At 50.2% G+C, this 53,929-nt stretch carries 54 protein-coding genes and 11 pseudogenes (1 of these 65 running past the window's edge); 6 read left to right on the forward strand and 59 right to left on the reverse strand.

Features of this window, described 5'->3' with window-relative positions; translation table 11 throughout:
• The 15 genes and pseudogenes from mutS to XI25_RS00330 all read right to left on the reverse strand — a co-directional run.
• Nucleotides 1-2,037, reverse strand: partial view of a DNA mismatch repair protein MutS gene (gene mutS / locus XI25_RS00275; protein ID WP_442950339.1) — the 5' portion only. The gene continues 51 nt to the left of window position 1, outside the view; the window shows 2,037 of its 2,088 coding nt (coding positions 1-2,037); its start codon is at nt 2,035-2,037; its stop codon lies beyond the left edge, outside the window.
• A complete protein-coding gene (locus XI25_RS36635; RefSeq protein WP_442950340.1) occupies nt 1,967-2,554 on the reverse strand; it encodes a hypothetical protein in 588 nt (195 codons plus the stop codon). Before XI25_RS36635 ends, mutS begins: the two co-directional genes overlap by 71 nt.
• Nucleotides 2,555-2,609: 55 nt before the next feature.
• A pseudogene (locus tag XI25_RS36640) lies at nt 2,610-2,666 on the reverse strand (hypothetical protein); the annotation flags it as partial.
• Nucleotides 2,667-2,781: 115 nt separating this feature from the next.
• Nucleotides 2,782-3,594 carry a putative amidoligase domain-containing protein gene (locus tag XI25_RS00280; RefSeq protein WP_082112154.1) on the reverse strand — a complete coding sequence of 271 codons (813 nt, stop codon included), beginning with the start codon at nt 3,592-3,594 and terminating at the stop codon, nt 2,782-2,784.
• Nucleotides 3,512-4,048 carry a hypothetical protein gene (locus XI25_RS00285; protein WP_046676839.1) on the reverse strand — a complete coding sequence of 179 codons (537 nt, stop codon included), beginning with the start codon at nt 4,046-4,048 and terminating at the stop codon, nt 3,512-3,514. Before XI25_RS00285 ends, XI25_RS00280 begins: the two co-directional genes overlap by 83 nt.
• Before the next feature lie 238 nt (nt 4,049-4,286).
• Entirely contained in the window at nt 4,287-4,850 is a 564-nt protein-coding gene (locus XI25_RS00290; protein ID WP_046676840.1) for an outer spore coat protein CotE, read from the reverse strand.
• Between the two features lie 28 nt (nt 4,851-4,878).
• Nucleotides 4,879-5,310 carry a hypothetical protein gene (locus XI25_RS33885; protein ID WP_052759388.1) on the reverse strand — a complete coding sequence of 144 codons (432 nt, stop codon included), beginning with the start codon at nt 5,308-5,310 and terminating at the stop codon, nt 4,879-4,881.
• Entirely contained in the window at nt 5,307-5,576 is a 270-nt protein-coding gene (locus XI25_RS33890; protein ID WP_052759389.1) for a YdcF family protein, read from the reverse strand. The genes XI25_RS33885 and XI25_RS33890 overlap by 4 nt, the downstream gene beginning before the upstream one ends.
• A 238-nt stretch (nt 5,577-5,814) precedes the next feature.
• Nucleotides 5,815-6,567, reverse strand: a complete 753-nt coding sequence (locus XI25_RS00305; protein ID WP_442950341.1) for an aromatic acid exporter family protein — start codon at nt 6,565-6,567, stop codon at nt 5,815-5,817.
• On the reverse strand, nt 6,527-6,802 hold the full coding sequence (locus XI25_RS33895) for an aromatic acid exporter family protein (RefSeq protein WP_235439588.1): 276 nt from the start codon (nt 6,800-6,802) through the stop codon (nt 6,527-6,529). The genes XI25_RS00305 and XI25_RS33895 overlap by 41 nt, the downstream gene beginning before the upstream one ends.
• A 115-nt stretch (nt 6,803-6,917) precedes the next feature.
• A pseudogene (locus XI25_RS00310) lies at nt 6,918-7,761 on the reverse strand (ABC transporter permease).
• A 7-nt stretch (nt 7,762-7,768) separates the two neighbouring features.
• A complete protein-coding gene (locus XI25_RS00315; protein WP_046676842.1) occupies nt 7,769-8,545 on the reverse strand; it encodes an ABC transporter ATP-binding protein in 777 nt (258 codons plus the stop codon).
• 40 nt (nt 8,546-8,585) lie between these two features.
• Entirely contained in the window at nt 8,586-9,590 is a 1,005-nt protein-coding gene (locus tag XI25_RS00320; protein ID WP_152669040.1) for an ABC transporter substrate-binding protein, read from the reverse strand.
• A 174-nt stretch (nt 9,591-9,764) separates the two neighbouring features.
• The gene (locus XI25_RS00325) at nt 9,765-10,217 is read right to left on the reverse strand and encodes a GNAT family N-acetyltransferase (RefSeq protein ID WP_046676844.1); all 453 of its coding nucleotides are present in this window, start codon (nt 10,215-10,217) and stop codon (nt 9,765-9,767) included.
• Between the two features lie 130 nt (nt 10,218-10,347).
• On the reverse strand, nt 10,348-11,865 hold the full coding sequence (locus XI25_RS00330) for a carboxypeptidase M32 (RefSeq protein ID WP_046676845.1): 1,518 nt from the start codon (nt 11,863-11,865) through the stop codon (nt 10,348-10,350).
• 144 nt (nt 11,866-12,009) lie between these two features.
• Here XI25_RS00330 and XI25_RS00335 point away from each other — a divergent pair, with 144 nt between their 5' ends.
• The 5 genes from XI25_RS00335 (at nt 12,010) to XI25_RS00355 (ending at nt 14,564) form a co-directional block, all read left to right on the forward strand.
• Nucleotides 12,010-12,339 carry an iron-sulfur cluster biosynthesis family protein gene (locus XI25_RS00335; RefSeq protein ID WP_046676846.1) on the forward strand — a complete coding sequence of 110 codons (330 nt, stop codon included), beginning with the start codon at nt 12,010-12,012 and terminating at the stop codon, nt 12,337-12,339.
• 40 nt (nt 12,340-12,379) lie between these two features.
• A complete protein-coding gene (locus XI25_RS00340) occupies nt 12,380-12,949 on the forward strand; it encodes a beta-class carbonic anhydrase (protein WP_046676847.1) in 570 nt (189 codons plus the stop codon).
• A 262-nt stretch (nt 12,950-13,211) separates the two neighbouring features.
• Nucleotides 13,212-13,766, forward strand: a complete 555-nt coding sequence (locus tag XI25_RS00345) for a PadR family transcriptional regulator (protein ID WP_046676848.1) — start codon at nt 13,212-13,214, stop codon at nt 13,764-13,766.
• 87 nt (nt 13,767-13,853) lie between these two features.
• Nucleotides 13,854-14,282 (forward strand): membrane protein, encoded by a 429-nt coding sequence (locus XI25_RS00350; RefSeq protein WP_046676849.1) that lies wholly within the window; start codon nt 13,854-13,856, stop codon nt 14,280-14,282.
• Between the two features lie 3 nt (nt 14,283-14,285).
• A complete protein-coding gene (locus XI25_RS00355) occupies nt 14,286-14,564 on the forward strand; it encodes a YxcD family protein (protein WP_046676850.1) in 279 nt (92 codons plus the stop codon).
• Here XI25_RS00355 and XI25_RS36645 read toward each other — a convergent pair.
• The 12 genes and pseudogenes from XI25_RS36645 to XI25_RS00395 form a co-directional block, all read right to left on the reverse strand.
• A pseudogene (locus XI25_RS36645) lies at nt 14,555-14,716 on the reverse strand (histidine phosphatase family protein); the annotation flags it as partial. The gene XI25_RS00355 and the pseudogene XI25_RS36645 overlap by 10 nt on opposite strands.
• Before the next feature lie 61 nt (nt 14,717-14,777).
• Nucleotides 14,778-14,912 carry a hypothetical protein gene (locus XI25_RS35645; protein WP_268794441.1) on the reverse strand — a complete coding sequence of 45 codons (135 nt, stop codon included), beginning with the start codon at nt 14,910-14,912 and terminating at the stop codon, nt 14,778-14,780.
• Nucleotides 14,913-14,993: 81 nt separating this feature from the next.
• The gene (locus tag XI25_RS00360; protein WP_046676851.1) at nt 14,994-15,944 is read right to left on the reverse strand and encodes a sugar phosphate isomerase/epimerase family protein; all 951 of its coding nucleotides are present in this window, start codon (nt 15,942-15,944) and stop codon (nt 14,994-14,996) included.
• 18 nt (nt 15,945-15,962) lie between these two features.
• A complete protein-coding gene (locus tag XI25_RS00365; protein WP_082112156.1) occupies nt 15,963-16,796 on the reverse strand; it encodes an HAD family hydrolase in 834 nt (277 codons plus the stop codon).
• Nucleotides 16,797-16,828: 32 nt separating this feature from the next.
• On the reverse strand, nt 16,829-17,632 hold the full coding sequence (locus XI25_RS00370; RefSeq protein WP_235439589.1) for a DeoR/GlpR family DNA-binding transcription regulator: 804 nt from the start codon (nt 17,630-17,632) through the stop codon (nt 16,829-16,831).
• 15 nt (nt 17,633-17,647) lie between these two features.
• Nucleotides 17,648-18,673: an ABC transporter ATP-binding protein gene (locus XI25_RS00375; protein ID WP_046676852.1), complete on the reverse strand. Its 1,026-nt coding sequence runs from the start codon at nt 18,671-18,673 to the stop codon at nt 17,648-17,650.
• Nucleotides 18,673-19,401, reverse strand: a complete 729-nt coding sequence (locus tag XI25_RS00380; RefSeq protein ID WP_082112157.1) for an ABC transporter permease — start codon at nt 19,399-19,401, stop codon at nt 18,673-18,675. Before XI25_RS00380 ends, XI25_RS00375 begins: the two co-directional genes overlap by 1 nt.
• A gap of 75 nt (nt 19,402-19,476) precedes the next feature.
• Nucleotides 19,477-19,860 carry an ABC transporter permease subunit gene (locus XI25_RS35650; protein ID WP_268794443.1) on the reverse strand — a complete coding sequence of 128 codons (384 nt, stop codon included), beginning with the start codon at nt 19,858-19,860 and terminating at the stop codon, nt 19,477-19,479.
• Nucleotides 19,861-20,199: 339 nt separating this feature from the next.
• On the reverse strand, nt 20,200-20,325 hold the full coding sequence (locus XI25_RS35655; protein ID WP_268794442.1) for a hypothetical protein: 126 nt from the start codon (nt 20,323-20,325) through the stop codon (nt 20,200-20,202).
• Between the two features lie 43 nt (nt 20,326-20,368).
• Complete coding sequence (locus XI25_RS36650) at nt 20,369-20,578, reverse strand: hypothetical protein (protein ID WP_442950342.1); 210 nt, start codon at nt 20,576-20,578, stop codon at nt 20,369-20,371.
• A complete protein-coding gene (locus tag XI25_RS00390) occupies nt 20,575-21,474 on the reverse strand; it encodes an ABC transporter substrate-binding protein (RefSeq protein WP_442950343.1) in 900 nt (299 codons plus the stop codon). Before XI25_RS00390 ends, XI25_RS36650 begins: the two co-directional genes overlap by 4 nt.
• Before the next feature lie 293 nt (nt 21,475-21,767).
• A pseudogene (locus tag XI25_RS00395) lies at nt 21,768-23,244 on the reverse strand (protein adenylyltransferase SelO).
• A gap of 385 nt (nt 23,245-23,629) precedes the next feature.
• Here XI25_RS00395 and cls point away from each other — a divergent pair.
• Entirely contained in the window at nt 23,630-25,045 is a 1,416-nt protein-coding gene (gene cls / locus XI25_RS00400; protein WP_046676874.1) for a cardiolipin synthase, read from the forward strand.
• Nucleotides 25,046-25,076: 31 nt separating this feature from the next.
• Here cls and XI25_RS36655 read toward each other — a convergent pair.
• From XI25_RS36655 to XI25_RS00540, 32 genes and pseudogenes are all read right to left on the reverse strand, one after another.
• Nucleotides 25,077-25,241 (reverse strand): annotated as a pseudogene (locus tag XI25_RS36655) (putative immunity protein); the annotation flags it as partial.
• Nucleotides 25,242-25,343: 102 nt separating this feature from the next.
• A complete protein-coding gene (locus tag XI25_RS33595; RefSeq protein WP_200901319.1) occupies nt 25,344-25,913 on the reverse strand; it encodes a serine hydrolase in 570 nt (189 codons plus the stop codon).
• A 161-nt stretch (nt 25,914-26,074) separates the two neighbouring features.
• The gene (locus XI25_RS33600; RefSeq protein WP_200901322.1) at nt 26,075-26,725 is read right to left on the reverse strand and encodes a serine hydrolase domain-containing protein; all 651 of its coding nucleotides are present in this window, start codon (nt 26,723-26,725) and stop codon (nt 26,075-26,077) included.
• A 169-nt stretch (nt 26,726-26,894) separates the two neighbouring features.
• Nucleotides 26,895-27,953: a HAMP domain-containing sensor histidine kinase gene (locus XI25_RS00410; RefSeq protein WP_046676854.1), complete on the reverse strand. Its 1,059-nt coding sequence runs from the start codon at nt 27,951-27,953 to the stop codon at nt 26,895-26,897.
• Nucleotides 27,950-28,624 carry a response regulator transcription factor gene (locus XI25_RS00415; RefSeq protein WP_046676855.1) on the reverse strand — a complete coding sequence of 225 codons (675 nt, stop codon included), beginning with the start codon at nt 28,622-28,624 and terminating at the stop codon, nt 27,950-27,952. The genes XI25_RS00410 and XI25_RS00415 overlap by 4 nt, the downstream gene beginning before the upstream one ends.
• 190 nt (nt 28,625-28,814) lie before the next feature.
• The gene (gene nagA, locus XI25_RS00420) at nt 28,815-29,972 is read right to left on the reverse strand and encodes an N-acetylglucosamine-6-phosphate deacetylase (protein ID WP_046676856.1); all 1,158 of its coding nucleotides are present in this window, start codon (nt 29,970-29,972) and stop codon (nt 28,815-28,817) included.
• Nucleotides 29,921-30,748 (reverse strand): DeoR/GlpR family DNA-binding transcription regulator, encoded by an 828-nt coding sequence (locus tag XI25_RS00425; RefSeq protein ID WP_235439590.1) that lies wholly within the window; start codon nt 30,746-30,748, stop codon nt 29,921-29,923. The genes nagA and XI25_RS00425 overlap by 52 nt, the downstream gene beginning before the upstream one ends.
• Before the next feature lie 158 nt (nt 30,749-30,906).
• A pseudogene (locus XI25_RS00430) lies at nt 30,907-31,699 on the reverse strand (alpha/beta fold hydrolase).
• 6 nt (nt 31,700-31,705) lie between these two features.
• Nucleotides 31,706-32,293, reverse strand: a complete 588-nt coding sequence (locus tag XI25_RS00435) for a class I SAM-dependent methyltransferase (RefSeq protein ID WP_052759390.1) — start codon at nt 32,291-32,293, stop codon at nt 31,706-31,708.
• Nucleotides 32,294-32,432: 139 nt separating this feature from the next.
• Entirely contained in the window at nt 32,433-33,668 is a 1,236-nt protein-coding gene (locus XI25_RS00440; RefSeq protein ID WP_046676857.1) for an amidohydrolase, read from the reverse strand.
• Between the two features lie 203 nt (nt 33,669-33,871).
• Nucleotides 33,872-34,210, reverse strand: coding sequence for a class I SAM-dependent methyltransferase (locus tag XI25_RS00445; RefSeq protein WP_235439591.1), 339 nt, complete (start codon nt 34,208-34,210; stop codon nt 33,872-33,874).
• Between the two features lie 172 nt (nt 34,211-34,382).
• A pseudogene (locus XI25_RS00450) lies at nt 34,383-35,067 on the reverse strand (MOSC domain-containing protein).
• 238 nt (nt 35,068-35,305) lie between these two features.
• Nucleotides 35,306-35,621, reverse strand: a pseudogene (locus XI25_RS33900) (hypothetical protein).
• A 102-nt stretch (nt 35,622-35,723) separates the two neighbouring features.
• Nucleotides 35,724-35,927 carry a cold-shock protein gene (locus XI25_RS00460; protein WP_046676858.1) on the reverse strand — a complete coding sequence of 68 codons (204 nt, stop codon included), beginning with the start codon at nt 35,925-35,927 and terminating at the stop codon, nt 35,724-35,726.
• A 278-nt stretch (nt 35,928-36,205) separates the two neighbouring features.
• A complete protein-coding gene (locus XI25_RS00465) occupies nt 36,206-37,732 on the reverse strand; it encodes an S-layer homology domain-containing protein (RefSeq protein ID WP_152669041.1) in 1,527 nt (508 codons plus the stop codon).
• Nucleotides 37,733-37,742: 10 nt separating this feature from the next.
• On the reverse strand, nt 37,743-38,060 hold the full coding sequence (locus tag XI25_RS00470) for a discoidin domain-containing protein (protein WP_046676860.1): 318 nt from the start codon (nt 38,058-38,060) through the stop codon (nt 37,743-37,745).
• A 36-nt stretch (nt 38,061-38,096) separates the two neighbouring features.
• Nucleotides 38,097-40,529, reverse strand: a complete 2,433-nt coding sequence (locus tag XI25_RS00475; RefSeq protein ID WP_052759391.1) for a DUF4855 domain-containing protein — start codon at nt 40,527-40,529, stop codon at nt 38,097-38,099.
• A gap of 353 nt (nt 40,530-40,882) precedes the next feature.
• Nucleotides 40,883-41,992 carry a Ger(x)C family spore germination protein gene (locus XI25_RS00480; RefSeq protein ID WP_046676861.1) on the reverse strand — a complete coding sequence of 370 codons (1,110 nt, stop codon included), beginning with the start codon at nt 41,990-41,992 and terminating at the stop codon, nt 40,883-40,885.
• Nucleotides 41,989-42,414: a GerAB/ArcD/ProY family transporter gene (locus tag XI25_RS33905; protein ID WP_235439594.1), complete on the reverse strand. Its 426-nt coding sequence runs from the start codon at nt 42,412-42,414 to the stop codon at nt 41,989-41,991. Before XI25_RS33905 ends, XI25_RS00480 begins: the two co-directional genes overlap by 4 nt.
• Complete coding sequence (locus XI25_RS33910; protein ID WP_235439595.1) at nt 42,311-42,775, reverse strand: GerAB/ArcD/ProY family transporter; 465 nt, start codon at nt 42,773-42,775, stop codon at nt 42,311-42,313. The genes XI25_RS33905 and XI25_RS33910 overlap by 104 nt, the downstream gene beginning before the upstream one ends.
• 22 nt (nt 42,776-42,797) lie before the next feature.
• Nucleotides 42,798-43,091: pseudogene (locus tag XI25_RS33915) on the reverse strand (GerAB/ArcD/ProY family transporter); the annotation flags it as partial.
• Nucleotides 43,088-44,652, reverse strand: a pseudogene (locus XI25_RS00490) (spore germination protein). The pseudogenes XI25_RS00490 and XI25_RS33915, both read right to left, overlap by 4 nt.
• Nucleotides 44,653-44,907: 255 nt before the next feature.
• Complete coding sequence (locus XI25_RS00495; RefSeq protein ID WP_046676862.1) at nt 44,908-45,720, reverse strand: metallophosphoesterase; 813 nt, start codon at nt 45,718-45,720, stop codon at nt 44,908-44,910.
• Nucleotides 45,717-46,697, reverse strand: a complete 981-nt coding sequence (locus XI25_RS00500) for an ABC transporter ATP-binding protein (RefSeq protein ID WP_046676863.1) — start codon at nt 46,695-46,697, stop codon at nt 45,717-45,719. The genes XI25_RS00495 and XI25_RS00500 overlap by 4 nt, the downstream gene beginning before the upstream one ends.
• Nucleotides 46,694-47,677, reverse strand: a complete 984-nt coding sequence (locus XI25_RS00505; protein ID WP_052759392.1) for an ABC transporter ATP-binding protein — start codon at nt 47,675-47,677, stop codon at nt 46,694-46,696. Before XI25_RS00505 ends, XI25_RS00500 begins: the two co-directional genes overlap by 4 nt.
• 12 nt (nt 47,678-47,689) lie before the next feature.
• On the reverse strand, nt 47,690-48,508 hold the full coding sequence (locus tag XI25_RS00510; RefSeq protein ID WP_046676864.1) for an ABC transporter permease: 819 nt from the start codon (nt 48,506-48,508) through the stop codon (nt 47,690-47,692).
• Between the two features lie 5 nt (nt 48,509-48,513).
• Nucleotides 48,514-49,459, reverse strand: a pseudogene (locus XI25_RS00515) (ABC transporter permease).
• A 15-nt stretch (nt 49,460-49,474) separates the two neighbouring features.
• The gene (locus XI25_RS00520; RefSeq protein ID WP_046676865.1) at nt 49,475-51,088 is read right to left on the reverse strand and encodes an ABC transporter substrate-binding protein; all 1,614 of its coding nucleotides are present in this window, start codon (nt 51,086-51,088) and stop codon (nt 49,475-49,477) included.
• A 22-nt stretch (nt 51,089-51,110) separates the two neighbouring features.
• Nucleotides 51,111-51,878, reverse strand: a complete 768-nt coding sequence (locus XI25_RS00525) for an MBL fold metallo-hydrolase (RefSeq protein ID WP_235439592.1) — start codon at nt 51,876-51,878, stop codon at nt 51,111-51,113.
• Nucleotides 51,869-52,711, reverse strand: coding sequence for a MurR/RpiR family transcriptional regulator (locus XI25_RS00530; protein WP_046676866.1), 843 nt, complete (start codon nt 52,709-52,711; stop codon nt 51,869-51,871). Before XI25_RS00530 ends, XI25_RS00525 begins: the two co-directional genes overlap by 10 nt.
• Nucleotides 52,708-53,442: an HAD family hydrolase gene (locus tag XI25_RS00535; RefSeq protein WP_046676867.1), complete on the reverse strand. Its 735-nt coding sequence runs from the start codon at nt 53,440-53,442 to the stop codon at nt 52,708-52,710. The genes XI25_RS00530 and XI25_RS00535 overlap by 4 nt, the downstream gene beginning before the upstream one ends.
• 218 nt (nt 53,443-53,660) lie before the next feature.
• The coding region (locus tag XI25_RS00540; protein WP_046676868.1) for an IS3 family transposase at nt 53,661-53,929 on the reverse strand (269 nt) is incomplete at its 5' end.

Here is a 53,929-nt window from a genome sequence, read left to right on the forward strand (position 1 = left end):
GAGCGGCGTCATATTCATGACGTCCACCGATTTTAAGGCGTCCATGATCTCTTTCATGCGGGGATCCGGAGCGCCCGCCCGTACCCCAGATGTTTTCATGGCGTCATCCGTTCCTTTGCCGGGCCGCATTTCATCTTCACCGAATATCGATAGCTGAACCACGCCGCCATCGTCCTGAAGCACCGTGTCGTTTATGATCTCTCCCCCACCGTGACCAGGCAAACCCGAAGCAAATTCTGCAGGGCTTTCTTTGGATACGGGATGGGGCAACTTCCGGGCTTCCTCCGCTGCCGCGGTTTGAACGCCGCCCTTGCCCACTACGGCAGAAAGAGAAGCCTGCTCCAGTCCCTGCAGCAAACCGTATGCCCTGTCGATGATGCTGCCCGGCAAGCCGGCCAAGCGGGCGCAGTATATTCCGTAGCTGCTGTCCGCCGCTCCCGGAATCAGTTTTCTCAAAAAATGCACCTTGTCCCCGCTCTCCTGAACGGCCATCGAAAAATTTCGCAATCCCGGCAAGCTCTCCGAGAGATGTGCCAGCTCATGGAAGTGGGTAGAGACGAGCGCCTTGCAGCCGATATGGTCATGAACGTATTCTATCACGGCTTGGGCTATCGCCATCCCCTCGCTGGTAGACGTCCCACGCCCCAGTTCGTCAATAATGATAAGGCTTCGCGGCGTCGCTTTCTCCGTCATGACCTGAATGTCCGCCATCTCCACCATAAAGGTGCTCTGGCCGCCGATCAGGTCGTCGGCCGCTCCGATACGCGTAAAGATACGGTCCACGAGGGGCAATGCCGCACGTTCCGCAGGAACAAAACACCCGATTTGAGCCATGATGGACAAGAGAGCCACCTGCCGCATATAGGTACTCTTGCCCGCCATGTTCGGGCCGGTAATGAGCAGAATCGAAGAACCTTCTTTTTTCAATTCCGTTCCGTTGGCGATAAAAGCCGAATCCTTCATCACCGCCTCGACCACCGGATGCCGCCCGCCTTCGACCATGAGATCATAGCCGTCGCTCAGCTCCGGTTTAACGAACCGGTGTTCCGCGCTGACGGCCGCCAGCGACTGGTATACGTCGATTTCGGCAATGTTTTCCGCCAGCTTTTGCAGGCGCGCAATCTGGGCGTTCAGCTTTTCCCTCAGCTCCGTGAACAAAGCGTATTCGAGATCGACCATTTTCTCCTGAGCCTCCAGGATCAGCCCTTCCTTCTCCTTCAGCTCCGGCGTGACGAAACGCTCCGCGTTCGCCAAGGTCTGTTTGCGTTCATACCGTCCTTCCGGCAGGGATGACAGATTGGACTTGGTCACCTCGATATAGTAGCCAAACACCTTGTTGTATCCGATTTTGAGCGACTTGATTCCCGTAGCAACCCGCTCTCTGGCTTCCAGTTCGGCAATCCAGCGTTTACCGTTCGTGCTCGCCTCTCTCAGCTCATCCAGACGTTCGTGATAACCGGGCTTGATGATTCCGCCGTCCCGTACCGATACGGGCGGATCGTCGGCCACGGCATCCTCGATGAGGCTGCACAGATCCTCGCATACATCGGTGGCCTCCGCCAGGCTGCGAAGCGTGGCGGAACCCGAATCTCCGCAGAGCTGCTTCAAAGCCGGAACCTGCCGCAGGGACAGCTTGAGCGCATTCATGTCGCGGCCGTTCGCGCTTCCGAACGCGATGCGTCCGACCAGCCGTTCCAGGTCGTAAATCTCTTTGAGCGCCATGCGTAAATCTTCACGGAGTATGTACTGGTTATACAAATGATCGACCGCTTCAAGGCGGTCCTCGATACGGCTCCGCTGCAGCAGCGGCTTGTCGATCCAACGCCGAAGCAGCCGCGCTCCCATGGACGTTTCCGTACGGTCCAACAGCCAAAGCAGCGAACCTCGCTTGGAACGTTCCCGCACCGTTTCCACAAGCTCCAGATTCCGCCTCGTGAACGGATCCAGTACCATGAACTGTCCCGGCTCATACGAAGAAATTTGCGTAAGCTGCCCAAGCGAGCGTTTTTGCGTTTCGCTTAAATAAGCGATCAGCATGGAAACGCACGCCCGGCGCTCTTCGTCCAGACGAGCCCAGGCCGCCTCCCCCGAACTGCGAACGCACCAAATTGTCGTCCCGGCGCTCCCATGCGGTGTAAAGGACCGGGCGGCTTGTCGGCAGCGCCTGGGAGGAAACCAGTTCCAATAGCCGGCTGTCCCCGATCATTTCGGAAGGTTCATAGATGCCGATTTCGTCACGCAGCCATTCTTCGGACGCAGGTACCGACGTGACGTAAAGCTCGCCCGTGGACAAGTCGCAAGCGGCCAGGGCCATCAAGCCTCCGTGGGTCGTCAAACAGACCATGTAGTTATTCGATTTGTCGCTGACCGCCTTGCCTTCCATAATCGTTCCCGGCGTTACGACCCGGACGATTTCGCGGCGAACCATCCCTTTGGTGGCGGAAGCGTCTTCCATCTGCTCGCAAATCGCGACCTTGTAGCCTTTTTCGATCAGCCTTTGAATATAGCCTTCGGCGGAATGATAGGGCACCCCGCACATCGGGATTTTTTTCATCGCCGCCGCCTTCCCGGCCGGTCAGCGTAATTTCCAGCTCTTTGGACGCCAGTATGGCATCCTCAAAAAACATTTCGTAAAAATCCCCCAAACGGAAAAAAAGGAAACGCATCCCGCGCTTGTTCCTTAACGTTCAAGTATTGTTCAATCATCGGCGTATATTTAGCCATGACCTACCTCCATGCCGTTCTAACTTGACCTCTATTATAACAGAAAATAATAGAAGGTCACGGCAAGGACGCAATATTCCACAGCGGCCGGATATCGCGTCTCTCATCCCAAGTTCGTCCCTCCGCAATCAACCCGAATACCCGGTCGATGACCCGGGCGTAAGGGCCTGCCTCAGGCAGATTCCCGATATCGCGATGCAAATCCGCAGAGCATTCCCTTAATATCTCGGTTTGCCCTTCGTAATAAGCTTTATGGTAGCGCTCTGCGTCAAGCGGCCTCGCGGGCAGCTTGTCATGGTTCCGGACAATCAGAAAAGCCAGGTAAATCGAAGCCTTGGCGATCAGCGGGGAGACGAGAAAGCTCGGCAGCGTCCTGTATTCGAAGCCTCCGTAGGGCTGGCGCCGAAAATCGCCGAGACAGCCGTACCGCGGCCTTCTCTCTCGGCCTGACGGGTCTTCCAAAAGCGCGAGGGGAAGGGCAAGATAATTGTCCAGGCATTGCAACACATCGAGGGACAGCGGCACGCCGCTAAAATGGATATGTCCCCCAAGGGGAAGTCCCTTCACCGGCGAACCGCCGGCCATCCATGCCAGGGAACGGTCCGTAATCAGCCGTCCGGCCTCGCGAAGCGTACGCCGCATTTCGATCAGAAGAGCATCCGGATCCGGTTTTGGAACAGGGCGGAGCTCGGCAAGGGGATAAGTCACTTCCTCTCCTGAACGAACAGCATCACAGCCTGCAGCCCCATTACGATCCAAATACCGAGAGGCCTCGACGACCCGGCCCTCACGGCCTACCAACACGAACTCGGGGTCCATCCCCATTAAAAAACCGGCATCCTTCTCCGGAACCGGGCGATGTGCATTCATTCCCTGCCCGGCAGCAGTCAAAAAAAACGGCCTTCCCGTATCGATTCCCGGAAGACCCCTTCCTTCCTATCACCACTTGATCCACCGTATATCGGCGTCCCGGCATTGCCGTGATATTTACCTCTCCCCTGTCCGTCCCGAGAGCATACAAGGTGCGCACGGCCGCTTTGGCCAAACGTTTGCGAAAACCGTCAGCAAGTTCACCGGGAATCCCCCCTCCTTTTTCCCAGACCATTCCGCTCCCCCCACGCATCAGCTTCGTTACCGAAACGGCTTCCAGGCCGGCCACGGACACCCGGTATCTGGCAGCGAAATGATCATCATGCGGGTTCGACGGACATAAAATGCGGCTGGGTATGCCCGAACGCTTGAGTCTGGCGTCTATCGCTTCCGGTGAACGGCCTACGCGATTGCCTGCTTGCGATGCAAGAACATCATCCCATACCTTGCTCAAAATGAAGGCCTCCTTCATTTTTCAAAAGAAAAAAGCCCCGCAAGGAGATTTCCCTGAATAAAGTAGAAAAGGCTTCCTCGTCCCTCTCCAAGAACGAATTAGCGTATTTTTAAGCGATCCGAAAAGCATCCTCCATGAAGCAAAAAAAGGCGCCCATTTCATAAAAAGAGGGCGTTTGCCCTCTGCAAAGCCGCCCCCCACTGCATATAGTGTATTAGGTTGCCGGGTAGGGAAGGCCCTACAGTTCATCCTCCAGATCCTCAAAATCCAGATCTTCGTACTCACCGTCTTCCCCGCCGATGAAGTCGAATTCTTTGTCTTCATAATCGCCGTGCTTTAAATTGCACACCTTGACCAACACCTTCGTCTCAGCAATAAGCTCTACGGAGAACTCCCGTTCAACGCGCAGGATGACACTTTTGCCGTTTGAGGATACGCTTGCTTCCACACAGCTTGGTTCCTGAGTCGCTTCCGCGGAAACCTCTACCGTCGATGCCCGGTGCTTGGGATCCAGGTAAGAAAGAGGTACGCGTTCTACATAAGATACCGTTTCTTTGGCCACGTCGGTCTGCGAATTTTTGTCATAGGAATACCAGATGTTAAGATCGTAAGTACCGACAACCTCAATTCCGTCCCCGGCGGCAACCGCCTCATATTGATGTTTTATAATCCATGCCCCCAAAATGCTGGTAGGATTATTAGGCGGAGTCACGGTATGTGTTACGGTAGAGAACTTACGACCCTTGCCGCAGATCGCCTTCGTGATGATTTCTCTACATTGGTGTTTATTACTCAATGACATCTTCGAACCTCCTCCATACAATCATTCCCTACATGTGTATGCACGACATGGGCGAATGTTGAATGAAGTGGTCCAAATAAATTTCATATGATGCCAAAAATAAAAGAAAAAGATTATAAAAAAAATGAGAAAACAAGGTCTGCTCCCCGCTCCCAGCGGCATTCAAAAGAAAAAGCGCCAAGCGGTTTTCAACGGCCTGACGCTTTTTTTCCTTCATAACTAACGCTGAATCCCGGGATACTGCGCAAATGCCTGCTGTTCTGAACAGATCCCGGTATATGACCAATTCTTCGCTTCTTGTTACTTCATGGGCCTCTTCTACGGTTTCATAATCCATATATACCAGATTCGTAAATTGACGTCCCGCTTCCTTTCCGTTCATCTTGCTGTAAAACCGGTCCGCTTCCTTAAACAACGTTACGGCCCGGCGCACATGGCTGCCGCTTGAAACGATCGTCACGTCCTTCGAGCCGTGCTGCTCCAGAATCGCGGTGTGAACAGCGCATTTTCTACGGTGTCCGTCGATTGGTTCTCGGGTAAAATCCGGCTTTCCGCCACGCCGTGCTCCACGAGCCATTTGGTCATATTGTCGGCTTCCGTGACACCGTTCTTCGGCACGCCGCCGGTTACGACGATTATGGAATTCGGGTAGTCGTCTTTTGCTTTTTCGAAAATAATTTCATCATATCCCTCCATACGTTTTAATTCGAATTCATTTTTTGGCATCCCCCGTTCTGTAGTTGGGCTATAGCTGCCACCTACCACCTCTCGATAAAACAAAAAAAAGACATGCTCCATAAAAGGGGACGTGAAAAATACGGTTCCGCTTTGTATGGCTCATGCCTAGTCTCGCTAGTAACACGCAAATTGTAAGCGCTTCATTCGATCATATATTAACACAGCCGCTTTCCATGATCAACCACCCGCTTCAGCCCCGCTTGTATGGATCCCGGATTCTCATCCTTTAACTTTTGCCGCGGCTCAGCTTGCGGCCAGGATTGGCCGGTCCCGTGGGCGCTTTGTTCTTCTTCGATATTTTCAGGAAGTATTCCAGCTCCCTGCACAGCTGCAAAATGGCCGACCGCATTTCGAATTCCTCGCGCGTACGCGGGAGCTCCATCTCCTTGAATTTCACTTCCAGCTCGCCGAGCAGCTTTTCCGTCTTGCCTGTGTAGGTCTCGGTTACCACGTCCTGACTCATCTGGTCGAACAAATTGGCGGCAAGCTCTCCATGCGGAAGCCTTTCGTAAATCTGCGAGATCAGGTGCATCATCGCCTGGATGTTCTCAAGCTGTTCCTTCCGCATATAAAAGTATACATTCCAGGCGACGTCCGGCTGGAGCATCTGATTTTCAAGCGCCCGGTTGCTTTCGGTGATCCCTTGTTCCACCGCTTTGTTCGCTTCAATCAGCTCATTGCCGTCCCATACGTGTCCAGGTTCGCGCAGGGTTAGCGAGATATGGGAGAAAACAATCGAGAACAGCCCGTCCACCTCGCGGCGGATCTCCATCAAACGGCCCTCGCCTTTCGGCATATAGGCCATGTTTACCAGCATCGCCGAGCCCAGCCCGATCACCAGAAGCTCTATTTGGGTCAGAAAGATATCACGGCTGAGCTCGCCTGCCCCGAAAACGCGGAATACCACGACGGAACTGGTTACGATGCCCTCCTTGAAGTTAGCCCTGGAGATGGCTGGAAAAGCAATTAATATGTACAAAGCCAGCACCCAATAATGAAAGCCCAACAACTGAAACAGCACCGATGCAAAAACAAGACCTAATATGGAAGCAAAAAAAACGGGACGATACCGAACGCAGACTGCGCTTGCGCGTCACGTCCACGCCCAGGATCGCCAAAAGGCCCGCCGAGGTCGCACCCGGTATGTTTAAAGCGTCAGTCACTAAAATGGCAATCAGCGTTGCAATCGCCGTCTTGATGATTCGGAATCCCATGGAAGTACCACTCCTGTATTTACTGTATTCCCATGGTATCCGATTTTAGACAGCCTCACAACTCGGATGCTCACTTCAATGTATTAACAATTAATGAACACGATGCCTCTGAGGATTACCGGTGCGCCAGCAGCTTCTTTTCGATGTAGACGACCATTTGATACATCGCCGTCGCAACGACCGCAATGATCAACAGGCTGGACAGCACGAGCGTGAAGTTAAACACCTGGAACCCGTACATGATCAAATAGCCAAGGCCCGATTTGGCAACCAGGAATTCGCCGACGATGACGCCGACCCAAGCCATGCCCACATTGACCTTTAAAGTCGACACGATGGCCGGGAAAGACGCCGGGAGGATAACCCGTTTAAACACCTGCGTCTTGGTTCCGCCGAAGGTGCGGACCACCTTGATCAGATTGGAATCCACTTCCGAAAAGCTGTTGTAAACGACCAGCGTCGTGACGATGACCGTGATGGACAGGGTCGTGACCACGATTGCGGTAAACCCGGCCCCGAACATGACGATAAAGATCGGACCGAGGGCTACCTTCGGCATGCTGTTAAATACGACCATGTAAGGATCGATCACTTTGGACAGAAAAGGCGACCACCAGATCAGCACGGCAAGCAGGGTGCCCACCAGCGTGCCCAGCAAAAATCCGACAGCGGTCTCGCCGACCGTGACCGCGAGGTGCCCCCACAGTTCTCCCGACACCATGTTATCCCAGATATTCGCAAAGATTTTCGCAGGATAGCTGAACAACAGCACATCGATCCATTTCATTCGCCCGGCCAGCTCCCATAATGAAAAAAAATAAGAGAAGCAGCACCGTCTGCACCGCCAAAACGCGGTTTTGCGTTTTCCGCTTCTGCCTCAGATGACGGGCATGTATATCCTTCAGCCAGCCGGCGTCGGAAGAAGCCGGTCCGGCTTTCGTATGTTCCGGTTCAGTCATATAAGCTTCACTCCTTACCGCCAATGGATTCCATTTCGCGCCATATTTCATGAAACAGATCATTGAAGCCCGGCTCCTTGCGTGCATAAAACGGCTGCGTTCTCCGGATATGCCCCGGAACCTCAAAAATCTGGTGGATCCGTCCGGGATTGCGATTCAGCAGCACCACGCGGTCGCTCATCGCGATGGCCTCGGATAAATCGTGCGTGACTAGGATCGCCGTTTTATTGCGCTCCCGCAGCGTCTCGACGATCAAATCTTCAAGCTGCAGCTTGGTCTGATAGTCCAAGGCGGAGAAAGGCTCATCCAGCAGCAGCAAACCGGGGTCCGTCGCCAGCGTACGCACGAGAGCCACCCGTTGGCGCATCCCGCCGGACAACTGCTGCGGATATAGCGAGCCGCTGGCCCCAAGGCCCATTTCCTTCAGCAGTTCCGTCGTGTTGTGCCGGGCTTCCTCCGTCAGCCTGCCGGTCAGTTCCAATCCGATCAGCGTATTATCCATAATGGTGCGCCATGGAAACAGATAATCTTGCTGCAGCATATACCCGACCTTAGCGGAAGGTCCGGTCACCGGATGGCCGTTCACCCGGGCTTCTCCCTGGGTGGGTCGAATCAATCCGGCAATAATGGACAGGATCGTCGTTTTGCCGCAGCCGCTTGGCCCGACCAGGCTGAGAAATTCACCCGGGTAAACCTGCAAATGTATCCCTTCAACAGCCAGAGAGGCTTCCCGGTCGGTTACATACACATGGGCGATGCCATTCAAATCCACTACCGGTACCATAACGCTCTCTCCTTTCGTTTATGAGATGAAATCGTCACGATTATTTTCCATCCTGCTTTGCCTGCTCGGCATAGCGGTTATCCACGATTTTGTCGGGCGACACCCGCTCTTTCAATTCGCCCGCCTGCTCCATCACGTCAAGAAGATTGTTCCATTCCTGTTCGTCCAGAATCGGGTCCGTCGCATACGTGCCCTGCTCTTTATACCGCTTTACCGACGATACAACGATATCGCGCTCCGTATCTTTAAAGTAAGGAAGAATGGCATCGGCGATGTCCTCCGGCGTGTGGGAATCGACCCACTGCTGGGCTTTATACAAGGCGTTCGTAAACTTTTGCACCGTGTCCTTGTTTTTGCCGATAAAGCTCTCTTTCGTCATGAAAACGGTGTATGGAAGATTCCCGCTCTCGACTCCGAAAGAGGCGACTACCTTGCCTTTTCCTTCTTTTTCAAATATGGATGCCTGCGGCTCGAACAGCTGCACGTACTCACCCGTTCCGGAAGCGAACGCCGAGGCAATATTCGCGAATTCGATATTCTGAATCAGCTCCAGGTCCTTATGCGGGTCGATGCCCTGCTTTCTGAGCGTAAATTCGCCGGCCATCTGCGGCATGCCGCCTTTGCGCTGGCCCAGAAACACGCTTCCCTTCAGCATCTCCCAATCAAATTCTCCTTGAACGTCCCGTGCCATCAGAAACGTCCCGTCCGTCTGAGTCAGCTGACCGAAGTTAATGACGGGGTCTTCCGCCCCCTGCTGATATACGTAAATCGAAGTTTCCGAACCGACCAGCGCTACATCGATGGCGCCCGAAAGCAGCGCCGTCATCGTTTTGTCGCCGCCGAAGGTCGTCTGCAGCTCGACATCCAGCCCTTCCTCTTTAAAAAAGCCCTTCTCCAGAGCTACGTACTGCGGTGCATAAAAGATAGAACGCGTCACCTCGCCGACCTTGACCTTCGTCCCTGAATCCTTCCCGCCGCATCCCGCCAAAACCATCCCGCATACGAGCAGAATGGATAAAGCCAGGACAAACCATTTTCTGTGCATCGCGCACCCCTCCATTCCGTGAACGTTGCGTTTCCTTTCAGCATATGCACAGATGCGTGAAAGGTTAAGCGCCTGGAATGCGCGAACGAATGTATTCTAATTTCAAACGGGAACTACATTCCGTGGCAGAGGTTAGATCATGAAGGCATTTTTTTATGCCTGCTTCATCACTCGTTAGCCATCCTTGAACATTTTTATAAAGTTTTTTTGATCCTTTGTAAAAATATAACCTCTCCGTTCGTAGAACCTGTGAGCATTTATTCGGCTTGGGTGAGATAACAGCTTGATCCCGGAATACCCATTGTTCGCTCCCCACTGTTCAAGATGCTCTATCAGCTTGCTGCCTACGCCGTGGTTTCTATACTTTTCTTTAACGACAAACCCTAGTATGTTTACTAATGAATCAGAAAAGAGCAGCTCATACGGACTTCCATGAATATATCCGATTACCTCGTTGCTTCGTTCGCAAACGAAGATGATATCTTTTGTTTTCTTGGTGATGGTTTCAATCTTCGCTTTTACTTTTTCCGCGGAAAAAGAAGATAAATTGGGGTTGAAATCCTGGTTTAGCAAATAGATGTCATCATAATCAGCAACCCGAATTTCCCTAACATTGATATGATTCAATTTTGAAACACCTCAATTCGCAATAGAAAATACTTAAATTAATCAAACCTCTGTAGTTTTACTTTCTTATCACTTCAAAAAACCGCTACCGAAAGAACGGCAGCGGCTGTTGACTTAAATCTTATGTTGATTAAATCTTATAAATTTCCTTATATTTCTCTTCCAGATAATCCGCCAGATAATCCGGATTCAGCTCCTCGCCCGTTACGCGCAGAACGATCTCGGCCGGCGTCTCGCTTTTGCCGTATTTGTGAATTTTATCGGTGAGCCATTCCTTGATCGGGGCCAGCTCCCCTTTTTCAATCAAACCGTCGAGATTCGGGATTTCTTTGCGCATGGTGTTCATGAACTGGGCGGCATACATATTGCCGAGGGAGTAAGAAGCGAAATAGCCGAAGTCGCCGCCGGACCAGTGAACGTCCTGCAGAACCCCCATTCCGTCATTCGGAGGCACAATGCCCAGGTATTCCTTGTATTTCGCGTTCCAGACCTCAGGCAGATCTTTGACCGACAAGCCTTCGTTGAACAGCATTTTCTCGATTTCATAACGAATAATAATATGCAGATTATAGGTCAGTTCGTCCGCTTCGATCCGGATCAGGGAGTTTTCCACCTTGTTCACGGCACGGTAAAATTGCTCGGTATCAATACCCGCAAACTGTTCAGGGAAATGTTGCTGCAAGTCGCCGAAATAGCGATGCCAAAATGCACGGCTGCGTCCGATCATATTTTCCCACAAACGGGACTGGGATTCGTGGATGCCCATAGAGGTTCCGCCGGACAGGGGCGTTCCTTCAAGTTCCTTGTCCACGTTTTGCTCGTACAGGGCATGTCCGCCCTCATGCAGGGAGCTGAATACGGCGCTTGTCACGTCATCCTGCAAATAATTCGTCGTGATCCGAACGTCGCCGGTATTTAGGCCGGTCGCAAACGGGTGAACGCTTTCGTCAAGGCGTCCGGCTTCAAAGTCATACCCCATTTGTTCCAAAATAAACAAGCCGAATTTCTCCTGCTGTACCTTGTCGAACAATTGGTTCAAAAATCCGGTTTCCGGCTTGTTCGGGGATTCCTGAATCGCTTTGACGAGCGGTACGAGACGTTCGCGCAAACGGGCAAACACCTGATCCAGCTTAGCTACGGTCGTGTCCGGTTCGTACATGTCGAGCAGCGTATCATAACGGGTGTCCTTCACGCCCCAGTAATCGATAAATTCCTGCTTAAAGGCGACGATGCGGCTCAAGAAAGGCTCAAAGCCGGCAAAATCGCCGTTCTTCTTCGCGTCCTCCCACATCGATTCCGATTGTGCCGCCAAAACGGTATATTCCTTGAATTTTTCTGCAGGAATCGACTTGCTGCGTTCATATTCTTTCCGGCATTCCTCCACCATGCGGCGGCTTCTTTCGTCAAGCTGCTCCAACGCTTCCGGTTTTCCGAAATATTGAAGCAACTGCCCCATCTCCTCGGAAGTTTGAAGTCTGAACGCCTCGGTGGAAAGCATGCCGATCGTCTCCGATCGGGCCTCTACGCCTTTACGCGGCGCGCCCGTCCGAAGATCCCAGTGAAGAAGCCCAACGGCTTCAATATAACTCGATATTTTGCGGACCAGCTGTTGAAATTGATTCCATTGTCCTGCCAATTGTGCATCCATGAACGGTTCACCTGCTCTCTATGTATTTTTTAGCTTACTATTGATGATACTTTTATCGAGGTTTATAATCAACTTTTAAGAGGTAGTTCAAATTTAAACAACAGGTTAAACCATTACGTATGAAGGAGTGTGTCTTTCGGAGCCATGATGATTGAACTGACCCCACAAGCGGAAAGAAAAATAAGAGACAAAATCGGCAGCAGGCCGGGCAGCCTCAGACTCATCTATGACACCGAGGGCTGCGGCTGTGCTGTGAATGGAATACCCGGACTCCGCATTATCGACCAGCCGGAAGAAGACGATATGCCGCTCGAGAGCGGCGGGTCGGTAGCCATGTACATGAACCGAAGGCAGGAGGTCTTTTTCGAAGACAGAATGAAACTGGATGTTACGCCGGACCAGTACGCTTTCCGCCTGGACAGCGACGGCCAAACTTACGGAACGAACATTCAGATCATCGACGCGAGACGTTAATCCGGTCAACCATTCATTTACCCAGGGAGGAACTATACTTATGTCTACTCATCTTAGCAGCATTCTGGAGCACAATCGTAAATTCGTAGAAAACAAAGAATACGAAGCATATCTTACAAGCCGTTTTCCCGACAAAAGAATCATCATTATCACCTGTATGGACACCCGACTCGTCGAACTGCTTCCCAAAGCCATGAACTTCAAAAACGGCGACGTTAAAGTCATCAAGAATGCCGGAGGCATTATTTCCCAGCCGTTCGGAAGCGTAATGCGTTCCGTGATCGTCGCCCTTTACGAACTGAATGCCGATGAGGTCATCGTCGTCGGCCACCATGAATGCGGCATGGCGTCCCTGAACGCGGACCATGTTATCCAATCCATGAAGGAGCGAGGCATTTCGGACGAAGTGTTGTCCACGCTCGAGCATTCCGGCATCAAACTGACGAAATGGCTTCGTGGATTCGATAACATTACGTCAGCGGTCGAGAACACCGTAAGCATCATCAAAAACCATCCGCTGCTGCCGCCAAACATTCCGGTGCACGGCATGGTCATTCATCCGACAACCGGAGCTCTCGATCTGGTCGTCGACGGTTACGAAAAAGAATAATTCGGTAAAGAATTTGATAAGCATGGGCCCCTTGGGTCCATGCTTTTTTTGGATTCCCGGGTCAATGAATATAATGACGCTCTCTTAAAAATGTTCATCGTCACTTGGGGCAACGCGGCAAAATCCTTTTCTGACAGGCGGGAAAAACGGGTGCAGTTGTCAAACCATACAGTTTCAGTGTACACTTTTAGTTAACGGACCTGACTACGAAAATGAAGCCGTTTTTGTTGGTTCGCGATCAAGTTTCAAAGGGGTCATGCACATGAACACGTTGTCATACGGCCTGCTGGGTCTGCTGGCGCGAAGGGAGTCCTCCGGTTACGAGCTTATGCTCCGAATCCAGCCATTTTGGCAGGCAAAGCATAGTCAGATTTACCCCCTGCTTGCCCGAATGGAGGAGAAGCAGCTTCTAAGCTCCTACTGGGTCCCGCAAAGCGATAAGCCCGACAAGAAGATTTATGCCATTACGGAAACCGGGCTACAGAAGCTTCGCGATTGGATGTATCAACCGATTGCTCCCTCCGTCACGAAAGACGAGCTTTCCTTGCGCACCTTCTCCCTCTGGCTGACCGAAATCGGCATCGCCGTTGATATCTATGAGGAACGGCGGGGGCTTTATCTGGAAAAGAAACGTTATTTCGAAGGGATTCTTCAAGGCATCCCGGCCGACAAATGCGTCTGCGGCAGCAAGGAGTTCAGCAATTACATCCTTGCCACCAAAGGCCTGATGATGGCCGAGACCGAATTGAAATGGTGCGAATGGGTTCTGGAGCTCCTTAAGCGGCACCGTATGCAGCCAACGGCAGAGCATGCTTAAAATTTTTGGAACTTCATCATGGTTCGTCCGTAGTACTGTCCGAGACACGAAAATTTCAAAAATCACTGGGAGGTTCAACAGAACACAATGAAAAAATTACTTGCCATTTTTGTATTGCTTACCATGTTCCTGGTAACCATCGCTCCGGATTCCGTTGATGCAAGAAGAGGCGGCGGCGGATTCAGCTCCGGTAAGAAAACCTACCAATCCAATCCGACTAAAAAATCCGACAACGTTCAGCAATCCACCAATAAATCCAATTCAGCCGGAACGAGCGGAGTTAACCAAAAACGCGGATTTTTCAGCGGCGGCTTGATGAAGGGCCTTATGATCGGCGGTCTTGCCGGAATGCTGTTCGGCAGCATGTTTGCCGGCATGGGCTTCTTGGGCAACATTCTGGGCTTGATCATTAACCTTCTCGCCGTTTGGGTACTTATCATGGTGATCATGGCGATCGTTCGAACCGTGAAAAAGAATCGCCGCCGCGAGGCCGACCACCGGGACGGGCGGTACTAATCCATGATTCTGAGCATGGACGAAATCATCAATGCGGTCTGCCTCCATCAGGCGGAACGCAAAGGCGTAAGGCCAACGGACGTTACGGTTGAGCTGAGCTGGGAGGAAGATACCGGATTTACGGCTGAGGTATGGGTCAACGACCGAAGCCAGTATTTGATCGAGGCCAACCTGATCGAAGCGATCCTGCGTTATCTGTATTCCGAATACAATATTCGGGCTTACCGCGACCAGGTAAGACTCGAGTTGGAGGATGAAATTATTGCTGTCGTTCAGCAGTAGATCCTCCTTGAACACATAAAAGAAGCCGTTCTCCGGATGGGGAACGGCTTCTTTTTTGATGTCCTTGTATATTCCCCTTCCCAGTCCCCGAAATTTAACTCCTTGAGCCGTTTATCCAATTTCAGCGATATATTCCTGCCATGCAAAATGGTATCGGCCGTGTGCTCGCCCTATCGCTTGTGCTGCTGTAAGCGGCGATAAACGGAATGTCTTTCAAGTTTCGCCATGACGGACCAAATAGAAGGTAAGCTTCATTCCACCTTTTTCCGCATAGCTTGGATCGCCGACTTTCAATACTCTGAAGCTGCCGTCCTTCCACTGTATGGTGGTTACACTGGAATTCGGCAAGCCGCCTTTGTTCCAACCCCAACAGTTAGGATCAAGCGAAAATAAAAAAAAGCTCCAAACGGAGCATTTTGTTATCGAAAGTCACCTGCAATATTTATCTACCAAAGCCAGCGTGTATTTGACGGATTGCTCGACACCCTTTTCCTGATCTTCAATCATTTTGTCCAACAGTTCTCCCGGCGGATTATAATAATCAAGCGGCTTGATAACAGACAGGTCGTAAGGTGGTTCTTCAACTTTATACACTCCTTCACCAACTGCGAGAACACCGCCCGCCCCCGGTTCTCTTTTAAAATGAACCGCGTAAGGGAAACACATTTCTATATTGATCCGTGTCAATGCCGATTGCTCTACGAGAATTCTGAAAATTTGCTCCGTATCGATGTTGCCTGTCCCGACAGGAACGCCGCATACCCGGTAATCCTCGCCGTCATGGACGACGATATGGTCTTTAAAGTGGGTGGTGCATGCATACGGGGCAAGTTTTTTGACAGCTTCAACCGGGTCTTCCCATGCCATCATGCTGTTTCCGGTGTCGCAATGCGCGCGGACCCAAGGGCTGCGGACTTCCTTGATGATTTGGATAACCTCGTCGGTCAGCTCTTCCTCATGGTTTTCAATAGCCAGTTTTATTCTGTATTTTTGCAGTAAAGGAACAATTTGTCGAATGTTTCCGGGTGCTTCTTTAAGCCTTTCCGCATCATATGTCCCCATGCAAACATAGGTCCGAATCACATCGGCTCCAATTCGATAGGCTGCTTCGATCACTTGTGCCAAGTGTGCCGGATCCGTGCCATTCGTATCGATTTCGGCAAAAAATCCGTACTTCCGAATTTCGGCCCTTACCCTTTCGAGATATTCCGGTTCGAACGATTCGAGCGTCCCCCAACCGGGAAGTCCCGGCCACTTTACAATATTGATCATGACTCCGTCCAAGCCAAGCTCGGCCGTCTTTTGGATAAATTGAAAAATATCCATGCGCCCGGTCATAAACTGCAGATGATAGCTCTCCGTTTCTAATCCGATTTTCATTTTTACTTGCCCCCCATCTTATTCCAAACGTTCCGAATCATGTTCATAAAAAATGGAAAGTTTGCCATATCCCCGAACGAGTCGTTCTTTGGATTGGTAGTCTTCATTCTGCCATATCAAGCGGCCGTTCTCAGACACGATGTCTCCAACGGAGCCGATTACATGATCCGCCAATTCCTTGAGATCGGACGCTCCGCTAACGCCGGAGAGAACGCCGATCGCAAGCCCTGCTGAACCGTTTCGGGCAAAAAGCAGGTCCACCACGGTATCCCCCGCAACGGCCACTTCTTCCGTACGAAGTCCGGCAATCCCGCAAAAAGCGTGAAACATGCCAGCATTCGGCTTCTTCTCATAGTGATCGGATGTACCAATAAAGTCAAAATAAGAGCGTATACCGATTTTATCCAGGAAGAAAAGCGTCGATTCCAGGTCGTCCGCCGTCGCAATGCCGATTTTCAACCCATGCCGGCGAAGCTGCTCAAGCAGGAAGCTCAAATCCGTTGTCGGCGTCAAAAACTCCCGATTTTCCTTGGTCAATCGGTAAAGTTCATCGGTTAACCAGTCATGTAATCGATCCAGCCTTTCCGGACCTACATGTTTTCCCTGCAACACGTAAATAAATGCTTCCGAAATATCCTTTGTTGTTCCGCTTGCGAGTATGCCATCCGGGACTACTTCGTTCTCATGCAAACCGATGGAGTCCAGCAGATCTGCTTTTACTCCCCTATCGTTGTCCAGGCCCAAATCTTCCAGCAAACGATCAACCATCTGTGTGCCGATCCGTACCCAACTGGAATGGAAGTCCATGAGCGTGCCGTCTTTATCGAATAAAATACCCTTGATCCGTTTCAATGTATGTTCACCCATCCTGTTGTTTTCTGTCTTTATTTCGTCAACGTTCGGATTCTTCTCCGTCCGGCAAGAGCCAATCGATGTTTTCCAGATAAGGCTTCCACAACGGCGGCGCAGACTGGTCGCAAACGACGACGTCTATTTGTTTCAACGATGTGACTTTGCATAGAGCCTCTACCCCGATCTTGGAATGATCCGCTACTATTATTTTTTTCTTTTGCTGCCAGCAGCATCTTCCCGGATATGCCCGAATCCTCCATGGCATATTCCGTAATGCCAGAGAGAGAGATTCCCCCTGGGGAAATAAACGCTTTGTTCACGCAAAATAGTTCCATCATTTTTTCGCATACGGTACCGTTCGCCGAATATTGCTCCGCATTCAGTTCCCCTCCGAGCAGGATCACCTTGCCGTGAAACAAGCCCTGGTTCAGGGAGTCCATTAACGCTTTTGCGGTTGGTACAGAGTTGGTTATAACGGTTACTTTACTCACACCGCGAATCTCTTGAGCCATTGCCAGAATCGTCGTGCCGCCGCTCATTGCAATCGTATCCCCGTCTTTCACCAATTGAGCCGCTCTGAAAGCAACCTTCCTTTTTTCCTCCAGATTCACTTGTTTTCGCTGATAAAATGGCGGCTCTCCCAGTTGGAAATTGATTTTGACGGCTCCGCCGTGTACTCGCTTGAGCAGCCCTTCTTTCTCCAGCACGTCCAGGTCGCGGCGAATCGTCTCCATGGACACGTCAAGCTGGCGGGCTAACTCCGACGCATTTACCTTGCCGCTCGCCTGCAGCTGGTCAAGAATCGCGGTTTTCCTCTCAACAGCTAACACTGACATATGCTTCTCTCGCCCCTATTCCAATAAAGTACATGCCGCTTCCGGAATCCGCACTTCGATTAGCAATCCCTCGTCCAATATCTTTTTGTGAGGAACGTTAAGCTCGTCAATCGTCAAGTTAACATCCTGCGCCTGAACCTGGTACCGACGAACATTGCCGCGAACCGTTACGCTCGAGATATTCCCTTCCAGCCGAATTCCGGGCTCCGATGGCTTCGATGGCGCTTCACCGTTCGGGTAAAGTTCCATGACCTCGGGGCGGATCGCATACGTTCCAAAAGAAACAGAGCGCCCTGACAAGCGGAATATGTCTCGATCCGTCAATACGTTATAGCTTCCGATAAAACGCGCGACAAACTCATTTTTCGGAGAAGCATAAATATTCTCCGGTTTGCCTTGCTGGGCAATTTCTCCTGCATTCATAATAAATATGCGATCCGATATCGTCATCGCTTCTTCTTGATCATGCGTGACAAAAATCATCGTCATCTTCAGATCCCGCTGAATGTTGCGCAGTTCACTCTGCAAGTTCTTTCTGATTTTCGCGTCAAGTGCACTTAGCGGCTCGTCCAGCAGCAGAATATCCGGTTCGGTGACGAGCGCTCTGGCCAAAGCCACTCGCTGCTGCTGTCCGCCGGATAGCTGATGCGGATAAGCTGACTCTTTCCCGGACAAATGTACCATTTCAATCGTTTGGTTCACCTTGTTTGCGATTTCTTCGAGCGCCATTTTACGCATTTTAAGTCCGAAAGCGATGTTGTCGAAAACAGTCATGTTGGGAAACAGGGCATACGACTGAAAAACCATGCCTACATTTCGACGCTGCGGAGGCAGCAGGGAAATATCGTTTCCGTTCACGCGGATCGACCCGCCATCCAGTGTTTCCAATCCGGCAATGCAGCGCAATAACGTACTTTTACCACACCCGCTAGGTCCGAGTAACGTAACAAGCTCTCCTTGTTCTACCTGAAGGGATACTTTCTGCAGGACGACAGAATCCGCGTATTGCTTTATCGCTCCATCAATTTGTACGTAGCTCATCATTCATTCTCCTTAATTTCTTCTTTCTTTCGGAAAAGCGTACCTGCTTTCAACATCATCCAGGATATGATTAATACGATGACGAAGTAAGCAATAACGATAGCGCTTGAAACGTGACCGCTCTCATTCATGCGCCGTATCAAATAAATTTGGATCGTTTCATAATAACCCCCAACAAGGAAATTGGCCAGTACGAATTCGCCGATCAAGATGGAAAACGACAAAAGGGCTGAAACAAGAATACCGGTCATGATGTTGGGGATGACGATCAGCTTGAAGGCCTTGATTTTGCTGGCCCCGAGCACTTCAGCGGCTTCCATCAGCTTTCTGGCATCAATAGTGCGCAAGCTGTTTCGTATGCCTTGATACATGTAAGGAAGCACAAGCACGTAATAGGCGCCAACCAGGATCCAGATCGTCCCGGACAAAACAATAGGTCCGCTTGAGTACACTTTGATCAATCCGACGGCTGCTACAACGCCTGGAACTGCGAACGGAATCATCGTAAGAACTTGCAAGAAGCGCTCAAGTTTCGGCATATACATGAAAATGGCAAATACGGCCATCGCCATCGTAACGATGCTAAGTGCAAGAGCAATGAAGGATACGAGAAGAGTTCGTCCGACAGCTTCCAGGAAACGGGAGTCCGAAAACAGTTCTTTGTACCATCCGAACGTGTATGATTCCGGAAGGATTGTACGATGCCATTCATCCGCAATCGAATACATAAACGTCGCCGCCAAGGGCAGAATAAGATACAAAAAAAGTGGCAATAACGACAACAATAGGTATCCATTTTCTTTTCATTTCAAATCTCTCCTGAACCGGCTCATCATGCGCTCGTTGCACCACATGGCTCCTACCATCATCAGCCCCAAAATCACAGCCAGAGCGCTGCCCAATTGCGGCTGGGAGGCTACGTCTCCGGCTACAAGGGAACCGATGCGGATCGGAACCAAGTTGTAGTTGCTGCCTACCAAGGCGTAAGCCGTTGCGTAAGCGCCCATCGCATTGGCGATCAAAATGCTGAAGGTCCCGACGATGCTGGGCAGCATGACCGGAAGCCCAATATGCCGCCAAAATCGCAATGAAGAAGCTCCTAGCAATGCGGCCGATTCGCGCCAGTTTTTTTTGGATGCCGGAATAGACTGGGAAAAGCAGCAAAATAGCCAAAGGAACCTGAAAATAAACGTATACGATCACAAGACCGCTCCAGCTGTATAGATCAAAAGCTTCCGTTATATTCCATCCCCATTCCTTGAACAGGAGCGTGGCCAATCCGCTGTTGCCCAATAAAATCATGTAAGCAAAAGCAAGCGGCACCCCGGAAAAGTTTGACGTCAAATTGGAGAGTGTGATCATGAAGGATTGCACTTTTTTCGGCATTCGCGTAATCGAATAAGACGCCACGAGTGCAATGGCAATGCCGATACAGCTGGAATAAAGGGAAATTTGCAGGCTGTTTAACATGCCTTTCGAGTAATAAGGATTTGTCAAAGCCGTTTTATACTGCTCGAACGTATACCTCATGCCGTCTCGGACAGGAAGCTGTCATGGATCATAGCGATCAATGGCAGTACCATGAATCCGACGACGAGCAGGGCAAACGGAAGCAGCGAAGCCATGACAAACAGCATGGACTTGCGATTCATTCGGATGACCCCCCACATATCTTTTCATGCGGATTTGAGCGGATTAGTTCATTTTGACCAGTACTTGCTCTTGCCACAGCTTCGGCAGTTCTTTGGATGTTTCTCCCCATGCGGCGTAATCCTTGATCGGTTTGGCATTCTTGTACTGTTCGGAAGGAATCAGCTTCTTGGCAACTTCGTCCGGCAGTTTCACGTCTTCCCGAATCGGGCGGGCGTAACCTTTGGCCAGGTTGATCTGCCCTTCGTCGCTCAATATAACTCGCGAGCAAGCTTCGCTGCGTTAGGATGCGGCGCATATTTGTTGATAATGGTCGCATACCCGCTGGCGACACTGCCTTCCTGCAGAATGCTCACTTCAAAGCGATCCGGATCGATCTGGTCGCGGTAACCTAGAGCGTTAAAATCCCACAGCAGCGCAACGGATACTTCCCCTTTTTCCAAAACCCCTGTGTTTATTTCCAATGTGGACAATCTATTCTGGTCGGCCAATTTCGCGAAAAAGTCCAAACCCGGTTGAATGTTGGCCTCGTTTCCACCATGCGCGATGGCTGCCGCCAGTACGCCCATTTGGGCTTGCGTTCCTTTGGTTACGTCCGTTATTGACACTTTATAGTCTCCGGTTAACAGGTCATTCCATGTTTTGGGCGGATTTTTCACCTGTGATTTGTCGGTCATGACTGCAATCGTACCTTGGTAGCCAACCACCCAGTGCCCGTCCTTGTCCTTCGCCCAGTCCGGGATGTTTTCCCAGTGAGTAGGCTTATAAGGCATCGTAACGCCTTTATCCTTGGCGATTGGTCCGAACGATATCCCTACATCCCCGATATCCGCCGTCGGATTATTTTTCTCAGCTTCGAATTTGGCGATTTCTTCTGCACTGGATAAATCGGTATCCGAGTGGGATAGTCCATATTTGCCTGCAATATCATCCCATGTTTCCTTCCAGTTTGCCCAGTTGTCAGGCATACCGACACTAACGACCTTTCCTTCCTGCTTGGCCTGCTTCTCGATCTCCCCAAGTGTCAGTTCCTTTACTGGCGCCGAATTGTCTTCGGGTACGGAAGCAGCTTGCTTCCCGGAGCTGCATGCTGTGATTCCTAAAGCCATTATGCTAATTAGCAGCGCGGCTTTCCAAGATCGTTTTTTCATATCAGTTCTCCTCCACTATTTGCTAATTTTTGCGTTTATGTTGTTATTCGGCTTGTTTTTATTGTAGAACCGCAATATTAACCACATATCAACGGAGTGTAAAAGTCTTGTAAAGGAAAATCGGCCCCCGCAGTCACTGCGAGGGCCGATGCATTACATTTGGATTCGACAAACCAACATCATATTTTAAAGCCTCAAATCCTATGTTTACAGTTTCGTTGCATCATCTCATTGCAAAGGTACTTTTCATCAGTGGTCCTGTTCTTTTTCTTTGCCTCGAGACCTCCCGTTGTTCAGGTGCCGCAAAAGGTCTGGTAAGGCCGAGCGGATGGCTCGGGCGGTGCACAGTATTCCTCCTGCTCGGCGGAATGCGCGTAAGGCACCGAAAGCATGTGAAGAAGCCGGTCCATTACGCTATAGTCTCCTTGCGCAACCGCGGCATCAAGTGCCTCTTCTACCCGGTGGTTGCGCGGAATCACCGCCGGATTGCTGCTTCGCATCAACTGCTTCGAGTCGGCTGATGATTCCTGCTGCCTGCCCAGTCTCGCCTGCCACTGCTCATGCCACTGAGTATATTCGGAGGTGCCGAACAAAGTTGAATCCTCCGGTTTATCGAAGGTTAAAACGCGAAAAGTATTGGTGTAGTCCGCACGATACTTCTGCATCATGCCGAGAAGGCCATGAATCAGGGCTTCATCCTGCTGCTCATCGTTGAAAATCCCCAGTTTGGCTCTCATTCCCCCAAGCCAATTGCGGTGGAACAATTCGGCAAAATCAGAAATCGCATCCTCGGCAAGTTTAACTGCCTGCTCCTCGTCGTCATGTATCAGCGGCAATAGGGTTTCAGCAAATCTCGCAAGATTCCAAGCGGCAATCTCAGGCTGATTGCCATAGGCATAACGGCCTTGTACGTCGATGGAGCTGAAAACCGTTCCTTGGTTAAAGGTATCCATGAAGGCGCAGGGACCGTAATCAATGGTCTCCCCGCTCAGGGCCATGTTGTCCGTATTCATCACCCCGTGAATAAAGCCAACGAGCTGCCATTTGGAAATCAGATCGGCCTGACGCTTGATGACTTCCTGCAAAAGAGACAAATAACGGTTCGGTTCAGGATCAACCTCCGGATAATGCCTGAGCAGCGTGTAATCCGCCAGAGCCCGAAGATCTTCGGCAGAGCCCCACTTTGAAACGTACTGGAAGGTGCCTACGCGGATATGGCTGGCCGCCACGCGGGTTAAAACGGCTCCGGGCAGCTCCGTTTCGCGGAAGACGGGCTCACCGGTTGCCGCAACCGCCAGACTGCGAGTGGTCGGTATGCCAAGGGCGAACATGGCTTCGCTGATGATGTACTCGCGCAGCATCGGTCCAAGCGCCGCACGCCCATCCCCCCGGCGGGAGTATGGCGTTCGGCCCGATCCCTTTAGCTGAATATCCGCCCGATCCCCCCGGGGAGTGACTTGTTCTCCTAGCAGCAGGGCCCGGCCGTCCCCCAGCATGGTAAAATAGCCAAATTGATGACCCGCATAAGCCTGTGCCAGCGGCAGAGCTCCTTCGGGAATACGGTTGCCCGCCAGTACGGCAATACCTTCAGGATTTCGCAGGGCGTCGGCGTTCAATCCCAGAGAGCCTGCCAACCGCTCATTAAGAATAATCAGCTCCGGCGAACGGACAGGCGTTGGTTGAAGCTCGGTATAAAACATTTTTTGGAAGCCGGGCGTAGCTATTGTCGAAGTTCCATCCGGTATCGGTTGTTGCGTTCTTCTCTGTCATCGTATCTCCTTCTTTATTACATGTCTTTTTTTCTTATTTTCTTATTGCAATAGGTCCAATCTTTATTTTCCCCAGACCACCTGCATTTATCAGTCTAAACTGCACAACTGGATTCGGCATTCGGATAGCAGACGGAAATTGAATATTGTTTGCTTTGAAAGGTTAGATTATTGTCGTTGACTCTCCTGGTGGAGGGTTAATCCAAAAGACGGAAACGGCATCGTGATGACCGATGTTTCATCTTGGGCTGCGGAGTTACATGTTATGTTGCATAAGCTCTAACGAACCCGACCCTGCTTCGCTGAAAAAAAGCACGGATCCCTTTTCGATTGTAGAAGGAATGCAAGGGTAACCCATGCCCTTTCAAGGAGGCGAAATTGAACAATTGCTTTGGATCATGTTGGCTCTCTTGTTGTTTGTCGTCCAAATTGCATTTGTAATCTACTTCGAATATGAACGTCCCGAAAAAGCGATGGTTTGGCTCAGCATCTTATTCCTCTTTCCCCTAGCCGGTTTCCTGCTGTATTATTTTATGGCGAAAGAATACCTGCATCCCCCTGCTCTTCAACGGAAAGAACGTTTATATTGGGACCAATTCAAGGCCGACCTCAATGACCGGTGCAGACAGCGAATACTTGAGGATAAGCATGGGGAAATGATTGTTCAGGACAATATGGTACACGCATTGCTCAAAAATCTGCCAGGCCCCCCCATTACCACCCGTAATGAAACAACGGTATTCGCTGACGGCGGCCAAGCCTTTGAAGCGATATTGGATTCGCTTGCCGCAGCCAAGCATCATATCCATATTGAATTTTACATCATCCGGGACGACCGTCTCGGTACCCGATTTGAGCAATTGTTGATTCAGAAAGCAAAGGAAGGCGTAAAAGTACGAATTTTATATGACGGGATCGGGAGCCGTCGGTTGAGTAAAGCTTTTTTGAACCGGTTGAACGATGCCGGCGTTGAAACGGGATGCTTTTTTCCCCTATTCGCTTCATTCATCGAAAAGAGGCTAAATTATCGAAATCACCGTAAAATCGTGGTTGTGGACGGCAAAATAGGCTTTTTCGGCGGCTTGAACATAGGCGATGAATATTTGGGCGAGAATCCGAAAATCGGCTACTGGCGCGACACCCATTTCAGCATTGAAGGCGATGCGGTATTATGGATCCAATATACATTTTTGACTGATTGGCACTTGGTCAAAGGGCAAATCATAACCGATCCCGTCTATTATCCCATACAGAAAAGTGCAGGAAAAGAATTTGTGCAAATCGTAAAAAGCGGTCCGGATGAAAAGATTCTGGATCTTATTTTCTCGCTCATTGTATCGGCAAGGGAACGGATATATATCGAAACGCCTTATTTTATTCCCGATCGCAGCGTCTTATTGGCTCTTAGAACGGCTGCCATCAGGGGAGTCGACGTTCGTGTCATTATACCGGCCCTTCCTGACAAGAATCTTGTCCATTACGCCGCTTTATCCTATGTCCGGGAGTTGTTGCAGGCGGGAGTTCGGTTTTATACCTATCAAAACGGGTTCATTCATGCCAAAGTGATTATCTCCGATGGATTGGCATGCTCCGGCAGCGCCAATATGGATATACGCAGCTTCTGTAACCAATTCGAAATTAATGCGATCTTTTATGACGGGACGGTCGTCGATCGCCTGGTACAGGATTTTTACCGCGATCTTGGCACAAGCAATGAACTCCTGCTGTCCGCATTCGATAAACAGGGCAATCTTCAAAAAACGATGGAAGTATTCGCCAGGTTGCTCTCCCCATTATTCTAGGACCCTTAACCGGAGTGCTATCGTGAACCGTGGCAACCGATTGCCCCGCCGAACGAGCCGCTGCCACAGCCAAAGGATCGTTAGTCTCACGTGCAGAAGCAGAAGCATGGGCATTGAACGCGTATTTCACGCTTCGGCTACCCCTGTTTTTCCATTCACCCGTTTGACGACCCGCTTCTATGGCTATTCTCGGTCTGTCATCCTGCGGATTTCATCAATATTCAAAATTCACGTCTTCACAAAAAATACGATGTTTCACATGTTCTGTTCGGAATTTGTGTCGCCAAAAATTGTGCTATTACACAATCTTTGGTGCGGCGCGCATGCCCATGTAGCAATATACCGAACCGTCCGACAGCGTGGAGAAAATGACGGGAATCCAGTCCTGGCCGGAACACGCCCCGACAAACACCTCCTCCGCCACCGGTATAAGTTCGATTTCCAGCGGCGGCGGAGGGGCTTGCCTGCCGTCGAAGATTTCGTATACCAAACGCAGCGTTCCGTTACGCTCTGTGACGGTCATGACGACTCCTTCGCGTTTGTAGGTACCAATGAACGGCATAATATCAACAATCGGTGGCTTCGTCGGCGGTTCAAAGGCTGCATCCGGCGTTCTTGTGCCTGCCAATTCCTCAAAAAGTTCCCTGAAAAGTATCGACTGAAGCAAATCCGTACTCCCTCCGTTGGTTAACAAGGCGACGGCCACGCCGCTCCCGGGAACGGCACGCAAATACCCGTTCTGCCCGATCGTAGCGCCGTCGTGCCCTATCACGGAGACACCGTTCCAGTCGTATATCATCCAACCGAGCCCCCATCCTTCGTTGCCGGACGTCCACTTGTCAGGAGTTTCGGCCGTAAGACGTTGCATGGCGGCGGCGCGTCTCAGAAGTCAACACGCGAGTACCTTCGGACGCTACGCCGCCGTTTAGATGCATCTGGGCCAACCGGACGAGGTCGGCAGCCGTAGAGCACAGAACACTGCCGCTGGGACCTGAAGAACGCGGCAATAGGTTCCAGAATGGGGTCGGCTCAGGAATTTGGCCTTCCCCGCCCCCCCAAGTGCCCCATAGCAGCCCGAAACCGCAACACTTCTTCAGGAAGCGTCACCGTACAGGCGAGTCCAACCGGGGCGAGAACCCGGTCCCTTAAGGCATCATCCCAAGTCTGGCCCGTAACGACCTCAACGATACGGCCCAATAGGTTGTATCCCACGCTGCTGTACGAAACGACCGTCCCGGGCGAGCTTTCCAGCCTGAGTTCTTCGCAGGCCTTAGTGTAACGGGTTAAGCAGTCATCGCCGCGACCGGTGTCGATTATAAAATCGCTGGTTAGACCGCTGGTGTGGCTGAGCAATTGACGAATCGTTACCGCTTCCGTTCCGGGGACCGTAAACTCCGGAAGAACATCCCTCACTGTTGCTTCCAAATCCAGCACTCCCGAATCGACCAACTGCATTACCAGGGTAGCCGTATATACTTTAGTAATCGAGCCGACCTGAAACAACGAATCGCTTGTTGCCTCTACGCCCGTCCCCCTGTGTAGAAGGCCGCTGGCTAATTCGTGAATCTCCCCATTAACGAGCACGGCGAGTGAGACTCCCGGTACGTGATGGGCCTTTCGCAACCCGTCCAGTCTCTTTTGCCAGCGATCTAGTTTGAAGGTATGCGTTGTAGTTTTCATATCCATTTCCTCCGTAATCAATCGAATGGTTTGAAGGTGTTTCATCACGATGTAATTCTTATTTCATGTCAAATGATACAGCCCTTTTTTAAACTGAATGTAAACCGGAACAGAAAAAAAACAACCTCAAATGCTATCCATAGCGAAGTTGTTTTAACCAAGCGCAAACTTATGTTTTATATTCCAATCCGTTCGGCAGGGATACGGTAAATGTCGTGCCTGCGCCCAATTTGCTCTGCACATCTATGGTCCCGTGATGAAGGTCAACCATCTTTTTGACGATGGAAAGTCCTAAACCGCTGCCTCTCATGGCGGGTGTCCGAGATTTATCCGATTTATAAAATCGCTCGAAAACGCGTTTCCGGTCTTCCTCTGCAATACCTATTCCCGTATCGGTTATTTTGAACACTAATACGTCACCCTGCTGGTACAACTCTATTTTGACGTTTCCGCCTTCCGGCGTAAATTTGATGCTGTTATGAATCAAGTTCAACCAGACCTGATTCATCATGTCTTCATCGACTTTGATTTCAATTTCGTCCAGAAACACATCCATATGGATGTTCTTTTCTGCCCACTGCGGTTCGCACGCCAGAACGATAACCCTTATTTGTTTATCCAAACGGTAAGTTGTTGGTTCAAACTTCATCGTGTCGGTTTCCAGGGAGGCCAGTTTTAATAGGTTATCGCTCAGCTTGGATAGCCGCATACTTTCAGCTTCGATGATGCTAAGATAGTGCAGCCTGTCTTCAGAGCTCAGCCCGGGATTTCGAAGAGCCTGCGCAAAACCACGGATCGACGTAAGCGGTGACTGAATTTCATGCGATACATCCGAGATGAATTCCTGCCGCATGTTCTCCATCCTGCTTAATTCCAGCGCCATATGGTTTACGCTGTCGACCAGCTCGCCGAATGGCCCTAGGCCTTCCGTTTTTTTATCCATGCTTACATTAAAATCTCCTGCTGCGATTTTCTTTTGAGCCATAATGATCGAATCAAATAGACCTTTCGTTTGTTTGTCAAAACGTCCCGCAACTTTCATGACGATGGATGCGATGATCAATCCGAGTAGCGAATTAATTATCTGTATCCATAACGCAGAGGGAAATTGCCCGACTTTAGTATAAATGAAAGAAGTCAGGTAAAAAGCGGCTGAGAAACTTCCGATCAAGAGCATCAGCGCAAGAATAATTCCAAGAATATGATGAGCGGTTTCCTTTATTTTCATGAGGGCACCTCCAGCCGGTAGCCCAACCCGCGAATGGTTTTGATTTTAAAAGAATGTTCATTGCCCGAAAATCGTTCCCGCAGCCGATTTACATGTACATCCAACGTTCTTTCGTTTCCTTCAAAATCATAACCCCAGATATCTTCGATCAATTGATCCCGCGAGAACGTTTTGCCTGGATAACTGGCAAGCTTGAATAATAGCTCGAATTCCTTGAGGGGAAGGGTTATATTCCCGCCGTTTATAATGACTTCATGGGTTTTTTGGTTCATTAACAATTCCCCGATTCGGATCGTCTTCGATGCGGCAATTTGATAGCGTTTCAGCAACGCTTTTAACCTAACAACCAATTCCATCGGATCAAAAGGTTTGACCAAATAGTCATCCGTTCCCAATTGAAACCCTTTGACTTTTTGGCTTGTTTCTCCTTTTACCGTTAGCATAAGCAGGGGGATATCATAATGCTTTCGCAATTCGGCACATAATTGCCAACCATCCATATTCGGCATCATGACATCGAAAACGGCCATGTCTATTTTCACCCTCTCAAGCTTCAAAAGCGCATCTGCGCCATCTGACGCTTCAACGACGTCAAAACCTTCATTCCGCAAAAATACGCCAACCAGCTCGCGGATGTGCGGGTCATCGTCAACAACAAGTATTCTAATCATCAGTTTATCAACTCCTTTCTCAGCAAAATGTCGCAATATGATTATAAAAAAAAGTATTTAAACTGAATTTAAACAAGGAAGGCATGGCTGTGATGATGCTAAGGCAACCGAACCATCTGCCGATAATGAGAGTTCCTTGCTCCTGCCATTGAAATGTAAAATGGAGTGTATTTGGCCCGATGTTCCAGCGTCACGAGAGCGGTATCATTCTTCCTTGGATCATCGTCCATTGAACGTCAAAGTTATCATCCAGGAGAACGAGATCGGCTTGGCAGCCGGGCGCGATTCGGCCCGTATGGGAATTCCCGAGGATGTCGGCCGGAGTCGTTGCAGCCATCCGTACCGCATCGGTCAGCGATATTCCAAGCTCGACGGTCAATTGCAGCGCTTTATTCATGGTGATGGTGCTTGATGCGAGCGTTCCGTCCTTCAAGCGGGCGATTCCGCCTCTGACCTCGACCTGGTGCCCTCCAAAGGTATAGATGCCGTCGCCCAATCCCATCGCCTGCAGAGCGTCGGTGATCAACACCATCCGATGTGCTCCCTTCACCCGGTGCATCATACGAACGATCGCGGGGTGCAAATGGACGTTATCCACGATCGCTTGGAGACTTACATGCTCTTCTTCAAACGCGGCGACGATAAGTCCGGGATCCCGATGATGAATCGGACGCATGCCGTTAAAGCAGTGCGTGACATGACTCGCTCCCCGGGTAAAAGCCAATTTCGCCTCTTCATAGGTAGCATCGGAATGGGCTACGGCGACGACGGTCCCGTGCTCCTGCAAAAAATCGATCAGTTCCGTCCCCCCAGGGAGTTCGGGGGCAATCGTCACCATCTTAATCCAATCGCCGGCTTCCCGGTAAATCTTTTTGATTTCGTCCATGTCGGGATGTCTCAGGTATTTCTCATTCTGCATCCCTTTACGCTTCAGGTTCAAATACGGGCCTTCCAAATGGAGGCCTGCAATGAGAGCTCCCTCTTCACGGCCCATGACCCGCTTGACGCTGCGTATCATCGCCATTAAGTCTTCGATCGTCGAGCTTACCGACGTAGCCAAAAACGAGGTGCATCCGCTGGCAGCGCAAGCTTTCGATACCTGCTGTACGCTCTGCTCCGTGCCGTCCATCATATCGTAACCGTTGGCTCCATGTATGTGGACGTCGATCATCCCGGGGATGAGCAGCATGCCTTTGCCGTCGATCAGCCCGAAATCCTGCACTTGCTCCAGGGGCGGGCAACCGGCCTCTATTTTTTCGATATAACCGTTATTAATCCAGACTACGGCCGGGTCAATCACTTGATCTTGACACACGGCGCGCACATTATAAACGATCTTTCGTTCCATTGCTTTCTCCTCCTTCGGGTTCCTTGGCATAAATAACCGTTATCTCGTGCCGGTCGAATATCTCCTTGAACTCTTCCGGTATTTCTTGATCGGTGATCAGCACATCCACATGGCCAAAATCGAGCCTGAAAAAAAGACTGCCCGGAAAATTTGGTGAAATCGGCTACGGCAATGACCTGATCCGATCTTCTCGCCATTTCCTGTTTAACCCGAACATCTTCTTCATACGGATAATAAAGGCCGTCTCCGCCTATCGCCGAAGCACCGATAAACGCTTTGTCCGAACGAATGTCTTTCAGCTTATCGACGACGGAAGGACCATACAAGAAGCGATGCTTAGCATTTAAATACCCTCCGAGCAAATATATCTGAACATCCTCCCGGTTCGACAGGACTCCGGCATTGTCAATCGAGTGCGTAACCGCCGTAATATGCTTTGCAGCCATCTGTTCCGCGACGCACTGGACCGTCGTCGATACGTCCAGAATGACCGTTTCTTGATCACGTATGAGCCTAGCGGCCGTTTTGCCGATGATTCTCTTGCTGTCCGGATGGCTAATGCTTCGTTCCTGATACGAAGTGAGCTCTTTCCGAAGTTCCGGCAAAGCAATTCCCCCGTGAGTCCGGATCGCAGCCCCTTCTTCAATCAATCGGACAATGTCTCTTCTTGCCGTATCTCTCGATACTTCGAACAAACCGCATATTTCTTTTACACTCATCGTTCGATGCCGTTTCAAATAATCCATGATTTTCAGCAAACGTTCCTCCTGAAACACGCTCTCACCACCTTTAATAAGTAATTATAAGTATTTTATAAGCATTTATCAATCATTAAGTGGATGACACAAGGAATTCCACATATAAACAAGCAAAAAAAACGCCCTCGGTATCCTTTTCAGGTACGAAAAGCGTTTTTAACGAAAATCCTTTATATTCATCTGGATGGGTGCAGCGTCGATGAATACTGATGAATAAAACTTTGAATCAGCCCGTTTAAATCATCTGCAGCTTTCGTCGGTATCTGATGTTTGGTCTTTTCGACAAAAACCAGCTCGCTCTTGGGCAATCGCTCATGCAGCAGTTTCGCGTAGGGATGAAACAGTTTGTCCTTTTCTCCGTAAACGAGCAAGACGGGGTGATGAATGTTGTCCAATCGTGCCGTACAGTTGTAATTCAAGCTGTATTCGTAATACTGCTCCGCATTTTTGGCGTTTGTTTTTTTGGCGTCTTTGAACAGTAACCGCATGAGCGGAAGCTGTTTCGCTTGGCCCCAGGAAACGATAAGCGCCACTAAACCAACGGCGCCTATTTTGGAGAAGAAGCGCCCGCTTGAAATTTTTCTTTTCAACTTCCTCTCGTTTACTTCGGACATCCCGCCAACCACGATACCGCCAGATCCCCGCTCGGGATAGGTTAACAGAAATTCGAGCACGACCGAGCCGCCGGTCGAGTAAGCCGCAAAAAAAAGCTTTTTCAATTTCAAGCCGATCCATCAGCTGCTTTATATCCTCAACAATTAACGGATAGGTTACTTCTTTTTCGGAAGGTCCGCTTTTCCCGTGCCCACGGATATCAAAGGCCACCGAACGGAATTTTGCCGACAATTCCCGGATTTGACATTGAAAATTCAAACTTGTCAACACCGGGGGATGGATAAAAACGATGGCGGTTCCTTTCCCAAGATCCGTGTAATACATACGGTAACCGTTTATGTCGGCTTGAGGCATATGTCATCACCCGCTTCGCGCTGAGCCGAAAAAAAAGATTTCATTGTACACGAAACATTTTGTGAACTTTTTCAACGTTTCGCACCGGTAATTCCCGTCTTGAAACAGCTTGAAATAGGATTCCTCGTTCCGAATATACTCCCCGTCGTCATACCAGTTCATTAAGCGATTCCTGATTGCGGCACGGTCGCATAAGTAAGGCTCCATCGCGATAATTCTTCCTCCGGGTTTCAGCACCCTGTCAAATTCTGACAGGTAGTCCCTGATTTGCCCGTCGTTCAAATGATGAAGTACCGCGACTACCAGAATATAGTCGATCGAATGGTCCCGGACCGGAATCTTCCTTTCATCGAATAACTCAAAGTTATAGTCCGGGTAAAACCTTTTGGCAAGACCGACCCTTTGTTTATTCGGCTCTATGCCAAGATAAAAATCAGGCTTGCATAAACGGCAATTCGCGCCGGTACCCGAGCCGAAGTCAAGCACGCTTTTATGATCCATGCAGAAATGGCCGTTGATGTGATCATGGATGTATATTTTCGTGAACCATGGCGGACGGACAAGCAAGTGATACAGTCGCGGAGAAAGATACATTCGAAGGAGTCACCACCGTTTCTTAAGAGTAACACCTACTAATGTAACTCGTTCTTTTGCAAACATTCGTGGAAAAGCTTGGGATTTTCACAACGAAAAGAAGCGCCCTCGGATCATGGCGCCCTTTTTCTTTTCGTTTCTATTCCTGAATCTGCGTCAGCGTTCCGGCCGCCAGTTGACCGCGGTGGATGACCGCCGTACGGCTGCAACGTCTCGCCACAGCCTCCGCTGCACAGCTTGCATCCACGAGCACCACGCTTGCTTCGGCACCCACATAAGGCCACACCCGCTCCCCTTCGGCATTCAGCGGCGTGATTCCTCCGGTTATGAAGCCCAGCGTTTGCGACAGGCCGTACTCCTGACTGCGGCCGTACAGCTCCGCGAAACGCTGTGCCTTTTCCAAGGCATCCCCCATGCCGAAGGGGGACCAATGATCGATGATGCTGTCGTTGCCGAGCCCAATTCTCACGCCCATATCATGCAGGGCCGGCAAGGGCATATGAAGTCTTCCGATGGGTACGGTTGATGCAATATCGATCTCAAGCTCCGCAAACCGGCTGGCCAGTTCCTTCACGTCGTCAAAATCCGGGGTTGCGAAAGCGAAGGCGTGACTGACCGTAACCCGTCCTTTCCAGCCCGCGTTCTCGGTTAACCGGGCAAGCAGAGATAATGTTTTTACGCCTTCCGCGCCTGATTCATGAACGTGAATATCGATGTTAACATTTTCTTCGACGGCGATCTCCATTAGGGTATTGAGCGATTTTTCGCGGTCGCCATCGATCACCGCCGGATCCACGGAACCAATATGCGTCGCTCCGTTTCTGACGGCCTCCCGAACCAGCTGTTCGGACTGGGAGCGAAGCAAACCGTGTTGGGTAAAAGCAACCAGCTCGGCATCGATCTTGTTTTGAAACGATCCGAGTGCCCGTTTAACGGCTTCAAGGCCCTTGAGGCCGCTAACCGGATCAATATTCACATGTCCCCTGACGTAGGTGGAACCATGCCCGAGAATTAAATCTAGGAGCTTCGATGCGCGTTCCTCGGCTACAGGCAGCAGCTCCGGGAGCAGCTTCTTTTCCTGCTCGATGCGCTTAAAGATGGAGCCGGCAGGCCGAACCGCTTGCCATGGACCTCCATAAAAGGTCTTGTCCAGATGCAAATGGGATTCGCGAAAAGACGGCAGCAAAAGCTGCTGCTTCGCGTCATACTTTGGAAGCTTGTCGTCAAGAAAGACCTTAGCGGGAGAAATATCCGTTATGCGCTCGTTCTCGATGCGGATATGTACAAGCTCCGTTCGCGTTCCAGTGATTTGATCTCCATCCCGCTCATAACCGGATTCCATTTTTACGTTTTTCAACCAATATCCTGATGACATGTACGCCCGTCCTCTCTTTATGAAGTCTACTCTTGTGGCATGCGTTAAAAAGAGTATACATCGTTATATGAATCTTTGGAATGAATAAAAGCCGATCAGAAGTTCATGCAGAACTTCTAATCGGCTCGTCAAGATCCGCTAAACCGCAGCGTCCTTTTTCTTCAGCAGATGGATATACCATTTCAGTCCGGCCTTATGATGAGTCAAGCAATGGGCATAATCAAGAAGTTTGCTTGGCGTATTGGGACGTAGTGCAGCGATTCGTTAAACACGATAACATCATACCGCTTTTGAGGAACATAATGATTGATGTCCCCGCAATGGAAAACCTTTGACGTTTTGCTTGACGCAATCTTCACGGCTTCCTCCGATAGGTCCACGCCGGTATATATATCCTTCTCGCTGTCCAAAAGCATGTCGTACAATATCCCGGTCCCGCAGCCCATATCCAAAATGCCTTCATCCGCGACGAACTTTCTTATGTAACCGTACACAACCGAGTATCTGGCATACTCCGTGATATCCGATAAATAATCCCACACATTAGATCTGTACTTAGGTTGATAGAGCATTGAAGAATGTACGGCATAGAAATGTTTTCTGAGGAAAAACATGCTGCGAGGATCAAGAACATCTTGGCGATCGTTTTTCCCGGAATGCTTGGCGAAACGTTATCGTAGATTTATGAACAAACGGATATTTCGGGCGCTCACCTTATGTATTGCCGGTTAATCGCTCACGCGTATCCACTTCGCTGCCGGCAAGCCGTTTCATGAATGTCGCTCGCCAATTGACCGACAATGCTTCCACTTCCAGGATCTTTTTAATATCTTCGATCCGATCTTTCTCATGATGCATAATGCGGTTGGCGTAAGCAACCGTAATCCCTTGGGGGTGGGAGGAAATCCTTGTCAATCCAGAATCTCTGCAGACGGTACCTTCCTTCAGAACCCGAAAATAAAATCCGGTGCAGCCCGTTTCCTGAACCTTGAGCGGCATGTCGGGCACATTGTATTTGACGGACAATTTGAAGCACGGCTGCCGGGGTTGGCTGACCTGGACCATCGCTTCCCCGAGCTGAAAAATATCGCCGATGCAAACATCCGTTTCCAACAATCCGCGAGTCGTCAAATTTTCCCCAAATGCGCCGTATTCCAGAGTTCTCTCCAATTCATTTTCCCAAAATGGATAGTGTTCATAGGGATAAACGCAAACCGCTTTCTCCCTTCCGCCGTGATGAACCAGATCGGCTTGCCCATCCCCTTCAAAGTTCAACCATGACAAAAATAAAGGTTCGCTTACAGGAAGTTTGTAAATGCCCGTAGAAACTTCCTTTTTTTTTAAACTGTACCTGTATGGGTTTGCCTGTATTGATCGACAATATTTCGGCTTCCTTCATACAAGATCACCGCTCCTTCCAGATGCGCCTTCAATCTATAATTAGTGCCCCGATTTCCTTCATGTCTTCCCGCTCCATGCCGCTAGATGTCACAGCGGGCATTCTGATGCGGATTCCGCTCATTCAGTATAAATCGGCAAAAACGATCTTACAATAATATAGTTTTTATAATTAAGATAGATGTTACCTATCATTCATAAACAAAAAAAACCACTTTTTCAAGTGGCCATCGTTTCCGTTATTGAATAACTTCGATTTTAAAAACATTGTCTAACTTCCCGTTCGTATCGAGCCTTTTCTTCAAAGGAACTTTAATGTCTCTTCCTAGTTCTTTAAAAAAAGGTGTTTACATCACAGTTTATGTTTTTTAAATATACTTTTAAAATTCCCTCTTCACTTATGTTTTGATTCACATCCGTCGGAACGGTAATATCAATATCATAATGTTTGGTTAGCGTTCTCATATATCTTGTGAAGATCTCGATCAATTCCCCATTATTGAAATTATCAATCGCCATTTGTCCTTTGGTCGTAAAATTCAAATTAACCCTCAATTTAAGCAGTCCCCTTTCCCGTTTAAGGTCAAATTGCCAACCGATTACATCCCTTTCTGAAGAAAGCTGCCCCTTTGCACTGAGGAGCAGCCCTGATTAGGATTAATAAATTTTCGTTACGTTCTCAGCTTGCGGCCCGCGATTTCCCTGGGTCACGTTGAACTGAACGCGCTGGCCTTCATCCAACGATTTGTAGCCTTCGCCTTCGATGGCGCTGAAATGCACAAATACGTCGCTTCCGCCTTCAACTTCAATAAAGCCGAATCCCTTATCACTGTTAAACCATTTCACTGTACCTGTTTGCAAATGAAGTTACCTCCAAAATAATATTTAACATGATCATTTTTCCCACTAGACAAAAAATTCACACATTGAAAAAAGTTCCATCAAAAAAAATGAGACTCTTTTCAACATGTGAATTCGTTTCAATTTCTATAATCTTAACTATGGCACATCTCGTTAATAAAATCAAGTTTTTATGAAACCGATCGAGTTCAATGACCAAAACGATCCGAACCCGACCGGCTTATTTTAATGCAGTAAATCTTCCGTTACTGTGGCTCCTCTTTTCAACAACAGCTATGTTACTCGGCCAAAAGCTCCAATAATCGGGTCAGGTATACGGCCGTTTCCGCACGGCTGGCATGGCTTTGCGGATTGATCGTCTTACCGTCACCCTGAATCAGCCCCATCTCGATCATGCCCGCAATGCCGCCGGCTGCATAATCGGAAACATGGCTTCCGTCCTTAAAACCGTCAAGCGTTTTGCGATCTCCGGAGATTTCAGCGCCCTGCGCCGCCTGCAACGCCCGCGCTGCCATTACCATCATGTCTTGCCGCGTTATTTTTGCCTTCGGTTCGATACGCCCGCCAAGGGTACCGTTTACGATGCCCAACTGCTTTGCGGCGGATACGGCCTCGTAGTAGTAATCCTTTGGCTGAACGTCTGTGAAAGCATCGGTTGCTTCTGCCTGCAAATCGAATGTTCTGACAAGCATCAGGATGAAGTCGCCTCTGCTCACCTGCTCAGTCGGACTAAAGGTCGTTGCTGAAGTCCCCTTTACGATCCCCAGTGCAGTCAGCTTATCAATAGCTTCCCGTGCCCATGAATGGCTGGCCAGATCCGTAAATGGAGTTGCAGGCTGGTCATAGTATACCGCATATGTGCCCGTACTGTTTGCTTGAAAGCGAATAAGCTTATCGGAAGCGGAATATGCCGTACCATTAACCGCTGAAGCCGCGCCTTCCTCGTTAACCCACAGGATGCCGATTCTTGCCGCAATCTCCTGGTCTGCCTTTGCATACGGTACAGCTACGGCAATAGGGGCCTTCTCGTTCTTCCACGGAATGGACTTGCCGTCCATCTTGGCCTCCAGGTATACCATAGGTCTGTTGCCGATTTTGGCAAGTACCTCCGGGGTCAATGATTTAGGGTCCCGCCCATTGATCGAAAAGCGGAACTGCTTGCCGGATTCAGCGGATTGCCCGAGCATTTGTCCGTTAAGGATGGCCGATGCTTTCGGAGTAATCACTTCAATAAAAAGATTAGGATTACCGGACAGGAACGCTGCAGGAAGATCCAGTGCGTAATTCGATGTTTCTCCCTGTTTCTTTAACTCAAGAATAATGCGCTGTTTACCCGCTTGATCAGCCTTCGATTGAGCTAACGCCTTCCTCATTTCCGGTTCGCTGACCGCGCCTGCAGCCGTTTTTCCATCCGCGTCGAGCTTTGAGTCCAATACCGCCTTAACGGAACCATCGATTTGAGTCTGAAATAGCTCTGGGCTTGGAGGCGTTATCGCAGGAGCTCCACCGCCTCCGCCGCCACTATTTCCTCCGCTGCCTCCATTGCCGCCGCTGCCGCCATTACCCTCGCTGCCTCCACTGCCCGGGCCGCCGGGGTTATCCCGCTTGAATTCAAATGTAACTGTTTCTGGCGCATTCATATCGCCTGTTGCCAGATGCGCCGTGTAGGTTCCCTCCACTCCGCCATTAAGGGTGAACACGAATTGGAACGTCCCCGCATCCGTACTCGTCGTTTGCTCTTCATATTGAACTTTGCCTTTTGGATTAACCACCTTCAAATTGACTTTTTCAAGGTTTCCGTTCATGACCAACCCGTCAATCGTCACTTTTTTTCGTTGAGGCGTCCATGACAGCTTTCACGCCATCGATCGTCTTGGTTTCCGGTCCTCCCGAAAGGTTATACACTCCAAATTCATAGAAGGAGTAACCATAATCCGTAGCTCTTTCAATCCCTTCGAATTTAACGTATCTCGCTTTGACCGGATCGAACTGAACCGTTTCCTTTCCATCATGCGCCGTAATGATTCCGTTGTTTTCCTTTATGACATGGGTCCAATTCTGCTTATCGTCGGATACGAGCAGCCGGTAAGTCTTGGCGCGGGCATATTCCCAGTCGATTCTTACCGTATCCATCGCCTTGCTTCGCCGAGATCAACCAGGAACCAGCTGTTATTGGTATAGTCGCTCGCCCATCTTGAAGCAGGGAATCCATCCACCGCTTTTTTGAGGCGCGTAATTCGAATTGCCCCCTTCTACCGAAGATGCTTCCACGGGTTTGTTCGCCGCCGCGTTTCCAATCAGGTAATAAACGCCTTCCTTCAGCGTGCCGTATGCTCCATCCTTGATCGTTTGATCTTTCTTCAACTGGTCAAGCTTCGCATTAAAGCCTTTTAAATAGCCGAGAGCCTGAGTTTCATCCACTCCTTCGTAGCGTTTCATCATTTCGAGATAATTGTTCAATGAACGAACCGCTTCGGCATTCGTGATTTGCAACTCTTCCGCAAAGCGGTTAACCCATGCTTTCAAGCCGTCAGCATTCGTGGATGCTTCGATAATATAAGCCGTCTTCTGCGATTTGCCCGCCACTACGGTAATAACGAGCTCATGTTTTCCCGGTTTGCCCGCAAGATCAATGGCCGTTCCCGCGGTATAAGGCTTGCCGTTAAACGTTGCGGATACTTGGACCAGTCCGCTTCCGTCATCATCCTTCACTTCCCACGTAAATTGAATGGGTTCCGTATCCGGTACGACGGCTCCGCTTTGGAGCGTTTGTCCATTCATTTTCACAACGGCCTCCGGGGGAGCCCCGCTGTTGATTTGATAGGTTCCTTTTACGAATTGATAAAGCCAATCATACAAAATACGCGTCGCAGGGTCTGTACTCACCGCCGTATTGCGCACGGCGTCATTCCCTTGGTAATAGGCTCTGAAGCCGTTCTGCATGAGTCCCGTTTCGACCCCGCTGTTCAAGTAATCAATGTACCGTTCGCGGAACACGGCATCGGTCAGCATGCGGTCATCGAACTCCAACTCAATGCTCATACCGTATTGTTTCGCCAGGTTGGCCGCGTCAGCCAGACGGTCATAGCCCATTTCCTCGAAGAAATAGTTCGGTTGGAAGGCTACCGCATCAATGCCGACATCCTTCCACATGTAGCCCTTGTATGCCAAAAAGTGCGGAATCCAGAAAAACTTCAGGTTATTTTCATGAACCATCCGGCTGGTCGAAAGGACTAAATCCGGTCCCTTTTCGCTTGTGCTGATTTGTTCCTCCAGCCAGTACATTCCAACAAGCTCAAGGTGGGAGTAGTTTTTGGCTCCCCATTTTTGAAGCACTTCGTTTACCCACCATTGAATCGCTTTCTCCCGATTTGCAAACGCTTTCTCTTCTCCGACATCGGAGGCGCTGAAGCTTAAAGCCTCGCCGTTTATAACGCCAAAATCACTCAAAAACTCGCCCGGATTCGGGATCATCAGGACAACCTTTTCTTTAAAATCAGGCTGGCCGAGCTTCGCTCCGACTTCCTTCGTCGCTTCATTCAATTGATGCATATCGCCCGTATCGGCAAAGGTTTTATCGAGATACCAATTCCAATCTTCCAGCCTCGCTCCGGCGCTTGGATTGGCATTACCGTCAAATGCCCGGCTGTTCGGTGAATCCAGACCGAGGTAAACCACGCCGTCAAAAAGAATATCCTTGGGTTCGCCGGCTTGATCCACATAGCTGATATTGGGAATGATCCGGTCCTTCATCCAGGTCCCTTTGTCATTGGGATAATGTCCGTTGTACAGCAATCCAAGATTGCGAATGCCTGCGGTGGCTTCGCCCGGTTCCAAAAATGCCGGCTGTTCGGCAGGAACGGTCACGGCGCCTTCAAGCTTTCCGTCAGCTCCCGTAATTTCAATTTCGTCAATGAAGGTCCAGGCTCTCGTATGCATCGTAAAGGTTACCTTTACATAACGGGCATAGGCCATTTCCGCATCCAAGTTCCCGCTGCGGATTCCGTCCCTGCTTCCATCCCATTCGAAGATCTCTTGTCTTGGCGGGCCGTCTCCCCAAAGAAGCTGGGTGGCATTGTGTGAAAGCGTTCCCCAATTTTCCTTGTCGTCAGAGACGTACATGGAGACGGTCAGCGGCACCAAACTCTTGGTCGGCCAATCCTGCAAAAACCGCGCTTTAATGTTCGAGATCGACTTCGGCTCACCCAAGTCGAAGATGACTTCCCTCGTCATTTTATTCACATGCCCGACCCAAGCGGGATCAGATATATCCAGTCCCCCGTATATTCCGTCCGTCAGCTTCTTGCTGTCATCCGGATGCGAGGCTTCCGGTCCTTGCGACCATTCATAGTCAAGCCCCAAAGCAAGATTGCGCTGTCCCGGATTTGGCTCATAAACAGCCGGAACCACCCCTCCCGCCTCCAACACCGAAGACAATTCTTGCGGCTGGACCGCAGGATCGATATCAACCATTTTGTCCGGTAGAGGCTGCTCTTCCGTTTGTGCGGGCGGATCCGCTTCCTTCGCCTGAACAGCCGGAACGAGCGTCAATAGTAAAGACATGATCATGACGAGGACTGCCCATTTTTGTTTGAATTTCATGAACGTCATCTTCCTTTCTGTGCTTTATTATGCAGCAGGCTAAATTCCGGTAGGTTTTCATCCTTTCCTCAGCTTATTTTTTGAAGCAAAATGCAAGGGCTTTACTGTAACATTAAGAAACTCAGCACCTGTTTCAAAGAGATAAGTTATGACTTTCGTATACATTTGTTTACCCGTCCCGTGAACAACTGCAAGCTGCGGCGAAATTGCGGATGATCGCGCCCAGTTACTGGAATTACAAATCCAGAAAATGCAAAAAAACCGCAACCCTTTCGGTTGCGGCATTGTATTTTTGTCACAAATATTCATATTTCCCATATTTCCCATATTTCCAGATGCCCTTGGTCTAGTCCCTATTTCGTCGTGCCCATACCGGCGATGTTCGCTTTAACCTTCACCTTGACGTCCGCCTTTGAGAACGTTTGTCCCCAGCGTTCCTCTACTCTCTTCCACTGATTATACTCGAAAGCGCGGGCATATAGTCCAAGGCCGATCGGATCGATTTGCGCTTGTTGAATTTTGGCGATCAATTGCCCAAACTGCTTTTCCAGCTGCTCTTCTATATCTCTCTCCAGTTTTCTCCCATTTTTCCTGACATCGAGCGGGAATAAGCGTTCCGTTAGAAGGATTCGCATTTTAACGTCAATAGCGAACTTGAACTTGTCGTCGGCATAACGCGTCTTCGTCTTGACCGTTATCTTCTCGGCGGTAAAACTGTATGCATTTTCAGGAAAAATCTCTCCCTTGGGTTGATCTAAAGATTGAAACGTAAACTGAAAATCGCCTTTCGCCTCGTGCTGAAGTATGCGAAGCAATCTGTTCTCGTTGGCGCCGATGGAGAGTTTATACTTCCCCTCCTCATCGAACAGCGCGGTTCCCGTAACTAAGAGCCTGTCATCTTTGCGTACTTCTGTTACGCTGGCGGTCGTTCCCTTTTCATAAACGGACCGTTGGAGATCCTCGACCGTTGTTTTCACGGTAATATTGCGTCTGGCGGCGGTATCAATAAGCTGTAACACATAAAGCGGAAGCCGGGGTTTATCTTGCGGTTTATATTGAACAACCTCGGAGGCGGGTCCGTCCACCATGACAATTCTGGCATTCACCGTATTTTTGGGGTCCCGCATATAGGGGTCGAGCAGCTTAAACCAGCCTTCGTTCTGCATCACTTTCTTTCCGATCAGGATAGCCTGGGTTTTCCCGCCCGTAGTTAAAGCCATTAAGGTTTTATCGTCTTCATCCCTTGATTTTCGAAGCGTGGTGGCAGGCGTCGTAAAATCTTCCTCCTTCATTTCCGCTTCCTCGCTGAAAACCGGGCTTGACGCTGTAAATATCAAGTTGTTTTCTTCATCGAGATCGATGCCTAACAGAAGCGATAAAGACAAGTTTTCGATATTGACCTTATCTTCGCAGCCTGTAGTCAGGCATACCAATATCATTAATGCGATGAATAACCTTTTCATCCTGCTTTCCACCTCCTATACTTTTCATGACCCAAGGCAAAGACTAAAAGAAATAGCGGGAACACGTAGATCACAGCCATCCCTATGTAGCTGACAAGGGTCGTCCATTTTTCGGAAAGATTCCATGTCGGATTAACGAAAAAGACGCAGCCGATAACCAGGAGAAAATAAATGAAAGCATACGAGCTGTGATCCTGTTTATTAAGGATACGTCCGGTACTGAAAGCCGAAACATAAGCATAGGTGTTCCACGCCTTGGAAACCAAGATCAAATAAACGGCCAGAAAAACCATATCGAACCGCTCCAGAAAACGAAATTCAATGGTCTTGAGAAAACTGAGCCCCGGTTGGTTCACAACCGTGATTCCGTCCGGAGAATAAAAAACAAAACAAATAATCGTAACGAATACATATACAAGCATCGTTATGGTATTGGCAATGAGCAATCCGTGAACGGCATATTGCTTTTTTATTCAGGAACGGGTAGATGAAAAAGAGAACTTCAACCCCCGCAAACGCGAATACGGTTTCCGACAATCCCCTGACAATGGGTTCCCAGCCTTCCTTGAAAAAAGGAAAAAGATGCAGCCAGTTCGTATCCTCTATCTTTAACAGGAAAATAAACGGCATCCATAACAGCATATAGAATACGATTTCCGAGTATCGGGCCAGTACTCTTAATCCATGACGAACGACAAGGAAACTTGGAACGGCAAATAGGAGGATTACAAGATATCCAGGCGTTTTTCGGCAAAAACCATGCTTTAATGAAGAGCATGGCATTGACCATTACGGTCAATCCCACAAAAGCAAAATAAGCAATAAAAGGGACAGTCAGCACTCTTCCCAACCATTTCCCGAACAAGTGGTTGAATAAGTCCGGCAGCGTATAGTCCGGATACCTTTTTAACGTCAGCAGCATGATCCAGCCTGACAAACAATTGAGAAGCCAAGCCAGCACAATGCTCATCCATCCGTCCGTTCCGCTCTTTTCGGCAAGCGTCCTCGGAAGCGACAAGATGCCGGTACCCAATTGTGACCCGTGAATCAGAAAAATGTACTGCATCAAGGTGATTCCATTCATCGCATATGTTCTCATGAGTCGTCCTTCCCCGGCGGTTTTGTGCTTAACCGCGTATCTTGAATCGGCCTGGCGCTTTTTGGACGCGTAATCATCCTCCACAACGGAAGACGGATAAAGGTATCTTTCATATCCGCCCAACGGAAAGGAGCCAGCGGGCTTCCGTAAGGAGTTCCGAGCGATTCCAACGCAACCAGGTGGGCAATCAGCGTCATGAAACCGATGACGATTCCGATGACTCCGAACAGAGAGGCCATGATCATCATCGGAAAGCGCAGCAGCCTGACGGCCGTTCCCATGTCGTAACTGGGAAGAATGAAGGAAGCGATCGCCGTTGATGCCACTACGATAACCATGATGTTGCTGACGATCCCCGCTTGCACGGCCGCCTGACCCACAATGATGCCGCCCACGATGCCAATCGTTTGACCGACAGGAGCAGGAAGCCGAACCCCGGCTTCCCTCATCATCTCCAACGTGATTTCCATCAACACGGCTTCCAATAGAGGCGAAAACGGCACTTCCGATCGCGATTCGGCAATCGATATTAGCAATTGAAGCGGTATGATTTCGAAATTGAAGGAGATGGCGGCAATGTAAGAGGCCGGCAAAAGCAATGCGATAAAAAAAAGCGGAAAAGCGAAGAAGGCGGATAAACGATGAAATCAACCAGCGCGTGCTGTAATCGTCCACGCTTTGAAAAAAAGAGGTAAATGTGGATGGAGCGACGATAACGCTGGGAGAACCGTCAACAATAACAACGAAACGCCCCTGCAGAATTTGGGATACCGCTGAGTCCGGACGCTCTGTCATGATAAACTGGGGGAAAGGCGAATGCGGATTATCTTCAATATATTGGGCTAATTCGCCCGTATTGATTACCGCATCAACATCGACTTTTTTTGATTCTCGTGACTAATTCCTGAAGTACTTCCGGATGCGCGACGTCCTCCAAGTATATGATCCAGGCTTTGGTTTGTCCGCGACGGTCTACCGTATGCTGCTTGATCCGGAGTTCCTTGTTGGGAAGATAGCGGCGAAGAAGCGCGATATTTTGCATTCCGGTTTCCACGAATCCCTGGTGCGCGCCTTTAAGCGAGGCTTCCAGCTGGGGATCTTCGATTGCGCGCTGCGGCCAGCCCTTCGTATCATATATCCAAGCCTCCTGCCGACCCTCGATAAAAAGCGCCGTTTCTCCCTGAAGTATTGCATTCTCCACATCGTTAATGGAGGAAACCGAACGGGCGCCGCTGATGGTAGGTGCCGGAATTCCTTTTTTATCTTCCTGAAAATCGTACATCATAGGGCGCAATATGTTGTTGTTAATCGAGTTTTTATCGGTCAGGCCGTCAATATAGAGCAGCACGGACTGCGTCTCTTGCTTGCCTGCCGAGAAACGGTGCACTACCAGATCAGGCGATTCCGGAAATAACCGTTTGATATCCTCGATGTTCTGGTTCAAATCGTTGTGTATGGTGGAGCTTGAACTACTGGTTTGTGTTTGCTGCCGGCTTGCTGCGGTTTGGTTTCCTTTCTGCGCGTACTTCTTTCTTTTAAACAACCAGGAAAATATAAACATGATCTTTGCCTCCATCATCTCGATTCCTTTGTTCCCTTATGATGGGCATACAGTCAATATTTTAATCACGCGATTAGTTTCAGATAAATCGTGCAAGTTCTTCCATAAATCATTCAATAACAAAGCACCTCGAAGATAACGGCCGCCGCCGTTTTCTTCAAGGTGCTTTCACGTGGACCTCAGGAGAACGCTGCTTTTGAATCTCCTTTATGTGGTCGACCAATCGCTCCAGTCAGTCTTTCCATATGCCTAACATCAAATATCAATGACCTGCAAGCATTCGCGAATTTCCTCTGACACGGAGGCATTGCGCCATTCCTTTCGGTATCCAAGGCAAGCACAGATCATTTCCGTTCCCTGCTCGGCATATCTTTTCCGGTAATGGACATGGCCCATGATGCCGTATCGAACGCCGTATTTCCGGTATAAAGCGGCATAATCCGTGCTTCCCAGAAAAGCGTTGAAGTACGACCATTGCGGGTGAGGCATCGGAACCTTAAAGTACGGATGAGACAGCATATGCGTTACCATTATAATGGAACTGCCGCGGTTTGCCTCCAATTCCCTCTCCACACGATTATGGAAATAACGGTGAATATCCCGGTTGCTCATCCCCCAATGCACATAAACGCGATCCTGCCATGTTCGATCCATCGCGCGCATCTCTTCGAATTGCTCATACGTGTATTCCGGTTCACCCAACGTATAATCGTACCAGCCCGAGCTGCCGACAACAGTCCAATCGCCGCTCAGCCGATAAGGCCTTTCGCTCAAACATCCCTTAAACGTTTGAAACTGCCGGTAAATCCGCCATGTGTCTGTTATACCATTCTCCTTGCTCCAATAATCGTGATTACCCGGTACGAACAGGATATGGATGCCGGATTCCTTTTTCAGCATCTCAAGAACTTTCAGGCTGCGATTGACATCGTTAGAAATATCCCCGGCAATGATCAGGCCGTCCAGCTTTTGCCGGACGGCCTGATCCAGAAGCGCCTCTTCCACAAGCGGTTCGCCGGGAAGCTCATTGAGATCTACATGCAAATCCGATATAATTCCGATTCTCATAGCGAAACTTCCCCTTCCTCGTATAAATGACAGCTCACTTTATGGCGGGCCGTGATGCTCCGCAATGGCGGTCGCTCCTTGCTGCATCTGTCCGTCGCCATGGGGCAGCGCGGATGAAAAGCACATCCTCCGGGCGGATGGAGCGGGTTCGGAACATCGCCTTTGAGCAGAATCCGTTCCTTATTCTCCTTCAAGTCGGGAATGGCCGAAAAGAGCGCCTTGGTATACGGATGAAGCGGCGCTTCATTCGTGGATCCGGCATCGAATATTTCAACCAGCTTTCCTAAATACATCACGCCTACCCGGTCGCTGATATACTGCACAACATTCAAATCATGCGAGATAAACAGATAGGTCAGCCGCAGCTTATCCCGAAGTTCCTTTAGCAGGTTCAGAATTTGCGATTGCACGGACACGTCCAATGCGGATACCGCTTCGTCAATCACGATGAATTTCGGCTTCAGAACAAGCGCCGCCGCGATGCCTACCCGCTGCTTCTGACCGCCGCTGAGTTCGTGAGGATACCGTTTTAAATAATCCGGACTTAGACCGACATGTTCCAGCATCTCTGTTACAATTTTCTTTCTTGCCGCCTTGTCTCCGATGCCATGTATGATAAGCGGTTCTTCCAGGAGCCAGCCGATCGTCTTCTTCGGATTTAACGACGAATACGGATCCTGAAACACGATTTGCAGCTCCTGCCTTAGTGCCTTCATCCCGGTTCCGGACAAATCGTTGATCTTCCGGTCCCGGTAATAAACGCTGCCGGCCGACTCTTTAACAAGCCGCACGATCATCTGTCCCATAGTAGACTTGCCGCAGCCGCTCTCGCCGACAAGTCCGAAAATTTCTCCTTCTTCTATCCCGAACGATACGCCGTCCACGGCGCGCACGGCCTGCCTAGGTTCAAAAAGCTTCGTCTTGGGCACGCGATACTGCTTCTCAAGGACTTCTACCCGTAACAATTCTCCGCTCATCCGCTAAATCTCCCTTCCGAAAAAAGATGGCAGCGCACCCGGTGACGATCCGTTACCGATCTGAGCTCAGGAGTCTTATTCTCGCAAATGCTTGATGCTTTCGGGCAGCGCCCGACAAAAGGACAGCCTTCCCCCCGCTCCTCAAGCGGAGGAACCCTTCCGGGAATGGTATAGAGCGGGCGACCTCTCTTCTCCACGCTTGGCAGAGCCTCAAGCAAAGCCGATGTATACGGATGCACCGGATGTTCCAAGATATCCCCGACCGGTCCATCCTCCACGATATATCCCGCATACATCACGATAACCCTCTCGCACACTTCGCGGATGACGCCAAGATCATGGGAGATAAACAGCATAGCCGTCCCTGTGGAACGATTCATTTCCCGAAGCAGGTCCAGGATCTGTGCCTGAATCGTCACGTCGAGCGCCGTTGTCGGCTCATCCGCGATCAACAGCTTAGGCTTGCAGATCAAAGCCGTCGCGATCATGATTCTCTGCATCATGCCGCCGGAAAGCCGGTGGGGATATTCCCCGTAAAGCTGTTCGACACGGGAAAGCCCGACCTTGGACATCATCTCCATGGCAAGCCGCCTGGCTTCTTTCTTCGAAATGGCAAGGTGGGTTAGAGCCATCTCCGAGATTTGTTTGCCAACCGGCATGAGCGGATTGAGCGCCGTCATCGGATTCTGAAAAATCATCGAAATCTGCCCGCCTTTGAATGAGAGTCCCCCTCCATTCTGCCCGGCCGCCAACGATTTGCCCGAGAGCTTGATATCGCCTTGGGTTATCGCTGCCGTTTCAGGCAGAAGGCCCATGACGGATAAGGAGGTAAGGCTCTTTCCGCAGCCCGATTCTCCGACGATGCCTACCCTTTCTTTTTCCCCGATCTGAAAATTCATTTGCCTTAGCGCGGGGTATTGTTTTCTGCCGATCGTAAATGCCACTTCCAGTTCCCGCACCGTAAGCAGAGCATCAGCCATGTTTCATCCCTCCTAGCCCTTCTTGTCGTATACGTCCCTTATTCCGTCTCCAAGCAAATTAAACCCAAGAACCATCGCCGTGATGACCGCCCCGGTTATAAAAACGTACCATGGAGCGTTAATAATAAACGGCTGCGCTTCGCTCAGCATTCTGCCCCAGCTCGGATCGGGCGGCTGAACGCCAAGCCCCAGGTAGCTCAGGCCGGCTTCGGCCAGAATCGATCCGGAAAACCGCAGGGAGGCGGCTACTATAAGAGGGGACGCCATATTCGGAAGGATATGCAGAATCACGATTCGAAGCGAATCGGCTCCTCTTGCGATTGCAGCTTTGACAAATGCAAACTCCTTGTACTGTATAAAACCGCTGCGGGCTATTCTCGCAAAAGCCGGAATACTCATGATTCCCAGAGCTATTATCGTATTGCCAAATCCAGGGCCGAATACGGAAACAAGCATTATGGCCAGCAGAATACCGGGAAACGCCAGCAGGGCATCGATAATGCGCATTAGCGTCTCGTCAAGCCATCCGCCCCAATAGCCGGCAGCCGCACCGATCAGAAGGCCGAAGATTAAACCTATGGCTACCGATGCGGTACCGATCACAAAGGATGTCTGCGTTCCCTCCATAACCCTGCTGAGAATATCTCGCCCAAAGTTATCCGTTCCGAACCAATGGGAGGCCTGCGGCTGACCCAAGCGCAACGACGTGTTCATGTCGTTTGGGCCGTAAGGGGTATAGAACAGACTTGTCACCATCAGTCCCAGTAGCAAAGCAATCAAGCAGCTGCCGATCATGAAAGGCTTGCTGCGGACAAGCTTACTCCATTTCATCTCGTTCACCTTTTCAATCGAATTCGCGGATCGATCGCCTTATAAAGGATATCGACTGCAAAATTAATAAGTACGACTATAACCGCAATGTAAAGAACAAGCGTCTGCAGCAAAGGCAAATCGCGCGTGCCGATCGAAGTGATCAACAGATTGCCGAGTCCCGGCAGGGCAAACACGTTCTCCACGACAATGCTGCCTCCCAGCGTGTCCGCGATCAGCAATCCGACGATCGTGAGCACCGGAATCAGGGAATTGCGCAGGATATGGCGGTACATGATGCTTCTCTCCCGCAGCCCTTTGCTTCTGGCCGTCCGTACGTAATCCATCCGTGATTGGTCCAGCAGCGTATTGCGCAAATACCGGATGACGACGGCGATGCCGGGAATGGCAAGTGCCAGTGAAGGCAGGAACAGCGACTTCAAGGCTCCCGCCGGATCCTGACTCCATGGAACGTATCCGTATGTCGGAAACAGCTTAAAGGTAACCGAGAACAGCAGGATCAACAAAAAACGCAAGCCAGAACGAAGGTACCGCCAAGCCCAATTGGGTGAACACCGACAGGAGCATCGAAGAGAACTTGCCGTCGTTCCGCGCAATGTAGATGCCGAGCGGCAGACCGATGATCAAGGTCAGCCCTAGCGACATCAGCGATAGCGAAACCGTGACGGGCAGCCGTTCCGCCACGATGTCAGCCACCGGCCGCTGATAGCGGAGCGATGAGCCGAAGTCTCCGGTCACCGTATCCTTCATCCAGGATAGATAACGTTCCGTCGGCGGCCGGTCAAGCCCCATCGTCCTGCGCAATTCGGCAAGCTGATGCGGATCCGCCTCCACCCCGAGCACGATCTCCGCCGGGTCGCCCGGCAGGATCTGAAAGACAAGGAAAGTGATGACCGAAACGAGAAGGACGGTAGAAATTAACGTAACCAGCTTCCGGATATAAAATCTCACTGCAGCATCCCTCTTTTACTTCTCCGAATAATACATGGCGGCAAAATCGTATTTTTGAACGGGGTACATCTTGAAGCCGTGCAGGCTGCCTTTCATTGCTACCGAGCGGCTTGGGTCCATGATGAATACTGCCGCGGCCTGATCCGCAAGAACCGTTTGCGCTTGCTTGTATAGTTCCGCACGCTTGCTCTCATCGATTTCCAAGCGTCCGCGATTGACGAGATCGTCAAATTCGGCATTGCTGAATTTAAAAAAGTTCTTAGAATATTTCGTCTCATACCTTCCCAATACCTCATGCGGATCGATCTTTCCCGTCAAACCGATGATGGTAGCCTCATACTTGGCATTGTTGTACACGTCTTCCAGCCAGCTGCTCCACTCGATCTGCTTGATGCTCGCTTCAATGCCGACGGCTTTCAGCTGCTCGGCGATGACTTGGGCCGTGTCGACGTGGAAAGCATAGTTCGAAGGAACCGTTATCGTCAGCTTGAAACCGTTATCGTAGCCCGCTTCCTTCAGCAGCATTTTTGCTTTTTCGGCATCCGGCTGATATCGATCCTCCAAGCCTTCCTGATAATACATTTTCATCGCAGGACTCATATTGGAACCAAGTTTGACTCCGCCCCCTTCCGCAACCGTTTGGATAATAACGTCTTTGTCAATCGCATGATTGATAGCTTGGCGCACCTTCACGTCGTTTAGCGGCTTGACCGTATTGTTAAGGGCCATAAGCTGCACCATGTTCTGCGGTCCGGATACGATTTGGAATCCGTCTCCAAGCTGAAGCGCCCCTTGGGCGGAGATGCCCGGGATCATATCGATGTCGCCGGATTGCAAAGCCAAAACGGATGCGTTCGGATCCGGCATGATCTTGAACTCCACGCGGTCCAGCGAAGGTTTCCGCTCCTGGTCATAGAAGTTGCCGTTCTTCTCCAAAATGAGCTGCTGGCCCGGCGTATAGGACACGAACTTAAACGGGCCGGCGCCAATCGGCTTTCCGCTTTGCTCTTCGTAATCCTTAGGCACGATGGCAACGATATTGGCGGCCAGGAACGCCGCATCTTTTTCCTTCAGCTTCACGACTACCGTATGGTCATCGGGGGTGTTGATCTCTGCGATTGCAGCGAATTTCGATGATAACGGCTCCTTGCCGTTAAGCCCCGAAAGCTTTTCATAAGAGTACTTTACGTCCTCCGCCGTCAAATCCGAGCCATCGTGGAACTTGATCCCTTTCCGGATCGCGAACGTATACGTGAGTCCATCCTTCGAAATCTTGTATGACTCCGCAATCGCCGGAACCAGCTCGCTGTTCTCCCCGGCTTCAAACAAACCGTCGAAGACATTGTCCATCATGGAGCCGGTATCCGTGGCAGCGGACATGTAGGGGTCAAGGTTATCCGGTTCCGTAGCCATGGCGACCCGTACGGTCCCTCCCTCGACTTTGTCATTTGAACCGCCGCTTCCGTTACTGTCTTTCGCTTGTCCACCGGTGGTTTGCCCGGTACTGCCGGCTGCCGGGGCTGTCACCGCACTCCCGCCGTTGCCGCTGCTGCCGCAGCCCGAAATAACCATAGACACAATCGCCAACGTTGAGAAACCGGCAACAAGCGTTTTCTTCAATTTCAACATGTAAAAGAACCCCTCTCCAGGTTTAAATTCTAATTTTCATGTCGCAACAGGCCAATCGGATTAGCCCGTCGTATTGCCGCGATGCTTCCTGAACCAACTGCTCCAAATCGCCGTAGTGGGGAAAGTGGGTAAGCACCATTTGCCGTGCCCCGGCCAAAGCGGCGATCTTTCCCGCTTCCCCTGCCGTTAAGTGACCGTCCATTCTCCCCTTCTGCCAATCGTAGAAACTGCTCTCGATTAGAAGCACATCGGCAGACTTGGAAATATCAATCATGGCCTGACAATAACCTGTGTCTCCGGAGTAAACGAATGTCTTCCCGGTTTCCGTTATCAGCCGGACCGCGCAGCAAGGAACATCATGAACGTTCTCCGAAAACTCAAGCCTCGCCGTCCCGATGGCCACCGGCTCCCCGATTCGGATGGGATGCACACGCACATAATCCGGGAAGCCGAAAGCGAGAGTGTCCGGATTCCCGCAGTACACATAAACGTCCAATGGTCTCGCTCGTTTTCCAATCTGGGTAAGAATCAAAATGGCGAACTCCAGACTGTACAAGTCCGCGGTATGATCGGCGTGAGTATGGGTAATGACAACGGCGTCCAGTTCTTCGAGGGAGCAGTGGTTCTGCAGCCGGGACAGCACGCCGCTCCCGCAATCCAGCAGTATTTTCGTCCCTCCGATTTCCACTAAATATCCCGAGGTTGCTTCGTTTTTCTTAGGGTACGCCCCCCAACAGCCGATGACGGTAACTTCCACAACGGATTTCCTTTCCGGTGGCTTCACTTCCACTCAAAGTTGTCCTTGAATTCCTTGAACATCATTTCCATTTTCTCGATATTGCTCTGCACGCGTTCTTTCTCCAGGTAAGATATCTCGTTAATGAGCGCGCCTGCCACAGATAGAGATGCCGTGTACGAATCCAGGAAACCCGTCGATTTATTCGCCGCTAGCAGAGATAAATCCGCCAGCTTAGCAAACGGGGACAGCTCGGAATCGGTAAGCGCAATCACCTTTGCCCCTGTTTCCCGGGCCAGCGCGGCGACCTTTAACGTCCTGGAGCAATAACGCGGAAACCCGCATACAAATACCGCATCCGCCGGTTTTATGTAAGTCGCGTACTCGGCAACACCTCCTTGAGGAATCAGCTCGCAATTGCCCAGCATGTACTTCAGGATAAAATTTAAAAACGAAGTGACCGACAACCCCATGCGCCATCCCGCAATCCAGACCCGGTCCGCATCAAGAAGAATACGGGCCGCTTGATTGATATGCGACTTGTCCGATCTCGCCATGGTTTGATGCAAGTTGTCGATCTCCTGGAGAAAATGCTTCTCTAGCCAGGAGTCTTCCTGGTAGCTTGTGGAGTGCAGGAAATTCCTGACGGCCCGCTGGTCCTTCAGCACATACTGCCGCAAATCCTGAAGCATGGCTGAAAATCCGGCATAGGACAAGGCTTGCGCCAGGCGGTGAACCGTCGCCTCGCTGACGCCTGACTTGGCGGCAATCTTCTGAGCGGACAGCATAACGGCATCCTGCATGTTGGATTGAATATAATGCGCCACCTTCTTCTGACCGACGCTGAGCGCGTCAAAATGTTCTTGAATTCTTTCTTCAAACGTCATTTGGCAAATCTCTCCATTTCTTCGTCCCGGGCACGCTGCTTCGCATGTCCGAGGTAAGCGGCCACGTCTTGAATCCCGTTAATGACGGGGCGGTAAGACAATTCTTCCACCCCGTATTTCCCGTACGGATTAATGAGCAGACAGTGCATGCCGACCTTTTGGCTTCCAACGACATCATCATAGTAGTTGTCTCCGATATAGAGCGATTGTTTGGGCGAGACGTTTCCTCTTTCAAGTGCCAGACGGAAAATGCCGAGATCCGGCTTCTCCATTCCCACCTCCGAGGAAACGATAATCTCGTCCAATTCCTCGTCCAAACCATTCTCGGCCAAGACCGATCTTGCCGTTTCATCCCAATTGGAAATCAAGCCGAGTCGGTATCCGTGATTTCGCAGCCCCCGAAGCGTATCTTTTGCTCCATCGTACGCGCTCCAGCGGATCGGGTGATCGCTTGCCAGCTTCCTGTGAACCTGGACCACTTCTTCGATGGGCAGCAAGAGCCGCAAGTGGTAGTTCAGCGTTCCGATATACCAGGGCATATAAGCCCGGCTGTCTTTACCCAGCATCCCTTTATAATCCCGCATGAACATCTTGTCCGTCAGGTGATAGGCCATGGCGATCTCCTCGCGGCTTCGGTAAACTTCAAAGATTTCCAGCACCTTCTGATAAACTTCTTCCCGGTTCAGCCTCACGAGCGTGTACCCGAGGTCGAACCATAAATACCGAATCATCCTGCATTCCCTCTCTTTTTCGTAGGATTTCCTTCATCGTTTGAATAATGTTTATTTCCCTTCACAACCATCATAGAGAGCCAGTATTAGTTCAGCATTAACGCAAATGGCTTTATTCGTAAAACCAGGTGGTTTTAATTTCCAAAATAAAAAAAAACAGCCTGAGCACATGAACTGTGACCCGGTTTGTGGACAGTTTGAAAAAAACCGCCTAGAGCTTAGCTAGCAAGCAGATGACCTCTGAATTCATCAGGGGTCATCTTTTTTAATGTCCACTGGTACCGTTCTGAGTTGTAGTAGCTTATGTACTCCTTGACTCGCACTCTCACTTCATCAATAGTTTGGCAATCGCTAAAATCAACGTCGTCTTTCAAGTGACCGAAGAATGATTCCATCGGGGCGTTGTCCCAGCAATTGCCTTTGCGCGACATCGACTGCTTAAATCCTGCCTCAGCAATGAGAAGACGGGTTTTAGGATGCGTGTAGT

This window comes from Paenibacillus sp. DMB20, from assembly GCF_000987955.1.
Lineage (GTDB): Bacteria > Bacillota > Bacilli > Paenibacillales > Paenibacillaceae > Paenibacillus_AQ.

Coding starts and splice junctions, on each gene's coding strand:
- XI25_RS33890 (WP_052759389.1), bottom strand. CDS start 5,576: ATGCCAAAAAATGAATTCGAATTAAAACGTATGGAGGGATATGATGAA.
- XI25_RS00495 (WP_046676862.1), bottom strand. CDS start 45,720: ATGAGAATCGGAATTATATCGGATTTGCATGTAGATCTCAATGAGCTT.
- XI25_RS00340 (WP_046676847.1), top strand. CDS start 12,380: ATGTCTACTCATCTTAGCAGCATTCTGGAGCACAATCGTAAATTCGTA.
- XI25_RS00345 (WP_046676848.1), top strand. CDS start 13,212: ATGAACACGTTGTCATACGGCCTGCTGGGTCTGCTGGCGCGAAGGGAG.
- XI25_RS00415 (WP_046676855.1), bottom strand. CDS start 28,624: ATGATTAGAATACTTGTTGTTGACGATGACCCGCACATCCGCGAGCTG.
- XI25_RS33910 (WP_235439595.1), bottom strand. CDS start 42,775: ATGCCATGCTCTTCATTAAAGCATGGTTTTTGCCGAAAAACGCCTGGA.
- XI25_RS00320 (WP_152669040.1), bottom strand. CDS start 9,590: ATGCACAGAAAATGGTTTGTCCTGGCTTTATCCATTCTGCTCGTATGC.
- XI25_RS33905 (WP_235439594.1), bottom strand. CDS start 42,414: ATGCTTGTATATGTATTCGTTACGATTATTTGTTTTGTTTTTTATTCT.
- XI25_RS00315 (WP_046676842.1), bottom strand. CDS start 8,545: ATGGTACCGGTAGTGGATTTGAATGGCATCGCCCATGTGTATGTAACC.
- XI25_RS00530 (WP_046676866.1), bottom strand. CDS start 52,711: ATGACGTTTGAAGAAAGAATTCAAGAACATTTTGACGCGCTCAGCGTC.
- XI25_RS00505 (WP_052759392.1), bottom strand. CDS start 47,677: ATGGCTGATGCTCTGCTTACGGTGCGGGAACTGGAAGTGGCATTTACG.
- XI25_RS00390 (WP_442950343.1), bottom strand. CDS start 21,474: ATGAAAAAACGATCTTGGAAAGCCGCGCTGCTAATTAGCATAATGGCT.
- XI25_RS00355 (WP_046676850.1), top strand. CDS start 14,286: ATGATTCTGAGCATGGACGAAATCATCAATGCGGTCTGCCTCCATCAG.
- XI25_RS00520 (WP_046676865.1), bottom strand. CDS start 51,088: ATGTTGAAATTGAAGAAAACGCTTGTTGCCGGTTTCTCAACGTTGGCG.
- XI25_RS00500 (WP_046676863.1), bottom strand. CDS start 46,697: ATGAGCGGAGAATTGTTACGGGTAGAAGTCCTTGAGAAGCAGTATCGC.
- XI25_RS00470 (WP_046676860.1), bottom strand. CDS start 38,060: ATGGATACGGTAAGAATCGACTGGGAATATGCCCGCGCCAAGACTTAC.
- XI25_RS00475 (WP_052759391.1), bottom strand. CDS start 40,529: ATGAAATTCAAACAAAAATGGGCAGTCCTCGTCATGATCATGTCTTTA.
- XI25_RS00280 (WP_082112154.1), bottom strand. CDS start 3,594: ATGAATGCACATCGCCCGGTTCCGGAGAAGGATGCCGGTTTTTTAATG.
- XI25_RS00350 (WP_046676849.1), top strand. CDS start 13,854: ATGAAAAAATTACTTGCCATTTTTGTATTGCTTACCATGTTCCTGGTA.
- XI25_RS33595 (WP_200901319.1), bottom strand. CDS start 25,913: ATGCAACGTCTTACGGCCGAAACTCCTGACAAGTGGACGTCCGGCAAC.
- XI25_RS33895 (WP_235439588.1), bottom strand. CDS start 6,802: ATGGGATTCCGAATCATCAAGACGGCGATTGCAACGCTGATTGCCATT.
- XI25_RS00440 (WP_046676857.1), bottom strand. CDS start 33,668: ATGTCATCAGGATATTGGTTGAAAAACGTAAAAATGGAATCCGGTTAT.
- XI25_RS00380 (WP_082112157.1), bottom strand. CDS start 19,401: ATGTATTCGATTGCGGATGAATGGCATCGTACAATCCTTCCGGAATCA.
- nagA (WP_046676856.1), bottom strand. CDS start 29,972: ATGGAACGAAAGATCGTTTATAATGTGCGCGCCGTGTGTCAAGATCAA.
- XI25_RS00480 (WP_046676861.1), bottom strand. CDS start 41,992: ATGAAAAGGTTATTCATCGCATTAATGATATTGGTATGCCTGACTACA.
- XI25_RS35655 (WP_268794442.1), bottom strand. CDS start 20,325: ATGAATCGCAAGTCCATGCTGTTTGTCATGGCTTCGCTGCTTCCGTTT.
- XI25_RS00510 (WP_046676864.1), bottom strand. CDS start 48,508: ATGAAATGGAGTAAGCTTGTCCGCAGCAAGCCTTTCATGATCGGCAGC.
- XI25_RS00410 (WP_046676854.1), bottom strand. CDS start 27,953: ATGAAAATAAAGGAAACCGCTCATCATATTCTTGGAATTATTCTTGCG.
- XI25_RS00435 (WP_052759390.1), bottom strand. CDS start 32,293: ATGTATCTTTCTCCGCGACTGTATCACTTGCTTGTCCGTCCGCCATGG.
- XI25_RS00375 (WP_046676852.1), bottom strand. CDS start 18,673: ATGAGCTACGTACAAATTGATGGAGCGATAAAGCAATACGCGGATTCT.
- XI25_RS00535 (WP_046676867.1), bottom strand. CDS start 53,442: ATGATTCGGTATTTATGGTTCGACCTCGGGTACACGCTCGTGAGGCTG.
- XI25_RS00330 (WP_046676845.1), bottom strand. CDS start 11,865: ATGGATGCACAATTGGCAGGACAATGGAATCAATTTCAACAGCTGGTC.
- XI25_RS00290 (WP_046676840.1), bottom strand. CDS start 4,850: ATGTCATTGAGTAATAAACACCAATGTAGAGAAATCATCACGAAGGCG.
- XI25_RS33600 (WP_200901322.1), bottom strand. CDS start 26,725: ATGAAAACTACAACGCATACCTTCAAACTAGATCGCTGGCAAAAGAGA.
- XI25_RS00360 (WP_046676851.1), bottom strand. CDS start 15,944: ATGAAAATCGGATTAGAAACGGAGAGCTATCATCTGCAGTTTATGACC.
- XI25_RS00465 (WP_152669041.1), bottom strand. CDS start 37,732: ATGAACGGAAACCTTGAAAAAGTCAATTTGAAGGTGGTTAATCCAAAA.
- XI25_RS36635 (WP_442950340.1), bottom strand. CDS start 2,554: ATGAAAAAAATCCCGATGTGCGGGGTGCCCTATCATTCCGCCGAAGGC.
- XI25_RS00335 (WP_046676846.1), top strand. CDS start 12,010: ATGATGATTGAACTGACCCCACAAGCGGAAAGAAAAATAAGAGACAAA.
- XI25_RS00370 (WP_235439589.1), bottom strand. CDS start 17,632: ATGTCAGTGTTAGCTGTTGAGAGGAAAACCGCGATTCTTGACCAGCTG.